General features: G+C 71.9%; 37 protein-coding genes. 4 read left to right on the top strand and 33 right to left on the bottom strand.

Annotated features, from left to right (window positions below):
- Positions 1-124 precede the first annotated feature (124 nt).
- The 10 genes from ACFYW9_RS19055 to ACFYW9_RS19010 form a co-directional block, all read right to left on the bottom strand.
- Entirely contained in the window at positions 125-1819 is a 1695-nt protein-coding gene (locus tag ACFYW9_RS19055) for an NAD(P)/FAD-dependent oxidoreductase (protein WP_351862550.1), read from the bottom strand.
- A gap of 76 nt (positions 1820-1895) precedes the next feature.
- Complete coding sequence (locus ACFYW9_RS19050) at positions 1896-2723, bottom strand: carbon-nitrogen hydrolase family protein (protein WP_389151326.1); 828 nt, start codon at positions 2721-2723, stop codon at positions 1896-1898.
- A gap of 343 nt (positions 2724-3066) precedes the next feature.
- Positions 3067-3408, bottom strand: a complete 342-nt coding sequence (locus ACFYW9_RS19045) for a DUF742 domain-containing protein (protein ID WP_362404777.1) — start codon at positions 3406-3408, stop codon at positions 3067-3069.
- 46 nt (positions 3409-3454) lie between these two features.
- A complete protein-coding gene (locus tag ACFYW9_RS19040; RefSeq protein ID WP_351862548.1) occupies positions 3455-3958 on the bottom strand; it encodes a roadblock/LC7 domain-containing protein in 504 nt (167 codons plus the stop codon).
- Positions 3948-6251, bottom strand: a complete 2304-nt coding sequence (locus ACFYW9_RS19035; protein ID WP_389151322.1) for a nitrate- and nitrite sensing domain-containing protein — start codon at positions 6249-6251, stop codon at positions 3948-3950. Before ACFYW9_RS19035 ends, ACFYW9_RS19040 begins: the two co-directional genes overlap by 11 nt.
- 174 nt (positions 6252-6425) lie before the next feature.
- The gene (locus ACFYW9_RS19030; protein WP_389151319.1) at positions 6426-7910 is read right to left on the bottom strand and encodes an HAD-IA family hydrolase; all 1485 of its coding nucleotides are present in this window, start codon (positions 7908-7910) and stop codon (positions 6426-6428) included.
- A 132-nt stretch (positions 7911-8042) separates the two neighbouring features.
- On the bottom strand, positions 8043-9104 hold the full coding sequence (locus ACFYW9_RS19025; protein WP_389151316.1) for an ABC transporter ATP-binding protein: 1062 nt from the start codon (positions 9102-9104) through the stop codon (positions 8043-8045).
- Between the two features lie 2 nt (positions 9105-9106).
- Positions 9107-9925 carry an ABC transporter permease subunit gene (locus ACFYW9_RS19020; protein ID WP_351862544.1) on the bottom strand — a complete coding sequence of 273 codons (819 nt, stop codon included), beginning with the start codon at positions 9923-9925 and terminating at the stop codon, positions 9107-9109.
- Positions 9913-10821: an ABC transporter permease gene (locus ACFYW9_RS19015; RefSeq protein ID WP_389151312.1), complete on the bottom strand. Its 909-nt coding sequence runs from the start codon at positions 10819-10821 to the stop codon at positions 9913-9915. The genes ACFYW9_RS19020 and ACFYW9_RS19015 overlap by 13 nt, the downstream gene beginning before the upstream one ends.
- Positions 10818-11975 (bottom strand): ABC transporter substrate-binding protein, encoded by a 1158-nt coding sequence (locus tag ACFYW9_RS19010; protein ID WP_389151309.1) that lies wholly within the window; start codon positions 11973-11975, stop codon positions 10818-10820. The genes ACFYW9_RS19015 and ACFYW9_RS19010 overlap by 4 nt, the downstream gene beginning before the upstream one ends.
- Before the next feature lie 211 nt (positions 11976-12186).
- On the opposite strand from ACFYW9_RS19010, the gene ACFYW9_RS19005 reads away from it, so the two are divergent.
- Positions 12187-12927, top strand: coding sequence for a GntR family transcriptional regulator (locus tag ACFYW9_RS19005; protein ID WP_351862541.1), 741 nt, complete (start codon positions 12187-12189; stop codon positions 12925-12927).
- Positions 12928-13055: 128 nt separating this feature from the next.
- Here the strand turns inward: ACFYW9_RS19005 and ACFYW9_RS19000 are convergent, their stop codons facing one another.
- The 7 genes from ACFYW9_RS19000 to rpe form a co-directional block, all read right to left on the bottom strand.
- A complete protein-coding gene (locus ACFYW9_RS19000; protein ID WP_015661832.1) occupies positions 13056-13508 on the bottom strand; it encodes an Lrp/AsnC family transcriptional regulator in 453 nt (150 codons plus the stop codon).
- Between the two features lie 42 nt (positions 13509-13550).
- Positions 13551-13682, bottom strand: a complete 132-nt coding sequence (locus tag ACFYW9_RS18995) for an amino acid permease C-terminal domain-containing protein (RefSeq protein ID WP_389151305.1) — start codon at positions 13680-13682, stop codon at positions 13551-13553.
- Between the two features lie 180 nt (positions 13683-13862).
- A complete protein-coding gene (locus ACFYW9_RS18990; RefSeq protein WP_351862615.1) occupies positions 13863-15305 on the bottom strand; it encodes a GuaB1 family IMP dehydrogenase-related protein in 1443 nt (480 codons plus the stop codon).
- Between the two features lie 107 nt (positions 15306-15412).
- The gene (locus ACFYW9_RS18985; RefSeq protein ID WP_351862540.1) at positions 15413-15790 is read right to left on the bottom strand and encodes a barstar family protein; all 378 of its coding nucleotides are present in this window, start codon (positions 15788-15790) and stop codon (positions 15413-15415) included.
- Positions 15787-16233 (bottom strand): ribonuclease domain-containing protein, encoded by a 447-nt coding sequence (locus ACFYW9_RS18980; RefSeq protein ID WP_389151301.1) that lies wholly within the window; start codon positions 16231-16233, stop codon positions 15787-15789. The genes ACFYW9_RS18985 and ACFYW9_RS18980 overlap by 4 nt, the downstream gene beginning before the upstream one ends.
- A 52-nt stretch (positions 16234-16285) precedes the next feature.
- Entirely contained in the window at positions 16286-17329 is a 1044-nt protein-coding gene (locus tag ACFYW9_RS18975) for a sugar-binding domain-containing protein (protein ID WP_351862538.1), read from the bottom strand.
- A 78-nt stretch (positions 17330-17407) separates the two neighbouring features.
- Positions 17408-18094 (bottom strand): ribulose-phosphate 3-epimerase, encoded by a 687-nt coding sequence (rpe, locus tag ACFYW9_RS18970; protein ID WP_351862537.1) that lies wholly within the window; start codon positions 18092-18094, stop codon positions 17408-17410.
- 134 nt (positions 18095-18228) lie between these two features.
- Here rpe and ACFYW9_RS18965 point away from each other — a divergent pair, with 134 nt between their 5' ends.
- Positions 18229-20463: an MMPL family transporter gene (locus ACFYW9_RS18965; protein WP_389151296.1), complete on the top strand. Its 2235-nt coding sequence runs from the start codon at positions 18229-18231 to the stop codon at positions 20461-20463.
- A gap of 82 nt (positions 20464-20545) precedes the next feature.
- On the opposite strand, the gene ACFYW9_RS18960 is transcribed toward ACFYW9_RS18965, so the two are convergent.
- Both ACFYW9_RS18960 and fmt read right to left on the bottom strand, forming a co-directional pair.
- Positions 20546-21979, bottom strand: a complete 1434-nt coding sequence (locus ACFYW9_RS18960; protein ID WP_389151293.1) for an RsmB/NOP family class I SAM-dependent RNA methyltransferase — start codon at positions 21977-21979, stop codon at positions 20546-20548.
- A gap of 62 nt (positions 21980-22041) precedes the next feature.
- Entirely contained in the window at positions 22042-22974 is a 933-nt protein-coding gene (fmt, locus tag ACFYW9_RS18955; protein WP_351862534.1) for a methionyl-tRNA formyltransferase, read from the bottom strand.
- A 533-nt stretch (positions 22975-23507) separates the two neighbouring features.
- Between fmt and ACFYW9_RS18950 the strand changes: the two genes are divergently transcribed.
- A complete protein-coding gene (locus tag ACFYW9_RS18950; protein ID WP_351862533.1) occupies positions 23508-24050 on the top strand; it encodes a hypothetical protein in 543 nt (180 codons plus the stop codon).
- Between the two features lie 292 nt (positions 24051-24342).
- Here ACFYW9_RS18950 and ACFYW9_RS18945 read toward each other — a convergent pair whose 3' ends face one another.
- The 14 genes from ACFYW9_RS18945 to pyrR form a co-directional block, all read right to left on the bottom strand.
- Positions 24343-26499 (bottom strand): primosomal protein N', encoded by a 2157-nt coding sequence (locus tag ACFYW9_RS18945; RefSeq protein WP_389151290.1) that lies wholly within the window; start codon positions 26497-26499, stop codon positions 24343-24345.
- Between the two features lie 481 nt (positions 26500-26980).
- Positions 26981-28189 carry a methionine adenosyltransferase gene (gene metK / locus ACFYW9_RS18940; protein ID WP_389151287.1) on the bottom strand — a complete coding sequence of 403 codons (1209 nt, stop codon included), beginning with the start codon at positions 28187-28189 and terminating at the stop codon, positions 26981-26983.
- Between the two features lie 236 nt (positions 28190-28425).
- A complete protein-coding gene (coaBC, locus tag ACFYW9_RS18935; protein ID WP_389151284.1) occupies positions 28426-29628 on the bottom strand; it encodes a bifunctional phosphopantothenoylcysteine decarboxylase/phosphopantothenate--cysteine ligase CoaBC in 1203 nt (400 codons plus the stop codon).
- Positions 29629-29718: 90 nt separating this feature from the next.
- The gene (rpoZ, locus tag ACFYW9_RS18930; protein ID WP_003982715.1) at positions 29719-29991 is read right to left on the bottom strand and encodes a DNA-directed RNA polymerase subunit omega; all 273 of its coding nucleotides are present in this window, start codon (positions 29989-29991) and stop codon (positions 29719-29721) included.
- Between the two features lie 37 nt (positions 29992-30028).
- Positions 30029-30622 (bottom strand): guanylate kinase, encoded by a 594-nt coding sequence (gene gmk, locus ACFYW9_RS18925; protein WP_328667005.1) that lies wholly within the window; start codon positions 30620-30622, stop codon positions 30029-30031.
- Positions 30623-30659: 37 nt separating this feature from the next.
- The gene (locus ACFYW9_RS18920) at positions 30660-30983 is read right to left on the bottom strand and encodes an integration host factor (protein ID WP_081223334.1); all 324 of its coding nucleotides are present in this window, start codon (positions 30981-30983) and stop codon (positions 30660-30662) included.
- Positions 30984-31291: 308 nt separating this feature from the next.
- On the bottom strand, positions 31292-32134 hold the full coding sequence (gene pyrF / locus ACFYW9_RS18915; RefSeq protein ID WP_389151279.1) for an orotidine-5'-phosphate decarboxylase: 843 nt from the start codon (positions 32132-32134) through the stop codon (positions 31292-31294).
- Positions 32131-33237 (bottom strand): quinone-dependent dihydroorotate dehydrogenase, encoded by a 1107-nt coding sequence (locus ACFYW9_RS18910; RefSeq protein ID WP_389151708.1) that lies wholly within the window; start codon positions 33235-33237, stop codon positions 32131-32133. Before ACFYW9_RS18910 ends, pyrF begins: the two co-directional genes overlap by 4 nt.
- A 130-nt stretch (positions 33238-33367) precedes the next feature.
- Positions 33368-36676 (bottom strand): carbamoyl-phosphate synthase large subunit, encoded by a 3309-nt coding sequence (carB, locus tag ACFYW9_RS18905; protein WP_351862527.1) that lies wholly within the window; start codon positions 36674-36676, stop codon positions 33368-33370.
- Positions 36669-37826, bottom strand: coding sequence for a glutamine-hydrolyzing carbamoyl-phosphate synthase small subunit (gene carA / locus ACFYW9_RS18900; RefSeq protein ID WP_389151275.1), 1158 nt, complete (start codon positions 37824-37826; stop codon positions 36669-36671). Before carA ends, carB begins: the two co-directional genes overlap by 8 nt.
- Positions 37823-38389 carry a hypothetical protein gene (locus ACFYW9_RS18895; protein ID WP_389151272.1) on the bottom strand — a complete coding sequence of 189 codons (567 nt, stop codon included), beginning with the start codon at positions 38387-38389 and terminating at the stop codon, positions 37823-37825. The genes carA and ACFYW9_RS18895 overlap by 4 nt, the downstream gene beginning before the upstream one ends.
- Positions 38386-39672: a dihydroorotase gene (locus ACFYW9_RS18890; protein WP_351862524.1), complete on the bottom strand. Its 1287-nt coding sequence runs from the start codon at positions 39670-39672 to the stop codon at positions 38386-38388. Before ACFYW9_RS18890 ends, ACFYW9_RS18895 begins: the two co-directional genes overlap by 4 nt.
- A 4-nt stretch (positions 39673-39676) precedes the next feature.
- The gene (locus tag ACFYW9_RS18885) at positions 39677-40654 is read right to left on the bottom strand and encodes an aspartate carbamoyltransferase catalytic subunit (protein WP_351862523.1); all 978 of its coding nucleotides are present in this window, start codon (positions 40652-40654) and stop codon (positions 39677-39679) included.
- Positions 40655-40736: 82 nt separating this feature from the next.
- Positions 40737-41327 (bottom strand): bifunctional pyr operon transcriptional regulator/uracil phosphoribosyltransferase PyrR, encoded by a 591-nt coding sequence (pyrR, locus tag ACFYW9_RS18880; protein ID WP_326788929.1) that lies wholly within the window; start codon positions 41325-41327, stop codon positions 40737-40739.
- A gap of 245 nt (positions 41328-41572) precedes the next feature.
- On the opposite strand from pyrR, the gene bldD reads away from it, so the two are divergent.
- Positions 41573-42073 (top strand): transcriptional regulator BldD, encoded by a 501-nt coding sequence (gene bldD / locus ACFYW9_RS18875; RefSeq protein WP_037621142.1) that lies wholly within the window; start codon positions 41573-41575, stop codon positions 42071-42073.
- Positions 42074-42236: the final 163 nt, after the last annotated feature.

Here is a 42236-nt window from a genome sequence, read left to right as displayed (position 1 = left end):
TCCTCGAAACTGACAGTGATGCCGCCCGTGCGGTGTCCGAGCTCCTGAACGGGGCGAGCGGCGGGGGGGGGGGGGGGGGGGGGGGGGGCCCCCCCCCCCCCCCCCCCCCGCCCCCGGTCGAGGATCAGTCCTCGGGCAGTTCCACCGGCGCGATCTCGTCGTAGACGTCGCCGGGCCCGGGGTTGGTCGGGTCGGTCGTCCCGCCGAGCTGGTGCATGACGCCCCAGACCGCGTTCAGCGCGGTCTGGACGGCGCCCTCGGCCCAGCCGGCCGTCCAGGAGATGTCGTCGCCCGCGAGGAAGATGCCCCGCTTGTCCTCGGGCAGCGACTCCTGCATGAAGTGCGTGAACAGGCGGCGCTGGTAACGGTAGTGACCCGGCAGGTTGGCCTTGAACGCGCCCATGAAGTAGGGCTCGTTCTCCCAGGACACGGTCACCGGGTTGCCGATGATGTGCTTGCGGATGTCGACCTTGGGGTAGATCTCGCCGAGCGACTTCAGCATGACCTCCATCCGCTCGCTGGCGGACAGCGGCAGCCACTTGAGGCTGTCGTCGCACCACGTGTACGAGAGGCAGATGACGGCGGGCTTGTCCGGGCCGTCGTCGAGGAGGTAGGTACCGCGCGTCATCCGGTCGGTGAGCGTCATCGACATGACGTCACGGCCGGTCTCCTCGTCCTTGTCCAGCCAGAACGGCCGGTCCACGGGCACGAAGAGCTTGCTGGACTCCATGTAGTGCGTGCGCTCGATCGCCGTCCAGTGGTCGATCGGGAAGAGCGAGTCGTCGCAGGCGACCTTGGAGAGCAGCATCCAGGACTGGGCGGTGAAGATCGCCGCCTTGTACGTACGGATGTCGCCGTTCGCGTCCGTCACCGTGATGCCGTTGCCCGCGGTGCGGTTCAGCCGGGTCACGGCCGGGCGCGGGGCGCCGTCGTGCAGCGTCGACAGCGAGGTGCCGTACGCCCAGTGGACGATCTTCTCCGGCTCGCGCTCCCACAGCCGCAGCGGGAGCTGCTGGGAGCCGCCGACGATGCCGCGGTGGTGGTCGTCGGCCTCGGTGTAGACGACCCGCAGGATCTCCAGGATGGAGTTCGGGAAGTCGGTGTCCCAGCCGCCGGTGCCGAAGCCGACCTGGCCGAAGATCTCGCGGTGGCGGAAGGACTTGAAGGACTCCGAGTCGCACAGGAAGCCGTAGAAGGTCTGGTTGTCGAGCTTCTCGACGAGCCTCGACCAGATCTCGCGGATGCGCGGGACGTCGCGCTCGCGCATGGCCTGGTTCATGTCGGAGAAGTCGGCGCCGTCCTCCAGGCAGGCGTTCCAGGCGTTCATGACGTCGCGGTAGACCTGCGGGAGGTCGTCGACGGAGGTCGCGTAGTGCGACTCGCCCTTGAGGTCGACGACCGTCGAGGGCGTGGACTCGGCGAGGGGGTTCGGGAACGGACTGGTCTTGAGGCCGACCAGGTCGATGTAGTGCTGGAGGGCGGTGGAGGAGGGCGGGAAGCGCATCGCGCCCATCTCGGCGGTCAGCGAGGGGTCGCAGCCCTCGAAGCCGACCGTGCGCAGCCGGCCGCCGATCTCGTCGGCCTCGTACACGACGGGCTTGAGGCCCATCTTCATCAGCTCGTACGCGGCCACGATGCCGGACAGACCGCCGCCGATCACCGCGATCTCGGTGCCGTGCTCGGTCGCGGGTATCTGGCCGAGGCCCGCGGGGTGCGCGAGGAAGTCGTCGTAGGCGTAGGGGAAGTCCGGGCCGAACATGGTGATCGGCGGCTGCTGCACGTCGGCGTGCTGGACGGCGTTGGGCACGGTGGACGTCATGGGGTACGGACTCCTTGCGCGGAAACTGATGAGGGGAGGGCTTGCGTGACCGGCCGGGGGCGGGCCGGGCGGGAGGTCAGACGAGGGACCCGTAGAGGCCGGGGCGGCGGTCCTTCAGATACGGGTTCGTCTCGCGCGAGGCGGCCAGGAGAACCGGGTCGGCGTCCGCCACGACCAGTTCCTCGCCGCGGCCGGCGCGGGCACGGGCGACGCCGTCGGGACCGGCCAGCGTGGACAGTCCGACGAACTCGAACTCCCCTTCCGGGCCGGTGCGGTTGACGTAGGCGACGTACATCTGGTTCTCGAACGCGCGCACCGGGACGACGGACTCGGCGACGAACTGGAACGGGTGCATCTGCGCGGTCGGCACGAGCAGCAGGTCGGTGCCGGCGAGGGCGTGCCCGCGGACGTTCTCCGGGAACTCGACGTCGTAGCAGATCATGAGGCCGACCCGCAGGCCGTTCAGTTCCGCCTGCACGACGGGCTGGTCGCCGGGTGTGAAGTGGTCGTGCTCGAAGCAGCCGAAGAGGTGGGTCTTGCGGTAGTTCGCGAGCCGGGTGCCGTCCGCGGAGATCAGCTGCACGGAGTTGAAGACCCTCGCCCCGCCGTCGGCCCCGGCGGCCTCGCTCCCGGACCGCGCGGCCTCGCGCTCGGGGTAGCCGTAGGCGACGGCGACGCCGTGCCGGGTGGCGATCTCGGCCACCGCGTCGGCGGAGTCGCCGTCGGCCGGCTCGGCGAGGCGCGCTATGCCGTCACCGATGGCGTAGCCGGTCAGGAACATCTCCGACGTCACGATCAGCCCGGCGCCCGCCGCGGCGGCACGGCCCGCGGCCTCGTCGAGGACCTTGAGGTTCTCGACGACCGAGCCGGGGCGGCCGGAGCTCTGGAGCAGGGCTGTGCGCATGCGGGTTCTCCACCGGTACGAGGGGGGTTCGGGGGGCCACCTAGACGGTACGGTCGGCCGGATCGGGGGGACAAGAAGGACCCGTTGCGCGCCACTGAACGATTCGTTGCGTGCCCTCGGCCCCCGGCGGCGATTCGTTGCGCGCCCCGCCGCGCCCCCCGCGGTCAAGTCCCGAACGTCCTGAACCCCGGGAGACGCAGGTCACAGGCGGGGGCGGTCCCTGTGGCGGGACGGACGCGGCCCGACGCCGGCACGGGGCCGCCGGGGCGAGGCCGCCGGCCCCGGATCCGGCTCAGGGTCCCCGGGCCGGGATCCCCGCCCCCGGGATGCCCTCCCGGCCGGGTCACAGCTCGCGCAGCCGCTCCACGATCTCGCGGAGCAGCTCCGGGTCGGCCGCGGGAGCGCCGCCCGGCGGACGGTACGGCTCGTCGATGGTCAGCAGACCGGCCTCGGCCAGGTCGCCGAGCAGGACACGTACGACGGTCAGCGGTAGGTCGGCGTCCGCGGCGAGCTCGACGACCGGCCGGGGGCCGCGGCGGGCCAGGTCGAGCAGCGCGGCCGCCGCGTGGTCGAGACCGGGCCGCCCGGCGTCCGTCTCCAGGACCGTGACCCGCGACATCAGGTCGATGACGTGCCGCCGCGAGGGCCGGGTGCGGCCCCCGGTGACGGTGTAGGGCCGCACCATCGGCCCGGTCTCGTCCTCGTACCAGTGCTCGTCGGTCACAGCCGGATCAGTGGCCCGCGGGGTCGGCCGCCGAGCGTACGGCGGCGGCCATGTGTCGGCCGACGCGGCGGACGAGCAGTTCCATCTCGTGCGCGAGCTGGCCGACGTCCGTCTGGACCTCGCTCAGCACGGCGAGCCGGCTCCCGTCACCCGCCGGGGTGATGAAGAGGTAGGCGTCGTCGAGCATCACCATGGTCTGGCGCACCCCGCCCGCGGCGAAGCGCTCGCCCACCGAGCGGGCGAGGCTGTGGAAGCCCGAGCAGACCGCGGCGAGGTGTTCGATGTCCCGTCTGCGCATACCGTCCGAGCAGCTCAGCGGGAGGCCGTCGGCGGTGAGGAGCACGGCCTGACGGACGTGGTCGGTCCTGGCCACGAGATCGTCGAGCAGCCACCCGAGATCGGTGCCGGGCCGGTCGGCGTCGTCCCCGGACCCGAGGCCGCCGCCCGCCGGATCCGGGGACCGGGCCTCCAGGGTCCGGACGGGGTGCTCTGGGAGCTGGTCAGGGCGCATCGTCGGCGTCCGTCCCTTCCTCTGTGTCGGTTCTCTGGGCGGGGCCGGAGGGGGCGGAACCTGACCCGCCGGTGTCCGGCTCCGCGGGCAGTCCCTTGCGGCCTCGGTCGAGACCGCGCTGGAAGGCTCCGAAGACCGCGCGCATCTCCTCCGGCGTGATCTCACGTTCCGGCGTCCCGTCGGCCACCGGTGCCGCGGTGCGCAGCTCCGGGGCCAGGGCCCGCTGACGGACCCGGGTGGGCAGCACGGGCGGTTCCGGGGCCTCCGGCGGCACGGAGCCGGCCTTCTGTTCGCCGGACGCCTTGCGCTGCGCCGGCAGGAGCGCGGTGGCGGTCCGGGTGGGAAGCGCCACCGGAGCCGTGTCCGCCGCCGGCTGCGTGGTGTCCACCGGCGCGAGGACGGCCTCGGGGAGCAGCACCACCGCCGTCGTACCGCCGTACGGGGAGCGGCACAGCGTGACCTTGATGCCGTGCCGTGCGGCGAGCCGGCCCACGACGTACAGGCCGAGCCGGTCGTGCCGGGTCGGGTCGAAGTCCTCCGGCGTGGTGAGGGTGCGGTGGGCCTCGTCGATCTGGTCGGGTTCGAGGCCGAGGCCCCGGTCGTCGATCTCCAGGACGAACCCGCTCCCGGCCCGCCCGGTGCGCAGGGTGACCTGGGTGCGGGGCGGCGAGAACACGGTGGCGTTCTCGACGAGTTCGGCGATCAGGTGCACGACGTCGGCGACGGCGTCCGCCGCGACACCCACCTCGGGCATCGGGGGGACCACGACGCGCGTGTACTGCTCGATCTCGCTCACCGCGGAGGACACCACCTCGGCGACGGGCACCGGCCGTCGCCAACGGCGGCCCGGGGCCGAGCCGGAGAGGATGATGAGGCTCTCCGCGTGGCGCCGCATGCGGGTGGTGAGGTGGTCGATCCGGAACAGGTCGTCCAGCACGTCGGGGTCGTCGGTACGGCGCTCCAGCGTGTCGACCAGCTTGAGCTGGCGGTGGACGAGCGCCTGGTTGCGGCGGGCGATGTTCAGGAGCACCGCGAACAGCCCGCGGCGCAGGCCGGCCTGCTTGACGGCGGCCTCGACGGCGGCGAGCCGGGCGGTGTTGAAGGACCGGCCGACCTGGCCGATCTCGTCGGCCACCGCCTCCACGTCCGCCAGCGGCGGCGCCTCGGCGGCCGCGTCGACCTCCTCACCGGCGCCCAACCGCTCCATGACCTGAGGCAGTTGGCGGTTGGTCAGCAGGTCGGCGGCGTCGCGCAGCGACTCCAGACGGCGCGAGATGCGCCGGGCGCCGCGCACCGCGAACCAGAGGGACAGTCCGACGGCTGCCAGTCCGAGCACGCCGACGATCGCCGCCTTGGTCAGCTCCCGGTAGGCGAACGCCCGCCCGCGGGCGGCGGAGTTGATCGCGGACTGGGTGCACAGCCGCATGTACCGCTTGACGGCGCGGTCGCTGGTGGTGCGCCAGGTGCCGGCCGCGACGGCCTCGCCCGCCTGCCGCGCGCCCGCCCGCAGCAGGGCGTCCTCGCCCCGGGTCAGTTCCCGGTGCAGGTCGTCGCGCTGGAAGGTCTCGAAGAGGGCGCGCGAGTCGGCCGGCAGGTCGGGCACGTAGGTCTGCTCGAAGACCCGGCGGTCCTCGATGGTCGCGGTGAGGGTGTCGTACTGGCGGTCGGTGAGCGTGCCGGCGGCCCGTGCCCCGGCGACGAGCGCGTCCTCACGCGACACGAACTCCCGTACCCGCACCAGTTCGACGACGACCTGGGCCTCACGGGCCAGCTGTCCCGCCTGGAGCGCCGTGAGCGCGGACTGGACGTCGAAGGACGGTTCCACCAGGGTGCTGTATTCGGCCACGGCCCGGTCCCAGGTGATGGTGTGTGCCAGCACCCGGCCGCGCAGCCCCTCCAGCCCGTCGACGGAGTGGAGCAGGGCGTCGAGCGCCTGGCGCTGCTGTCCGGAGAGGCTGTCGCGGTCCCCGTCCCTGACCGCCGCGCGCAGGGCGGTCACGGCGCGGTCGGTGCGGCGTTCCTGTGTCAGCAGGTCGACGCCCGCCGTCGTCCCGCGCTTCGCGCCCAGGTACGCGGCGGCGAGGCGGCGTTCGATCTGGATCTGGCCGACCGCCGTGTCGGCCGGAGTGCCGAAGGTGTTGTAGACATCCTGCAGGCGGACGAGTGCGCGCAGATCGCCGGTGACGGACACCATGGCGAAACTCCACAGCGTCATGAGGGCGATCACCGGAGCGATCGAGAGGGCCACGATCCGCGAACGGACCGTGGGCGTACGGCCGAAGGGCCAGCGCATGGTCTCCCCAGGACGACGGGACGGTCGGGTTGCCGGGTGACGTGTGGTGACCCGTGTGTTACTCGCGGGTAGCGGGCGCGCGGCTCAAACTAGTCGATGTCTCGCCCGGACCGCAATGGTCCGGACTGACTGAGCGTTCAATGCGCGCTGCGCGCCGTCACTGGATCCGTCCCGTCAGTCGCCCCTGGGCACGGTGAAGACGGTGACGACCGCCGCGTGGTCGGAGGGCCAGTCGTTGCCCGCGACATCCGGCCAGGGCCGCGGATCACCGCTGACCAGAGTGCGGGAGTCGAGGACGGTCAGGCCCCGGTGCAGGACGAAGTCGATCCGGTCCTGCGGCTCCGGGCGCCCGCTGCCGTCCTCGTGCTCGGCGTGGACGGGCGACCAGGTGTGTCCCGGATCCCGTACCGGGTCGGGGTGGGCCTCCCGGTAGGAGTCGCGCAGGCCCGCCTCCTCGGCGGCCCGTGTCACCGGCCAGGCGACGTCCGGCCAGTCCAGGTGCGAGGGCACGTTGAAGTCACCGGTCAGGACGACCGGCACGGACTCGTCGCGGGTGTCGGCGACCCTCCGCAGGATCTCCCGCATCCGGGCGAGCCGGCCGCTCTCGTGCGCGATCAGTCCGGCCGCCGGGAGCCCGTCGAAGCGGGCCTCGTAGGGACCGTACGGCGCACAGTCGAGGTGGACGCTCCAGACGTCCACCCGCTGCCCGCCGTCCAGTTCGATCCGGACCCCGGTTCCCCCGTAGAAGCCGACGTCCGGGTCGCCGAGCACGGAGGTGATCGGGTGACGGCTGATGACGCCGAGGTTGTCGCCCGCCCGGTGGTGGTACCAGCCGAGGGCGTCGGCGAGTTCACGGGCCGCGTCCCCGTACGTCTCCTGGAGACCGACCACGTCCGCGCCGGTCTCCGTGATGACCTTGAGCTGCTTCTCGCGGTACCCGTCGACCCTGGTGCCGCCGAACCAGAGGTTCCAGCTCATCACCCGCAGCTCACCCGGGGCGACCATGGCCCGCAGCCGGGCCGGGGAGACGCCCTCCAGGCTGCCGAGCACGGTCCGGCCGGCCGCGGGCTCGATCGGCGCGAGCGAGGGCACCGCGAGGACGGCGCAGCCGGCCGACTCGGCCGAGGTGACACCGGTCTGGGTGTCCTCGACGGCGACGCAGGCCGCGGGGTCGACACCGAGGGCGCGGCAGGCGGCGAGGTAGGGATCGGGGGCGGGCTTGGTGCGCCCGGTGTCGTCGGCGGTGACGGAAACGGCGAAGTGTCCGGCGCCGAGCGCCTCCAGCACGGTGTCGGCGACCGCGCGCGGGGAGGCGGTCACGAGGGCGGTGGGCACACGTTCGCGGGCGAGCGCCCGGAGCAGTTCCCTCGCCCCGGGGCGCGGCACGACACCCGTACGGACCCGGTCCGCGAACTGCCGGTGCAGCTCGACGGCGGTCCCCTCCCCCGGCGCGCCGGTGACGCCGGCCAGCCATGCGGCGGTGTGCTCGACGGGCCGTCCGAGGACATGCGGCTGATCGGCCGCCGTCAGTACGTGCCCGAGCCCGTCGGCCACCTCCTCCACCGCCTCCCACCACAGCCGCTCGGTGTCCACGAGCGTCCCGTCCATGTCGAACAGAACGGCCTGGAGGGGAGGCCGGGCGGTGGTGCGAGGGGTCACGGTGATCTCTTTCATCGGTGGGGGGATCGAGCACGAAGCGGCGGCCCCGCCCCCCGGGGGGCCGGAGGGACCGCCTGCCACCCCCGGTGACCGGGGATGGTGTGCGTGGTCCGGGGTGGGACCGGGTGTGGTTCAGCTCGTGCGTTCGGCGACCAGGACCGGACGGTCCGGCAGGGTGACGGTCACGGCCGCGCCCGACGCGAGCGTCGCGGCCTCGTGCGTGGGCAGGTCGGCCTTGACCTCGGTACCGTCGGCGAGCCGCACGGTCACCCGGGTGACCGCGCCGAGGAACGCGGTGGCCATGACCCGGGCCTCACCCGACGCGTCGGCGCTCACCCGGACCGCCTCCGGCCGTACCAGTACGTCCACCTCCCCCGGTGCGGGCGCGTCCCCGTCCACCGGCAGCCGCCGGCCGAGCACCTCGACCCGGTCGCCGTCGAGGGCCCCCGGGATCCGGCTCATCGTGCCCACGAACTCGGCGACGAAGGCGGTGGCGGGACGCCCGTACAAGTCGGCGGGCGACGCGCACTGTTCGAGCCGTCCGGCCCGCATCACCGCGACCCGGTCCGCCATGGACAACGCCTCTTCCTGGTCGTGGGTCACGAACAGGGTGGTGATGCCGAGTTCGAGCTGGAGCCGGCGGATCTCCTCGCGCAGCGAAAGCCGCACCTTGGCGTCCAGCGCCGACAGCGGCTCGTCGAGCAGCAGGACACGGGGCCGCAGGGCGAGCGCGCGGGCCAGCGCGACCCGCTGCTGCTGGCCGCCGGAGAGCTGGTGCGGGAACCGCCCGCCCTTGTCCCCGAGGCCCACGAGATCGAGCAACTCGGCCGCACGGGAAAGCCGTTCGGCCGTACGCACCTTGCGCATCCGCAGTCCGAAGGCCACGTTGTCCAGTGCGTTCAGATGCGGGAAGAGGCTGTACGACTGGAAGACCATCCCCGCGTCGCGCCGGTGCGCCGGAACCCGGGTGATGTCCTCGCCGTCGACCAGCACCTCGCCGGAGTCGGGGTGTTCGAAGCCGGCGAGCATGCGCAGCGCGGTGGTCTTGCCGCAGCCGGAGGGACCGAGCAGGGCGAGCAGTTCACCGGGCCGGACGGTGAGGTCGAGGCCGTCGAGAGCGACGGTCGGGCCGAACTCCCTCCGGAGTCCCCGGAATTCGACGGTGGCGGCCTTGTCGAGCGTGGCGACGGTCATGTTCATCCCCGGGAGGCGGAAGCGGTACGGGAGCGGCCGCCGAGGACGGCGAGCGCGAGGAGGAGTGCCCAGGTGAGGAACAGGCTGAGCACGGAGACGGCGACGGACATCTGGGCCTGCGAGCCGCCGACGCTGTAGATCCACACGGCGAAGGGCTGATAGCCGAGCAGGTTGGCGACCGTGAACTCACCGAGCACCAGGGCCAGGGTGAGGAAGGAGGCGTTGAGCAGCGCGCCGCGCAGATTGGGCAGCACCGCGCGCACGAGTGCCTGCGGCATGCTCGCGCCGCAGCTCCGGGCCGCCTCGACGAGCGTGCGCACGTCGACCGCGCGCAGTCCCGCGTCCAGGGCCCGGTACACGAACGGCAGCGCCATCACGACGTACGCGAGGACGAGGACGACCGGGAAGCCGGGGTCCTGGATCGCGACGAACGTCTGGAACAGCGGGGTGCGCGAGAGGTGTTCGGGCCCCCACTTGAGGACGGTGGAGATGCCGGCGACGAACGCGATCGGCGGGACGACCAGCGGCAGTGAGCAGACCACCTCGACGACCGGCCGCAGCCGGGGCGAGCCGAGCCGCAGCGCGACCGTGGCGGGCACCATCAGGAGCAGCACCACGGCGATGGTCACGGCGGCTAGTTCCAGCGAGAGCAGCAGGCTGGAGGCGAATCCGTCGGCGGACACGATCGAGCGGTAGGCGTCGAAGGTGACGCCCTGTCCCGGCACGTCGACCGTGAAGATCACGGACGCGGCCATGGGCACCAGGAAGTACAGCGCGGCGAGGGCGAGGACGGCCCAGCGCCACAGGTTCAGGCGAGCCATCGCGCGCTCCGTCGTTGCAGGGGCAGGTACACGGCCATGACCAGGCCCGCGATGAGGACCATGTCGAGGCTGAGGGCGAGCGCCACGTTCTCCTGGCCGACCAGCACGTTGCCGGAGATGGCGTCGGCGATCTGGAGGGTGACCAGCGGCACCGCGCTGCCCACCATGGCGGCGGCGGTGGCGTACGCGGCGAAGGCGCTGCCGAAGAGGAGCACGAGCCCGCCGAGGAGCGAGGGCGCGAGGACGGGCAGGGCCACGTGCCGCCAGTACTGGACGGAGGTCGCGCCGTTGTTCCGCGCCGCCTCGCGCCACTGGGGGCGCAGGCCGTCGAGGGCGGGCGTGATGGTGAGGACCATGAGCGGGATCAGGAAGTACAGGTAGACGACGACCAGGCCCCAGAAGCTGTAGAGGTTCCAGCCCCGGTCGGTGAGGCTCAACTCCCGTGTCAGGACACCGGAGTTGCCGAGTGTGGCGACGAAGGCGAAGGCGAGCGGGACACCGCCGAAGTTGGCGAGCACCCCGGACGCGGTGAGCACGGCCTCACGCAGCGCGCGGAACCGGGAGGTCACCACGGCCTGGGCGAGCGGGAGTCCGAGGACGGTCGCGAGGCCCGCGGAGACGGCGGACAGCTTGACGCTGCCGATCAGCGCGGTCAGGTAGGCGCCCCGGAACGAACCGGTCAGGTTGGCCGTGGTGTACGAACTGGCGCCGGTGACCTGGTCCTTGACGGTGAACGCGCCGTTGAGCATGGCGAGCGCGGGGACACCGAAGGAGACCGCCACGAAGACGAGCAGCGGCAGGACGGCGAGCGGGCCGGTGGGGCGGCGGCGCCGCCGCTGCCGGTGGGCAGCGGCGGGCGTCACGTCGGCCGGGGCCTCGGTGAGAGCGGTGGTCATCCGGAGACGGCCTTGCCCCAGCCCTGGGCGAGCACGGTCTTGGCCTTGCTCTGCTGGGCCTCGGTCGGGAAGCTCGGGGTGCCCGAGACGGCGGGGAGCTTCGCGGCGGCGGTCTTGTCGAGCGTGCCGGCCTTCTCCATCGCGGTCATCAGGGCCGGGCGGGCGTATCCCTCGAGCCACAGGTTCTGGCCCTCGGCGCTGTAGAGGTACTCCTGCCACAGGCGGGCGGCCGCCGGGTGCGGGGCGTCCTTGTTGATGGCCTGGGAGTAGTACTGGGAGAACCGGCCGTCGCCGGGCACGGCGACCTTCCAGTCGACACCCTTGGACTTGAACTCGTCGGCGTATCCGGCGTTCAGGTAGTCCCAGTCGATGCTGATGGGCGTCTCGCCCTTCTCGACGGTGGCCGGGGTCGACTCGACGGGCGTGTAGTTGCCGTTCTTCTTCAGCTTCGCGAAGAAGTCGAGGCCGGGCTGGATGTCGTCGAAGGAGCCGCCGTTCGCCAGGGCGGCCGCGTACACGCCGCCGAACGCCGAACCGGACTTGGTGGGGTTGCCGTTGAGCGCGACCTGGCCCTTGTACTGCGGCTTGAGCAGGTCCTTGAAGGTCGTCGGGCACTCCTTGACCTTCTTGGCGTCGCAGCCGATGGAGATGTAGCCGCCGTAGTCGTTGAACCAGCGGCCCGCGGTGTCCTTCTGGCCCTCGGGGAGGTCGCCGAAGGCGGCCACCTTGTACGGGGCGAGCAGACCCTGCTGGGCCGCGCTCAGCGCGAAGGAGCTGCCGAGGTCGAGGACGTCGGGGGCGCGGTCCTGACCCTTGCGCGAGGTGACGGCGTTGATCTCGTCCTGGCTGGAGCCGTCGGGGCTCTCGACCTGGATCTTGATGCCGTACTTCTTGGTGAAGCCGTCGATGAGAGCGCCGTAGTTGGCCCAGTCGCGGGGAAGGGCGATCGCGTGCAGCGTGCCCTCCTTCTTCGCGGCCTCGGCCAGGGCGTCGAGACCGCCGAAGTCGGCGGCGGAGGTCGCGGCGGCCGCGCTCTTGCCGTCGGCGGCGGTCGCCTTGTCGTCGGGAGCGGCGCCGCAGGCGCTCAGAGTGAGTGCTGCGGCGACGGCGAGGCCGCCGGTGAGGAGGGCGGTCCTCGGCAGGAACACGGTCACGGTCTCTCCAGGGTGACGCACGAGGGTGGGATGAAGCGAAAAACTTGTCTGAACAAGTTGGCCTCAGTAGGCCCGCCGCCGGTGTCCTGTTCGTGAACGTCGGTGAAACCGCAGCCCCCTATTCCCTGCATAGTTCCGGCCACCGCGGATCACGGTCCGACGTCGATTAGGCTGATCAGACTGTGCACAGCGGTCGAACCCGAGGGGAAGAATGACGGCGCGACACGAGGAGATCGCCGAGGAGCTGCGGCGGGCGATCGACCGCGAGGAGTACACCGTGGGCAGTCTGCTGCCGGCGGAGACGGACCTCGCGGCCCACTACGGCGTCGCGCGCGGCACGGTCCGCCAGGCCGTCGCGGCCCTGACCGCCGAGGGCCTCATCGGGTCACGCCAGGGCGCCCGGCGCGTGGTCCTGGCCGGCCGTCGCAGCCAGAGCTTCGCCGAACTGCGCAGCTTCGCCCAGTGGGCGCGGGCGATGGGGCGCGAGGCGACGGGGCACGTGGTGGCCCAGGAGTACCGTCCGGCGACGGCTGAGGACGTCGTCCGCCTCCAGCTCCGGGAGGGGACGCCGGTGTTGCACGTGCTGCGGGTCCGGGGACTGGACGGCGAACCGGTGCTGCTGGAGCGCACGGTGTACGCGGACTGGATCTCCCCCGCCGTCGCGGCGATCGAGCCCGAGTGCCCGTCCGTCACCCAGCGGCTCCTCGAGGACACCGGCCTGGTCTTCGCGTACGGCGAGCACGTCATCGACGCCGTCGCGGCGAGCGCCCGGGACGCCGACCTCCTCGGAGTCCGCCGCACCAGTCCCCTGCTGCGCGTCCGCCGGGTCACCACCACACGCGAGGGCCGCCCGGTGGAGTGGTCCGACGACCGCTACCGCTCGGACGCGGTGAGCTTCAGCGTCCACAACTCGATCGGCAACAACGCCCTGGCGAGGAAGACGGCGGAGTAAGCGCCCGACGGGCTGCGGAGCGCCCCGTCAGGGGCGCGGGGAACCGCGCCCAGCCACGACGGGCCCGCGGCCGCGCAGAGTCACAACCCCCGCCCCCTGCGGCGCACCCGCGGTCATGGGGGCGCCGACTACGTGGGCGACCCCGAGGAAAACCTCCGCAGCAGCGGCGACAGCACGAGCACGGACTTCGTCCGCTCCACGAACGGCTCCCCCGCGATCCGTTCGAGCACCCGCTCGAAGTGACGCATGTCCGAGGCGAACACCTGCACCACCGCGTCCGCCTCCCCGGTGACGGTGGAGGCGGCCACGACTTCCTGGTACCGCTCCAGACCGCGCTGGATGGTCTCCGGCGAGGTGTTCCGGCGGCAGTAGATCTCGACGAAGCCCTCCGTCTCCCAGCCGAGCGCCGCCGGGTCCACCCGTACGGTGAACCCGGTGATGGCCCCGGTGGCCCGCAGCCGGTCCACCCTCCGCTTCACGGCGGGCGCGGACAGGCCGACCAGTTGCCCGATGTCCGCGTAGGAGCGACGGGCGTCCTCGGCGAGGGCGTGCACGATGCGTTCGTCGAGATCGTTCAGCACTGCGGGTGGTTCACTTTTCTGCGAGGGGTTCCTGCGACGGTTCTACAGCTGCTCGGCGACGGCTTCCGCGGTCGCCGTCCGGGACCGGCGGCAGCCGTAACTGAAGTAGAACACGAGCCCGACGGCCGTCCGGACCCCGAAGACCACCCAGGTGACGGCGGGGAGAGCGGCCATCACCCACACGCACGGCGGGAAGCCGATCCCGGGCAGCAGGGCGCGAGCGGAACCCGGGAACGTACGGCGCGGGGCCGGGCGCGTCCGGCGCGGCGGTCCCCGGCCCGTCGTGGGAGCTCCCCCACGCGTGCGGCCCCCGCTCCCGGCAGGGAACAGGGGCCGTACGGGAACTGCGGCGGATCAGCTCCAGCTGGCGTGCAGCGGCTGGCCCTCGGCGTAGCCGGCCGCGCTCTGGATGCCGACGATCGCCTTCTCGGCGAACTCCTCCAGGGAGTTGGCGCCCGCGTAGGTGCAGGAGGAACGGACGCCCGCGATGATCGAGTCGATCAGGTCCTCGACGCCCGGACGGGACGGGTCGAGGAACATCCGCGAGGTGGAGATGCCCTCCTCGAACAGCGCCTTGCGGGCCCGGTCGTACGCGGACTCCTCGCTGGTGCGGTTCTTGACGGCCCGCGCGGACGCCATGCCGAACGACTCCTTGTACAGGCGTCCGTCGGCATCCTGGTGCAGGTCGCCCGGGGACTCGTACGTGCCCGCGAACCAGGAGCCGATCATGACGTTGGACGCACCGGCGGCCAGCGCCATCGCGACGTCACGGGGGTGGCGGACACCGCCGTCGGCCCACACGTGCTTGCCGTACTTCTTCGCCTCGGCCGCGCACTCCAGCACCGCGGAGAACTGCGGCCGGCCGACGCCGGTCATCATGCGGGTGGTGCACATGGCACCCGGGCCCACACCGACCTTGATGATGTCGGCACCCGCGTCGATCAGGTCCTTGACGCCCTCGGCGGCGACGATGTTGCCCGCGACGATCGGCACCTGCGGATCCAGCGCGCGCACCGTCCTGACGGCGCTGATCATCGACTCCTGGTGGCCGTGCGCCGTGTCGATGACGAGCGTGTCGACGCCCGCGTCGAGCAGCTGCTTGGCCTTGCCCTCCACGTCGCCGTTGATGCCGACGGCGGCGGCGATGCGCAGCCTGCCGTTCGCGTCGGTGGCCGGCGAGTACAGCGTGGCGCGCAGAGCGCCCTTGCGGGTGAGGATGCCGGCCAGCTTGCCGTCCGCGTCCACGGCGGGGGCGTAGCGGCGGTTGGCGTTGTCGAGACGGTTGAACGCCTCGCGCGGCTCGATGTCCGCGTCGAGGAGCAGCAGGTCCTTGGACATGACCTCGGACAGCTGGCTGAAGCGGTCCACGCCGGTGAGGTCGGTGTCGGTGACCACACCGACGGGGCGGCCCTCGTCGTCGACGACGACGCCCGCGTTGTGCGCGCGCTTGGGCAGCAGCGCCAGCGCGTCGGCGACGGTCTGGTGGGGCGCGAGGACGATCGGGGTGTCGAGCACCAGATGGCGTCCCTTGACCCAGGAGACGACCTCGGTGATGACCTCGATCGGGATGTCCTGCGGAATGACGACAAGGCCACCGCGGCGGGCGACGGTCTCGGCCATCCGGCGGCCGGCGATCGCCGTCATGTTGGCGACGACGAGCGGGATGGTGGTGCCGGTGCCGTCGGGAGAGGCGAGGTCCACTCCCTGACGCGAGCCCACGGCGGAACGGCTGGGCACCATGAAGACGTCGTCGTACGTCAGGTCGTACGGGGGCTGGATGTCGTTGAGGAAACGCACGTGCTGCACATCCCAGTCGATCAGAGGTGGCCCCCGGACAGGTCAGCCAGGGGGAAGAGCACGTACTTCATTGTCCCATGACAGCCGGTACGCGGTCCCCGGGCGGATCATCCAGGCTGGTCAGGGGGCAGCTGGTCGGATCCTCCAAGGGAGAGGACGACCGCGAGCGCCGCGTCGGAGGCCTCGTAGTGACCGGAGGCCGCCGCCAGCACCCCCTGCACGGTCTCCCACTCGTCGGGCCGCGCTCGCGCGTAGGGGCGCCAGCCGGTCACCACGATCAGCCTGCCCGGACTGGCCGGGCCCCAGTCGGGGTCGCCCAGGACGTCGCCGAGCGCGTCCCAGTTCCGCCCGAACCACTCCGGCAGGCCGAGGTCGCGGACGCAGCGCGCCATGAAGGCGCCCTTGTCGTGGACCCCGGTGAGGTCGAGTTCGGTGACCTGCCACCCGGCCGAACGGCATACCGCCGCGAGCGGACCGTGCGTCATCTCAGCACCGCCTTGAAGGAGTTGTAGTGATCGTCGGTGTAGAAGATCTCCCCGCCCCGCCCCGTGACGATGCGCCGGGCCCCGCGGTCGCGCTCGCCCGGGGTCCGCACCGTGTACTCGTGGTAGTAGCCCCTGGCACGCCCCGGCAGCTCCCGCTCGAAGTTGCCGAAGACGGCGCCGTCCTTGGCGTACGGGAAGGGGCCGCCCCGGTCGATGAGGACGAGGGTCGCCCGCGCCTCGGCCGGGAGCGCGGCCGCGGAAACGGCCGGCAGGCCGCCGGCCCAGGACGGGACCGCCGTGGCACGGCTCGCGGCGGTGGCCGCCGGGTCTCCCGGACCGGCCGTGCCCGTCGGCGAGCAGCCCGCCAGCAGGGCCGTCAGACAGACCAGCAGGCCGGCGAGCAGACGGCCCGTGAACGCGCGAGGGGACGGCCGCAGCGGCATGTCGTAGATGCTGCCACGGCCGTCCCCTGACGGCGCGCGCTGTGTGCTGTCCTCAGGCCCCGTCCGGGTCCGCCCGGTTCAGCGCCGGACGCGGCGGCGGGCCCGCCGTCATCAGCGCGTCCGCGGCCGACGTGTCCGTGACCAGGCTGGTGACGAGCCCGGACCGCAGTACCGCGTCGATGGCGGCCGCCTTGCGGTGTCCACCCGCTATGGCGACGACCTCAGGGATACGGCGCAGCCGGTCGGCCTCGACCGTGATGCAGCGCTCGCCCAGGTCACGTCCGATCCGACGGCCCTCGGCGTCGAAGAGGTGCGCCGACATCTCGGCGGCGACACCGAGCGACGCGTAGTGCGCGCGCTCCTCGTCGCTGAGCATGTCGTGCACCGTGGAGATGCCGGGCTCCCAGGAGCCGATGGAGACGCAGGCCACCGTCACCTTGTCGAAGTACTCGAAGGCGCGGGCGATCCCCGTCTGGTTGCGCAGCGCCGCCGCGGTGGCCGCGTCGGGCAGGAGCATCGGCGCGTAGATGGGATGGGCGTCGCCGCCCGACACCTGCGCGGCACGGCGGACGGCCTCGACGGAGCCGCGTTCGGCGGTCCCGGCGTCGTACACCCCCGTCAGCTGCACCACGGTGCAGGGCGGGAGCCGGTCCAGGGCCGCCGCCATGTGGATGGTGGAGCGGCCCCAGGCGAGGCCGAGCACATCGCCCTCGTTGACGAGCTCGCCGAGCAGGTCGGCGGCCACCTCGCCGAGGTTCTCCGGGTCGGGCGACTCCTCGGCCTCCGCCGGGGACTCGACGACCACGGCGTGCCGCAGGCCGTAGCGGGCGCGCAGCGCGTCCGAGCGCTCCGCGTCGAGCTCGGCCGGGACGCGGATCTCGATCCTCACGAGATCCCGTTCGAGAGCGGTCTCCAGGACCCGGGCCACCTTGAAGCGGCTGACGCCGAACTCCTCGGCGATCTGGATCTTGGATTTGCCCTCGAGGTAGAAGCGGCGGGCCATGGCCGCCGCCTGGACCAGCTCAGCGGGTCCCATCCGCATGGCTGACCGGCCCGCCGACATACCCGACACGGCGATCTCCTCACTTCTGTTCACACTCTGGATTCGCCGTTCATCCTTGCAGATCCGGCGCACTTGATCCGCCCTGATGGACGGCGTTCACGTTCCCTTGGCTCAGTGGCCGCACGCCCATGACGCACGGGTCGTCGCCTCCTCGGCCTGGGTGCGCAGTGCACGTACCGCCTGAGCGGGGTCCGCGGCCCCGTACACCGCCGAACCGGCGACGAACACATCGGCCCCCGCCTCCGCGCACCGCTCGATGGTCGAGGCCGACACGCCGCCGTCGACCTGGAGCCACAGTTCCAGGCCGTGCTTGCTGATCAACTCGCGCGTGCGGCGGATCTTGGGGAGCATGATGTCAAGAAAAGCCTGGCCCCCGAATCCGGGCTCGACCGTCATGATGAGCAGCATGTCGAGCTCGGGCAGCAGATCCTCGTACGGCTCGATGGGGGTCGCGGGCTTGAGCGCCATCGAGGCACGGGCTCCCTTGGCCCGGATCTCGCGGGCGAGCCGGACGGGCGCGGCGGCGGCCTCCACATGGAAGGTGACGGAGCCGGCACCGGCTTCCACGTACTGGGGCGCCCACCGATCGGCGTCCTCGATCATCAGATGGCAGTCCAGCGGAGTGTCCGTCGCACGGGCCAAAGACTCTACGACCGGTACCCCGAGGGTGAGGTTCGGTACGAAATGGTTGTCCATGACGTCGACATGGAGCCAGTCCGCGCCTTCGACCGCCCTTGCCTCCTCGGCAAGACGGGCGAAGTCGGCGGACAGGATGCTGGGGTTGATCTGCGCGGCCATGCCCCAAGACTGCCATGCCCCGGGCCCGTTGCCCGCCCCGGTCCGGACCTGGATCGTCCCGCGGCTGCCGTACGGCGGTCCGCCGTGCCATCCTGGACGGCCCAGCGGCGCTGCGTCCGGTCTCGGGGGTGGGCATGAAGCGGCTCGACACCTGGAAGCACGGGACCATCGGAGTCGTGTGCGGCCGGCGGTCCAAGTGGCTGATTCTCGCCCTGTGGCTGCTGATCCTGCTCTTCGTGGCACCGCTCGGAACGAAGCTGAGCGACGCCCAGGACAACGACGCGCAGTCCTGGCTGCCCGGCTCGGCCGAGTCCACCCAGGTCCTCGACATCTCCAACGGGTTCAGGCCCGAGCAGATCCCCGCGGTCGTCGTCTACGCGCGCCCGGACGGTCTGACGGTGCAGGACCGGCGGCAGATCGCCGAGGACGTGCAGCAGGTGAAGACGCTGCGGGAACACGGCATCCGCGGCGCCGAGACCCGCGGACCGGTCTTCGACCGGCAGCCGGACCCCCGCGCGGCGCAGGTCTACGTCCCCATCACCATGGACGCGGCCGGCTGGCAGCGGATCGCCCCCGCCGTCGACTCCATCCGTGACCAGGTCGGCAAGGGCGGCGACGGGCTCTCGGTGCACATCACCGGGCCCGGGGGTACGGCAGCCGACTCCTCCAAGGCCTTCGAGGGCATCGACTCGACGCTGCTCTTCGCCGCGATGGCCGTCGTCATCGTGATGCTGCTGATCACCTTCCGCAGCCCGATCCTGCTGTTCGTCCCGCTGCTCGGCGTGGTCGTCGCCCTGTTCACGGCGCAGGCGCTGATCTATCTGCTGGCGAAACACGCCGGTCTGACCGTCAACGGCCAGAGCGCGGGCATTCTCACCGTGCTCGTGTTCGGCGCGGGGACCGACTACGCGCTGCTGCTGGTCGCCCGCTACCGCGAGGAACTGCGCCGTCACGAGGACCGGCACGAGGCGATGAAACTCGCCATGAACCGGGCGGGGCCCGCCATCCTCGCGTCGGGCGCCACGGTCGTGCTGAGCATGCTGGTGCTCCTGGTCGCGGAGATGAACTCGACGCGGGGTCTCGGCCCGGTCGCGGCGATCGGCGTGGCCGTCGCCCTGCTCGCCATGCTCACGCTCTTCCCCGCCCTGCTGCTGGTCTTCGGCCGCTGGATCTTCTGGCCCGCCGTCCCGCACCTCGGCTCGGCCGATCCGACCAGGAGCGGCGTCTGGGCGCACATGGGCCGGCGGATCGCCCGCCGCCCGCGGACCTTCTGGGTGGCCACGGCGCTGGCGCTCGGGCTGCTGTCCCTCGGCCTGATCCAGCTCCGCGCCGCGGGCATCCCCAACGCCGACCAGTTCACCGGGAAACCGGACTCGATCGTCGGCCAGGAGGTGTCGGCGCGCTACTTCCCCGCGGGCGACGGGGATCCGCTGGTCATCGTGTCCAACACGGCGCAGGGCAGACAGGTCGGCGAGGCCGTGGCGGCGGATCCGGGCGTGGTGCCGGCGAGCATCGGGGTGCCCCCGGGCACGGCGCCGGTGCACGACGGCAAGGTGCTGTTCGAGGCGACCACCCGCGCCCCCGCCGACAGCGCGGCGGCGAAGGACACCGTGGAGCGGGTGCGCGACGCGGTGCACGCCGTACCCGGGGCCGACGCGAAGGTGGGCGGCGGCTCGGCTGCCCTGCTGGACATGGAGAACGCCCAGACGCACGACAACTACCTGGTCATCCCGCTCGTCCTGGTGGTGGTCCTGCTCGTCCTGAGCGTCCTGCTGCGCGCGCTGGTCGCCCCGCTCCTGCTGATCGGGACCGTGGTGCTGTCGCTGGCCACCGCCCTCGGTGTGAGCGCGCTGGCGTTCCGGCACGTCTTCGACTACGCGGGCGAGGACGTGGCGTTCCCGCTGTTCGTCTTCGTGTTCCTGGTGGCGCTCGGCATCGACTACAACATCTTCCTGACCACCCGTATCCGCGAGGAGGCCGGCCGCCACGGCACCCGGCAGGGCGTGGTGACGGGCCTCGCCACCACCGGGGCGGTGATCACCTCGGCCGGCCTGGTCCTCGCGGGCACGTTCGCGGCACTGGGCACCCTGCCGATCGTGGGGTTCGCGGAGATCGGCTTCGCGGTCGCCCTCGGCGTGCTCCTGGACACGTTCGTGGTGCGCTCGGTGCTGGTCACCTCGCTCTTCCTCGATGTCGGCCCGAAGGTGTGGTGGCCGAACCGGCTCGCGCACGAGGACGGCGGCTCCCGGCACCCGGACACGGCGGAGCCGGAGCGGTCCGGGGAGCTCACGGCGTCCCCGGGACCCGCGGGCCCCCTGGACACCGGGGACCCGGACGACTCCACGAGACCCGCCCGGCCGCCCGACTGACTGACGAGACGCACCGGAGCCCGGGCCGATCGCCGGACCGACGGCCCGGAGCGACCCGGACGACAGACCCGGGAGCGTCGGATCAGGCGGTTCGGCGGATCAGGGCCAGGTACATCGCGTCCGTCCCGTGCAGGTGCGGCCACAGCTGGACGTCGGGGCCGTCGCCGAGCGCCGGCACGCCGGGCAGCAGCGGACGGGCGTCGAGCAGTTCGGCGGAGCCGTCCTCGAAGTGCTTGAGGACGTCGTCGACGACCGCGCGGGTCTCGGCGAGGTGCGGCGAGCAGGTCGCGTACCCGACGACACCGCCGACCCGCACCGATGCGAGCGCCGTGCGCAGCAGCCCGCGCTGGAGCGACGCGAAGCCGTCCAGGTCCTCGGGGCGACGCCGCCAGCGGGCCTCGGGACGGCGGCGCAGCGCGCCCAGACCCGTGCAGGGCACGTCCATGAGCACCCGGTCGAAGGTGCCGGGCCGCCACGGCGGGCGGGTGCCGTCGGCGGCGATGACCTGGTAGGGGCCGGGGTTCCCGGCGAGTGCCTTGGCGACGAGCCCCGCGCGGTGCGGCTGCTTCTCGGAGGCGAGCAGCGTCGCTCCCCGCCGGGCGGCGAGGCCGGCCAGCATCGCGGCCTTGCCGCCGGGTCCGGCGCAGCCGTCCAGCCAGGCCCGGTCGGGGCCGTCGAGCGGCGCGTTCGCCAGGGCGATCGCCACCAGCTGGCTGCCCTCGTCCTGGACACCCGCACGGCCCTCCCGTACGGCGTCGATGGCGCCCGGCTCGCCGCCCTCGGTGAGCCGCACGGCGTACGGGGACCAGCGCCCGGGAAGCGCCGAGTCCTCGTCGAGGGCGTCGAGGAGTTCCCCGGCGGTGGAGCGTCCGGGCCGGGCGACCAGGGTCACCTCGGGCCGCTCGTTGTCGGCCTCCAGCAGGTCCTCGATGCCGGCCCGGCCGCCGCCGAGGGAGTCCCAGAGCGCGGAGACGACCCAGCGCGGGTGCGAGTGCACGACGGCGAGGTGCTCCTCGGCGTCCTCGTCGTAGGGCGGGGCGACCTGTTCCAGCCAGGCGTCGAGGTCCTGCCGCGCGACCTTGCGCAGCACGGCGTTCACGAACTTGGCCCGCCCGTCGCCGAGCACCACCCGGGCCAGCTCGACCGAGGCGGAGACGGCCGCGTGCGTCGGGATGCGCGTGCCGAGCAGCTGGTGGACCCCGAGGCTGAGCACATCGAGGACCGGCGGGTCGACCTCCCGCAGCGGCCGGTCGACGCAGGCCGAGATGACGGCGTCGTACGTCCCCTGGCGGCGCAGCGTGCCGTACACCAGCTCGGTGGCGAGCGCGGCGTCCCGTGCGTCGAAGTCGTCCTTCTGCCTCGCCTTGCGCAGCAGCGGGGGCAGGACGAGGTTCGCGTAGGCGTCCCGCTCGTCCACGGCCCGCAGCGCCTCGAAGGCGAGCATGCGGACCGGGTCCTTCTGGGGGCGGCGGTAGGGCTTGCCGGGCTTCTGCGGCCGACTGGGCTGCTCACTCACGAAAAAGGTGCTCCGGATCCAGGAAAAAGATGCGCTTATCAGCGTACGCCGCAGGTCCGGCGTCAGACTCCGAGCCGCTCCCCGGACGGAATGCGCACCCCGCGGGCCCAGTCGGCCGCGCGCATGGGCTTCTTGCCCTGGGCCTGCACCCAGAGCAGCTCCACGGCGAAGGAACCGGTGCCCACGTACACGTTGTTCTTGGCGACCGACAGCTCGCCCGGGGCGAGATCCGTGCGGTCGGGCACCATCGCGACCTGGATGAGCTTGAGGCGCTCGTCGCGGAAGACGGTCCAGGAGCCGGGTGCGGGCGTGCACCCGCGCACCACGCGGTCGACGCGCAGCGCCGGGGCGGCCCAGTCGACGTGGGCGCTCTCCACGGTGATCTTCGGCGCGGTGCTGATGCCGTCGGCGGGCTGCGGCACGGCCTTGAGCGTGCCGTCCTCGATCCCGTCCATCGTCGCGGCGAGCAGTCCCGACCCGGCGAAGGCGAGCCGCGTGAGCAGGTCCCCGCTGGTGTCGGTGGGCCGGATCTCCTCGGTGACGGTCCCGTACACCGGCCCCGAGTCGAGGCCCTCCTCGATCAGGAAGGTGGAGGCGCCGGTGATCTCGTCCCCGGCCATGATCGCGTGCTGCACGGGAGCCGCGCCGCGCCAGGCGGGCAGCAGCGAGAAGTGCAGGTTGACCCAGCCCTGGGCGGGGACGTCGAGGGCGACCCGGGGCAGCAGCGCCCCGTACGCGACGACGGGACAGCAGTCCGGGCCGATCTCCCGCAGCCGGGCCAGGAAATCCTCGTCCCGGGGCTTCGCGGGCTTGAGCACCTCGATCCCGGCCTGCTCCGCCCGCTCGGCGACCGGACTCGCGACGAGCCGTCGCCCCCGTCCGGCCGGCGCGTCCGGCCGGGTCACGACGGCGGCCACCTCGTGCCGCCCGGAGGCGATCAGGGCGTCCAGGGCGGGAACGGCGACCTCGGGGGTGCCTGCGAAGACGAGCTTCATGGGTGGTGGTTGGCCTCTCGGGCGGGAGCACTTCCATCCCCCGCGCGCGTACCGGTTCGGGCCGTGCACGGGGCAGCGCACCAGTCTATGCCGCGCGGGGCCCGGAGGCCCGGGCGTTCTCCACAGGGCCATGTCCCCGGGCCCGCACGGGCGGTACGGCCGCGCGGGCGGGGCACCGGGACGGGCGATGTACGGGGACGGGCTGTGTTCGGCGTATCCGGGAAGCACTTGGCCTGACGGGTGCGCGCCGGCCCGCCGCGGCCGGGCTCCGGCGGTACGCGCCGTCCGCGTACGGGTCCGGGTGGTGCGGACCGGCCGTCGGCGCAGGCGGAGGGGGCCGCCCGTAGGCGCACGGGGCGCGTCGATCGCACGACGGGGGGCGTACAGCGCGGGACGCGCCCCGTTCATATGCTCTTGCGCCCTTGCACCCGTGACCACTCACCCGTCCACGCGTTGGTCAAGAAAGAGTTGACCACAGCGGACCGCAGACCAGCGGCCCGATCCCTTTCAACGACGGTTCGAGAGGCTTGTTCATGGCCGACCATGCAACCCACGACGCCCAGGCTCGGGCCAGCCTGCACTTGCTGGTGCGGGACATCGAGCGGGTCCGTCGGCAGGTGGACGCACTGCGCACACTCACCGCCCAGTTGGGCAACGTCTACCGCCCACGCCGCGCCGGCCCCTCCACGGGCTTCGTCGTCTACGGACGCGCCCCCGCCCCGACCGTCCGTCTCGCCCAGGAACTGCGGGACAGCGTCGAGACCCTGGTCACCGCCGCCGTGGACTTCGACCGCTCCCTCGGCTTCTCGTGGGACGCGGTGGGATCGGCCCTCGGCGTCACCAAGCAGGCGGTGCACCGGCGTTACGGCGCCCGCCGAGCCGCCGCCCAGGCCGCCGCCGAGGCGGAACGCGCCACGGAGACCGCCGACACGCGTACGGTCGCCGTCAACGCCGCCCTGCCGTCGGTGCCGACCGTCCCCGCCGCCCACTCCATGCCGACCCAGCCGACGGCCGGCAGTCCGACGCTCCGCAACGAGGTCAGGCCCACGGCCCTCCCGGGCCCGCGCAACGGCTGACCCGACCGTCCGAGACGACAACTGCCTCCCGGCGCCAGGCCCCGGGGGGGCAGTCCCCTGCGCACACCCGTGCCGAGTCCTTCCCCCTCCAGCCCCCGGTCGGCCCGCGCTTCCTGCCGACGAGCGGAAGCATGCCCCCCTGACATCGGGTCACCCGGTCACCCGGTCACCCACACGGTCCGGGGCGGGCACCTGTGCGGCACACGGTCCACGACCCGCGCTCGGCGCGACCCCACCGGATCCCACCCGGCCTCACCCGATGTCGGGCGGCCTCACCCGATGTCGGGCGGCCTCACCCGATGTCGGGCGGATCGATCCGGATGCGTACGGGGTCACCGCCCCCGCGGGCCATGCGCGCCGCCTGCGCGCTCTTCAGCGCCGCCGCCAGAGCGGCGCCACTGCCCGGGGGCACCCGGATGAGCACCCGTTCCCCGGGCTCCCCGGGAGGCGGTCCACCGGGCCGCCTGGGCCGCCCCGCCTCACCGGCCGACAGCGGTACGGGCCCCAACACCTCGGCGTCGCGCGGCAGTTCGGCAGCCGCGAGGAACCCGGCGAGCGCCTCCGGCGCCCCGGACACCGCCGCCATCCGCGAGACGGGCGGAAATCCCAGCTCGGCCCGCTCGGCGAGTTCACGCACCGCGTGCCCGACCGGATCCCATCGCACGAGCGCCTGCACGGGCCGCAGGGTCGGTTCGGCCACGACCGCGACCGTGCCGCCCGCTCCCTGCGGACGGACCAGCGCGGCGGCCGCCGTCCACCGGCGCAACGCGTCCTCGCCGGCCCGCAGATCGGGCCGTCCGAGCATGGCCCAGCCGTCGAGCAGCAGGGCCGCCGCGTACCCGCCCTCGGCGACCGGTTCGGCCCCCGGTGTGCTGACCACCAGGGCGGGTGCCGCGGACACCGTGTCCAGCACCTGCTCCCGCCCGGACGTGCGCACCGGCACGGCCGGGAACGCCCGCCCCAGTTCCTCGGCGGTCCGCCGGGCGCCGACGACCTGCGCCCGCAGCCGGAACCCGCCGCACTCCTGGCAGTGCCAGGCCGTCTCGTCCCGCCCGCACCACCCGCAGCGCAGCGCCTGGGCGTCCTGCGCCTCCAACGGCCCCGCGCAGTGCCGGCACCGCGCGGGCTCCCGGCACCGCGCACAGGCCATCCGGGGCACGTATCCCCGCCGGGGCACCTGGACCAGCACGGGCCCGTGCTTCAGCCCTTCCCTGACGGTCTGCCAGGCGAGCGTCGGCAGCCGGGCGGCCCGTGCTGCCTCGTCGCGGGCGAGGTCGCCGTCCGAGACGGTCCGCACCAGCGGCGCGGCGGCACGCACCTGGTCCCGGTCGGCGGCCAGCGGCAGCGCCCAGCCACTCTCGACCAGTTGCGCCGCCTCCACCGTGCACGTCCAACTTCCCAGCAGGAAGCCGCACTTGTCGCGTGAGGCGCGCAGCTCCAGGACTTCCCGGACATGCGGGAAGGGAGCGTTGTCGTCGCTGTGTCCGTCGTCGCCGTCGTCCCAGACGACGACCAGGCCCAGGTCCCGCACCGGCGCGAACATGGCGGCCCGGGTGCCGACCACGGCCCGGACGGACCCGCGCCGTACGGAGAGCCAGTCTCGGTAGCGCCGCTCCGGTCCGGCGTCGGCGGTCAGCACGGCGTGATGCCCCTCGCCCAGCAGGGACTTGAGGGCCGTGTCGACGCGGGCGGCGGGCCGGCCCGCCGGGACGACGACGAGCGCGCCGCGCCCGGAGGCGAGCGTCGCCTGCACCGCGCGGGCGATCTCCTCGGCCCACTCGGGACCGGGCAGCGCGGTCCACACCGCGCGCGGGGCGCCGCCGGAGGCGAGCGAGGCGAGGAAGTCGGCGCCTCGCCCGTAGCGCCGCCAGGTCCCGGGGTCGGGTGCGGCGGGCGGCGGCGGGGGCGCCGGCGACTCCCGCGCCTCGGCACGGGCGTGCCGGGGCGGCACGGCCAGTTGCAGCACGTCGGCCAGCGAACCCGCGTACCGGTCGGCGACGGCGCGGGCCAGCCCCAGCAGTTCGGGTCCGAGGACGGGTTCGGGCGAGACGACCTGGGCGAGGGCGGCCAGGGGCCCGGAGTAGTCGGACTCGGCGACCCGCTCGACGAGATATCCGTCGATGAGACCGCCGCCCTCGCGCCGCCCCTCGCGCACGGTGCGCCCGCCCGCGCCGAAGCGGACCCGCACCCGCACGCCCGGCTGCGCGACGGCGTCGAGGTCCTCGGGCACGGCGTAGTCGAAGTACCGGTCGAGGTGCAGCACGCCCTTGTCGACGAGCACCCGCGCGACGGGCAGTTCCCTCGCCAGCGGGGCACCCCGCCAGGTCCGCGGCTTCGCCTTCGGTGCCTTGGCCTGCCGCACGGTCTCCCGGATCAGCGCAAGCTGCTCGGGCGGTGCGCCGTCCGCGCCGCCCGCGCTGTCCTCGGATCGCCCGTTCGCGCTGCTCACAGCAGTATTCCTACCAGACCGCACTGACAGCGCCGCCCGCCCGAGATCGGGCCGGACGCGGATCGCGAACGCCTTGACGGCGCTTTCGCCATGGACCGCTCGGCCATACCGGTCGGGGACCGGCAGCAGGATTCGAACCTGCGAGGGGTCATCGCCCCAGAAGTATCCGCGGCCGTCGCACCGGGCCGGACGACACCGGTTCTCCCGAGATCAGGGCGGCAGCGGAACGTGATCCAGATTCACCGCACGCCGTGGGCGTACTCCACCGAAGTAACCGCGGCCATCGCACCGGGAGATCGTCAGCGTACGGACCCGGGCTCGGACCGGCCACCGTTTTTCCGCGCGGCCGTGAGGCTTTTCCGGCAGCCCGTGAGGCTCCCTGAAGGGTGGGGCTCCCGGAAGGGTGGGGCTTCCGGCAAGCCGTGAGGCCCGGCACCCCTCGGGGTACCGGGCCTCACGGTTGTGACGAGGCGTTCGCGGACTACAGGCCCGCGGCCCTGCGCAGCGCGTCCACCCGGTCCGTCCGCTCCCACGTGAAGTCGGGCAGCTCACGGCCGAAGTGGCCGTAGGCGGCGGTCTGGGAGTAGATCGGGCGGAGCAGGTCGAGGTCGCGGATGATGGCCGCCGGACGGAGGTCGAAGACGTCCGTGATGGCGGTCTCGATCTTCTCCGCGTCGACCTTGGCGGTGCCGAAGGTCTCGACGAACAGACCGACCGGCTCGGCCTTGCCGATCGCGTAGGCGACCTGGACCTCGCAGCGCGAGGCGAGGCCCGCGGCGACGACGTTCTTCGCGACCCAGCGCATCGCGTAGGCGGCGGAGCGGTCGACCTTGGACGGGTCCTTGCCGGAGAAGGCGCCGCCGCCGTGGCGGGCCATGCCGCCGTACGTGTCGATGATGATCTTGCGGCCGGTGAGGCCGGCGTCGCCCATCGGGCCGCCGATCTCGAAGCGGCCGGTCGGGTTCACCAGCAGGCGGTAGCCCTCGGTCTCCAGCTTGATGCCGTCGTCGAGGAGGGCCTTCAGCTCCGGCTCCACCACGAACTCGCGGATGTCGGGCGCGAGCAGGGACTCCAGGTCGATGTCCGAGGCGTGCTGCGAGGAGACGACGACGGTGTCCAGACGGACCGCCTTGTCGCCGTCGTACTCGATGGTGACCTGGGTCTTGCCGTCGGGGCGCAGGTACGGGATGGTCCCGTTCTTGCGGACGTCGGACAGCCGGCGCGAGAGCTTGTGCGCGAGGTGGATCGGGAGCGGCATCAGGTTCGGGGTCTCGTCCGTCGCGTACCCGAACATCAGGCCCTGGTCGCCGGCGCCCTGCCTGTCCAGCTCGTCCTCGTCGCCCTCGACACGGGACTCGTACGCCGTGTCGACACCCTGCGCGATGTCCGGGGACTGGGACCCGATCGACACCGACACGCCACAGGACGCCCCGTCGAAGCCCTTCTTCGAGGAGTCGTAGCCGATCTCCAGGATCTTGTCGCGGACGAGCTGGGCGATCGGCGCGTACGCCTTGGTCGTGACCTCTCCGGCCACGTGCACCAGGCCGGTGGTGATGAGCGTCTCCACGGCGACCCGGGACGTCGGGTCCTCGCGCAGGAGGGCATCGAGAATGGTGTCGCTGATCTGGTCAGCGATCTTGTCGGGGTGACCCTCGGTCACGGACTCCGAGGTGAACAGGCGACGGGACACAACGCTCCCTGTGGTTGCAGCGGCTGCTGGCTGATCATTGGTGGACGGCCGGGGGCTGCGCCCGGCGTCGTCCGAGAACAGTTTATCGGTCGCACTCGGCCGCGGGACCCCTGTCTCGCCTCTCGGAAGGCCTGTGACCTGCGGCACGGGCATTCTGCGCCATGGCCATGGGTCTCCGCCAGGGTCGCCACGCCCGATTTTGCGCGATTTGTGTGACAGGTGTGACGGGAGAGGATTCACACCAGTCGGCGTGTCACCAGGTCCCACACCGTCTCGGCCAAGGCTTCCTTGGGTCCGTAGGGCACCGGGGTCTCACTTCCGTCGGCTCCGAGCACCACCGCCTCGTTCTCCTCGGAACCGAAGGTCTTGCGCTCCCCCACCTCGTTCACCACCAGGAGATCGCAGCCCTTGCGCTCCAGTTTGGTCCGTCCGTTGGACAGGACGTCGTCGGTCTCGGCGGCGAATCCCACCACGACCTGGCCAGGGCGCGCGCGGTCCGCGGAGATCTCCGCGAGGATGTCCGGATTACGGACCAGAACGATCGGCTCCGGTTCCTTGCCGTCCTTCTTCTTGATCTTTCCGGCCGCGTACGTCTGGGGCCGGAAGTCCGCCACCGCGGCCGCCATCACCACCACGTCGGCGTCCGGGGCCGCCTTCAGCACGGCTTCCCGCATCTGCACGGCGGTGCCGACCTGGATCACGTCGACCCCTGCCGGGTCCGCCAGCCCCGTGTTCGCGGCGATCAGGGTGACCCTGGCGCCGCGCGCGGCCGCGGTGCGGGCGAGCGCGTACCCCTGCTTGCCGGAGGAGCGGTTGCCGAGGAAGCGGACCGGGTCGAGGGGCTCGCGGGTGCCGCCGGCGCTGACGACGACGTGCCGTCCGGCGAGATCCGGCTCGGTGACCCCGCGGGCGAGGACACGGCGGCAGACCTCGAAGATCTCCCCCGGGTCGGGCAGCCGCCCCTTGCCGGTGTCGACGCCGGTCAGACGCCCCACGGCGGGCTCGATGACGACGGCGCCGCGCCGCCGCAGCGTCGCCACGTTCTCCTGCGTCGCCGGGTGCTCCCACATCTCGGTGTGCATGGCGGGCGCGAAGACGACCGGACAGCGGGCGGTGAGCAGTGTGTTCGTCAGGAGGTCGTCGGCCAGCCCGTGGGCGGCCTTGGCGAGCATGTCGGCCGTCGCGGGGGCGACCACCACGAGGTCGGCGTGCTGCCCGATGCGGACGTGCGGGACCTCGTGGACGTCCGACCAGACCTCGGTGGACACGGGGTGGCCCGAGAGGGCGGACCAGGTGGCGGCGCCGACGAAGTTCAGCGCGGAGGCGGTGGGCACGACGCGTACGTCGTGTCCCGACTCCGTCAGTCGTCGCAGCAGCTCACAGGCCTTGTACGCGGCGATGCCACCGCTGACCCCCAGAACGACCTTCGGCTTGTCCACCGTCTCTCCCCGGGCTCGGAAATCTACGACTCCATGACACACCACAGGCCCGACAGTCGCGCCGCCGGGCCTGGGATGAGCATTGGACGACTACTGAGCGGGGCCCTCGACGGCCTCGGAGGTCAGCAGTCCCGCGTTGATCTCGCGCAGGGCGATCGACAGCGGCTTCTCGTGGACGTGGGTGTCGACGAGCGGACCGACGTACTCGAGGAGGCCCTCGCCGAGCTGCGAGTAGTACGCGTTGATCTGGCGGGCACGCTTGGCCGCGTAGATCACCAGGCTGTACTTCGAGTCGGTGGCCTCGAGAAGCTCGTCGATCGGAGGGTTGATGATGCCCTCGGGAGCAGTGATGGAAGAGGACACGCTCTGCCTTCCGAAAGGTGGAAATTGACCTGAAAGATCAAACAACTGCCACCAAGGCTAGCAGCTCACGCGCCACGTCCTCGACGGAGGTGTTGACCAGGGTGACGTCGAACTCCGGCTCGGCGGCCAGTTCGATCTTGGCCGCGTCCAGCCGACGCTCGATCACCTCGGGCGGTTCGGTGCCGCGCCCGGTGAGCCTGCGCACCAGCTCCTCCCAGGAGGGCGGGGCCAGGAACACGAGGAGCGCTTCCCGCATGGACTCGCGGACCTGCCGGGCTCCCTGGAGGTCGATCTCCAGGAGGACCGGCTTGCCCGACTCCAGGTGCTCCATGACCGCGGCACGCGGGGTGCCGTAGCGGTTGCCGGCGAATTCGGCCCACTCCAGGAGCTCGCCGTTGGCGATCAGCTTGTCCATCTCGTCGTCGGAGACGAAGAAATAGTGGACTCCGTGCTTCTCACCGGGGCGCGGCTTGCGGGTCGTCGCCGACACCGAGAGCCACAGCTCGGGGTGTGCTTTGCGCATATGAGCGACGACCGTGCTCTTGCCGACCCCCGAGGGGCCGGAGAGCACGGTCAGCCGCGGACGTGCGTCCGGGGGTACGGGGGACGTCCCCCGGGGTGTTACAGCCATGCAGCGATTATTCCAGCAATCCTGGTGTGTCCAGGACTCAGGCGCCGGAACCACCGAACTCGCGCTCCAAAGAGGCGATCTGGTTCGAGCCGAGACCGCGCACGCGGCGGCTCTCGGAGATCCCGAGTCGCTCCATGATCTGCTTGGCGCGGACCTTGCCCACGCCCGGCAGGGACTCCAGGAGAGCGGAGACCTTCATCTTGCCAACGACGTCGTTCTCCTGGCCCTGCTTGATGACCTCGTGAAGAGAGGCGCCGGAGTGCTTGAGTCGATTCTTGACCTCGGCCCGCTCCCGGCGAGCCGCGGCGGCCTTTTCGAGCGCGGCTGCGCGCTGTTCAGGGGTAAGGGGCGGAAGAGCCACGCCTACGTCACCTCGGATGTCGAACTGTCGGATACGGACCGGTGAGGAACCTAGTCGCCCCACACCGGGGAGCCCCGGGCAACACGCTCGCCCGTTCTCCCTGCTGCCTTGACGGCCCAGGAGGTGCTCCCACTCGACGGAGACTAGCGGGCAAGTGCGCCGGAGTCAGCGAGAACAGAGGAAAAGTCCTGGTCAGCCTCCCTGGAGCCCGACATTTACGACATACCTCCCCGGATTTGAGGGTGTATCCAGACTCGGGGACTCCCGAAGGCACTCGTCGGAGGCCTCTCGAACGGCTGTCGGAACGCTCAGGCGGCCGCGACGGCCGCCCTGATCTCCTCCGCGAACCCCTCGGCCGACTCCCGCAGGGCCATGACGTCGGGGCCGTGACGCAGGACACCCCGGCTCACGTTCGGGACGACGTTGCGCACGGCGGCCCCGAAGACACCCGCCAGATCGGCCGCGGTCGCCCCCTGGGCGCCGATGCCGGGCGCGAGGAGCGGGCCGTTGATGTCCAGGTCGTAGGAGGAGAGATCGCCCAGAGTGGCGCCGACGACCGCTCCGAAGGAGCCGAGCGGCCTCTCGTCCGCGTTCTCGGCCGCCAGGTGCCCGAGCATCGTCGCCCCGACGCTGCGTCCGTCCGCCCGCACCGCGTGCTGCACCTCGCCGCCCTCCGGGTTGGAGGTGAGCGCGAGGACGAAGAGCCCGGCCCCGCTCTCGCGCGCCAGCTCCACCGCGGGCCTCAGCGAGCCGTAGCCGAGGTACGGCGACACCGTCAGCGCGTCCGAGAAGAGCGGCGCGTCCTTGCGCAGGAAGGTCTCGGCGTACGCGGCCATGGTCGAGCCGATGTCGCCGCGCTTGGCGTCCATCACGACCAGCGCACCGGCCTCCCGTGCCTGTTCGACCGACTTCTCCAGGACGGCGATCCCGCGCGAACCGAACCGCTCGAAGAACGCGCTCTGCGGCTTGAGGACGGCGACCCGCTCGGCGAGCGCCTCGACCACCGTACGGCTGAAGCGCTCCAGGCCCGCGATGTCGTCGCCGAGCCCCCAGTCGGCGAGCAGGGACGCGTGCGGGTCGATGCCCACGCACAGGGGACCGCGCTCGTCCATGGCGCGGCGAAGGCGCGCGCCGAAGGGTTCCAGGCTCATACGGACTTCCTCACGTCGGCGCCGACCGCGTCGGCGAGGGTGGTGTACGGGCTCGTCCGCAGGCGGGCGGCGAGACCCTTGTGGATGGCGCGGCCCCAGAAGGGGCCCTCGTAGATGAAGGCGCTGTAGCCCTGGACCAGGGTGGCGCCGGCCAGGATGCGCTGCCAGGCGTCCTCGGCGCTCTCGACGCCGCCGACGCCCACCAGGGTGATCCGGTCGCCCACGCGCGCGTAGAGGCGGCGCAGCACCTCCAGGGAGCGCGCCTTGAGCGGCGCGCCGGAGAGGCCGCCGGTCTCCTTCACCAGGGAGGGGTCGGACGTCAGTCCGAGTCCCTCGCGGGCGATGGTGGTGTTCGTGGCGATGATCCCGTCCAGGCCGAGCTCGACGGCGAGGTCGGCGACCGCGTCGATGTCCTCGTCGGCGAGATCGGGCGCGATCTTGACGAGGAGCGGGACGCGCCGGTCGGTGACGGCACGGTCGGCGGCCTCGCGCACGGCGCTGAGCAGCGGCCGCAGCGCCTCGGTGGCCTGGAGGTTGCGCAGTCCCGGGGTGTTGGGGGAGGACACGTTCACGACGAGGTAGTCGGCGTGCCGGGCGAGGCGTTCGGCGGACTTGACGTAGTCGCCGACGGCTTCCGCCTCGGGGACGGTCTTGGTCTTGCCGATGTTGACGCCCACGACGGTCCTGAACACGGGCGTGCGGGCCGCCAGGCGCTCGGAGACGGCCGCGGAGCCCTCGTTGTTGAATCCCATGCGGTTGATCAGCGCGCGGTCCGGCACGAGGCGGAACAGCCGCTTCTTGGGGTTGCCCGGCTGCGGCTCCCCGGTGACCGTGCCGATCTCGATGTGGTCGAAGCCGAGCATCGACATCCCGTCGATGGCCACGGCGTTCTTGTCGAAGCCCGCCGCGAGGCCGAAGGGCCCGTGCATACGCAGGCCGAGCGCCTCGGTGCGCAGCTCCTTGTAGCGGGGCGCGAGCGCGGCGGCGACGAAGGTGCGCAGGACGGGGACGCGGGCGACGAGCCGGATCCAGCGGAAGGCGAGATGGTGTGCCTGCTCCGGGTCCATCCGCTTGAAGACGAGGTTGAAGAACAGCTTGTACATGATCATGTCCTCGAAAGTGCCCGGTGAGGGGCGCCTCTTGAAGGGGCAGGGAGCCTCGCGAAGAGGGGGCCTCGCGAAGAGGGGCCTCGCGAAGAGGGGGACACCGTTTCCGGTGTCCCCCTCAGGGCTGCTAGTCGCGCGCCGCGGTCAGATGCTCGGCGTGTTCCTGGAGCGAGCGCACGCCCACGTCGCCGTGGTTGAGCGCGTCGATGCCCTGGACGGCGGCGGCGAGCGCCTGCACCGTCGTCAGGCACGGGACCGAGCGGGCCACGGCCGCCGTGCGGATCTCGTAGCCGTCGAGACGGCCGCCGGTGCCGTACGGCGTGTTGACGATGAGGTCGACCTCGCCGTCGTGGATGAGCTGGACGATGGTCTTCTCGCCGTTGGGGCCCTCGCCCTCGCTCTGCTTGCGCACGACCGTGGCGTGGATGCCGTTGCGCTTGAGCACCTCGGCCGTGCCGGAGGTGGCCATCAGCTCGAAGCCGTGGGCGACGAGTTCACGCGCCGGGAAGATCATCGAGCGCTTGTCGCGGTTGGCGACCGAGATGAACGCGCGGCCCTTGGTGGGCAGCGGGCCGTACGCGCCGGCCTGCGACTTGGCGTACGCCGTGCCGAAGACGGAGTCGATGCCCATGACCTCGCCGGTGGAGCGCATCTCCGGGCCGAGCACCGTGTCGACGCCGCGGCCGTGGATGTCGCGGAAGCGCGACCACGGCATGACGGCCTCCTTGACGGAGATCGGCGCGTCCAGCGGCAGGGTGCCGCCGTCGCCGTTCGCCGGGAGCAGGCCCTCGGCGCGCAGCTCGGCGACGGTCGCGCCCAGCGAGATGCGGGCCGCCGCCTTCGCGAGCGGCACCGCGGTCGCCTTCGAGGTGAAGGGGACGGTGCGCGAGGCGCGCGGGTTGGCCTCGAGGACGTAGAGGATGTCCCCGGCCATCGCGAACTGGATGTTGATCAGGCCGCGGACGCCGACGCCCTTGGCGATGGCCTCGGTCGAGGCGCGCAGCCGCTTGATGTCGAACCCGCCGAGGGTGATCGGCGGCAGCGCGCACGCCGAGTCGCCGGAGTGGATGCCGGCCTCCTCGATGTGCTCCATGACGCCGCCGAGGTAGAGCTCCTCGCCGTCGTACAGCGCGTCGACGTCGATCTCGATCGCGTCGTCGAGGAACCGGTCGACCAGGACCGGCCGGGTGGGGCTGATCTCGGTGGACTCGGCGATGTAGGAGGCCAGCCGGGTCTCGTCGTAGACGATCTCCATGCCGCGTCCGCCGAGGACGTACGAGGGGCGCACCAGGACGGGGTAGCCGATCTCGTCGGCGATGGCCTTGGCCTCGGTGAAGGTGGTGGCGGTGCCGTGCTTGGGGGCCGGCAGACCCGCCTCCGCGAGGACCCGTCCGAACGCGCCGCGGTCCTCGGCTGCGTGGATGGCCTCGGGCGAGGTGCCCACGATCGGCACGCCGTTGTCCTTGAGCGCCTGCGACAGGCCCAGCGGGGTCTGGCCGCCGAGCTGCACGATCACACCGGCGATCGGACCGGCCAGCGACTCCGCGTGCACGATCTCCAGCACGTCCTCCAGCGTCAGCGGCTCGAAGTACAGGCGGTCGGAGGTGTCGTAGTCCGTGGAGACGGTCTCGGGGTTGCAGTTGACCATCACGGTCTCGTAGCCCGCGTCGCTGAGCGCGAAGGAGGCGTGGACGCAGGAGTAGTCGAACTCGATGCCCTGGCCGATGCGGTTCGGACCGGAGCCCAGGATGATCACCGCGGGCTTCTCGCGGGGCGCGACCTCGGTCTCCTCGTCGTACGAGGAGTAGAAGTACGGCGTGTTCGCGGCGAACTCGGCGGCGCAGGTGTCGACCGTCTTGTAGACCGGGCGCACGCCCAGCGCGTGCCGCACCTCGCGGACGACGTCCTCGCGCAGCCCGCGGATCTCGGCGATCTGGACGTCGGAGAAGCCGTGCCGCTTGGCCTCGGCGAGCAGCTCGGGGTAGAGCTTGTCCGCGGCGGTCAGCTCGTCCGCGATCTCCTTGATCAGGAAGAGCTGGTCGACGAACCACGGGTCGATCTTCGTGGACTCGAAGACCTCCTCGGGCGTGGCGCCCGCGCGGATGGCCTGCATGACGGAGTTGATGCGGCCGTCGGTGGGCCGGACGGCCTCGCGCAGCAGCTCGTCCTTGTCACCGGGCTCACCCACGAAGGTGAACTGGCTGCCCTTCTTCTCCAGCGAGCGCAGCGCCTTCTGCAGCGCCTCGGTGAAGTTGCGGCCGATCGCCATGGCCTCGCCGACCGACTTCATGGTGGTCGTGAGGGTGGAGTCGGCGGAGGGGAACTTCTCGAAGGCGAAGCGCGGGGCCTTCACGACGACGTAGTCGAGGGTCGGCTCGAAGGAGGCCGGGGTCTTCTCGGTGATGTCGTTCGGGATCTCGTCGAGCGTGTAGCCGACGGCGAGCTTGGCCGCGATCTTGGCGATGGGGAAGCCGGTCGCCTTGGAGGCGAGGGCCGAGGACCGCGAGACGCGCGGGTTCATCTCGATGACGATGATGCGGCCGTCCTCGGGGTTGACCGCGAACTGGATGTTGCAGCCGCCGGTGTCGACGCCGACCTCGCGGATGATCGCGATGCCGATGTCGCGCAGCCGCTGGTACTCGCGGTCGGTGAGCGTCATGGCCGGGGCGACGGTGATGGAGTCGCCGGTGTGGACGCCCATCGGGTCGAAGTTCTCGATGGAGCAGACGACCACGACGTTGTCGTTCTTGTCGCGCATCAGCTCCAGCTCGTACTCCTTCCAGCCGAGGATGGACTCCTCCAGGAGCACCTCGGTGGTCGGGGAGAGCGTGAGGCCCTGGCCGGCGATGCGGCGCAGCTCGTCCTCGTCGTGGGCGAAGCCGGAGCCGGCGCCGCCCATGGTGAAGGAGGGGCGGACGACGACGGGGTAGCCGCCGAGCGTGTCGACGCCCGCGATCACGTCGTCCATGGTGTGGCAGATGACGGACCGGGCGGACTCGCCGTGGCCGATCTTCTCGCGCACGGCCTCGACGACGCCCTTGAAGAGGTCGCGGTCCTCGCCCTTGTTGATCGCCTCGATGTTGGCGCCGATGAGTTCGACGCCGTACTTCGCGAGCACACCCTGCTCGTGCATGGAGATCGCGGTGTTGAGGGCGGTCTGGCCGCCGAGCGTCGGCAGCAGGACGTCGGGGCGCTCCTTGGCGATGATCTTCTCGACGAACTCGGGGGTGATCGGTTCGACATAGGTGGCGTCGGCGATCTCCGGGTCGGTCATGATCGTCGCCGGGTTGGAGTTGACGAGGATGACCCGCAGGCCCTCGGACCTGAGGACGCGGCACGCCTGGGTGCCGGAGTAGTCGAACTCGGCGGCCTGGCCGATGACGATCGGGCCGGAGCCGATGACCAGGACGGACTGGATATCGGTGCGCTTAGGCACGCTGGCCCTCCATCAGGGAAACAAAGCGGTCGAACAGGTAGGCGGCGTCGTGGGGTCCTGCCGCCGCTTCGGGGTGGTACTGGACGCTGAAGGCCGGCTGGTCGAGCAGTTGGAGGCCCTCCACCACGTTGTCGTTGAGGCAGACGTGGGAGACCTCGGCGCGGCCGAAGGGGGTCTCGGAGACCTTGTCGAGCGGGGCGTCTACGGCGAAGCCGTGGTTGTGCGCGGTGACCTCGACCTTGCCGGTCGTACGGTCCTGCACGGGCTGGTTGATGCCGCGGTGGCCGTACTTCAGCTTGTACGTGCCGAAGCCGAGGGCGCGGCCGAGGATCTGGTTGCCGAAGCAGATGCCGAAGAGCGGGGTCTTCCGGGCGAGGACTTCCCGCATGAGGGCGACGGGACCGTCGGCGGTCGCCGGGTCTCCGGGGCCGTTGGAGAAGAAGACGCCGTCCGGGTTCACGGCGTAGACGTCCTCGGCGGTGGCCGTCGCGGGCAGCACGTGCACCTCGATGCCGCGTTCGGCCATCCGGTGCGGGGTCATGCCCTTGATACCGAGGTCGACGGCGGCGACGGTGAACTTCTTCGTACCGATCGCGGGGACGACGTACGTCTCCTTGGTGGCGACCTCGGCGGAGAGGTCCGCGCCCTTCATCTCGGGCGCCTGGCGCACCTCGGCGAGCATGGTGCCCGCGTCGGGCAGCGCGTTGCCGGAGAAGATGCCGACGCGCATGGCGCCGCGCTCGCGCAGGTGGCGGGTGAGGGCGCGGGTGTCGATGCCGCTGATGCCGACGACACCCTGGTTGCGCAGTTCCTCGTCCAGGGAGCGGCGCGAGCGCCAGTTGGAGGGCACGCGCGCGGGGTCGCGGACGACGTATCCGGCGACCCAGATCCGCTTGGACTCGGGGTCCTCGTCGTTGACGCCGGTGTTGCCGACGTGCGGGGCGGTCATCACGACGACCTGGCGGTGGTAGGACGGGTCGGTGAGGGTCTCCTGGTAGCCGGTCATGCCGGTGGAGAACACCGCTTCGCCGAAGGTCTCCCCCACGGCCCCGTAGGAGCGGCCGCGGAAGACCCGGCCGTCCTCCAGGACGAGTACGGCGGGAAGCGCCTTCTCCTTCTGTGCGGCGTTCCCCTGAGTGGAGGTCGTCATCGTGCGCCTTCCGTTTCCGTCTTGTTGATCATGTCGTTCAGGGTGTCGGCCCATTCGTTGTGCTCGGCAGCGCGGTCCGAACGGAATCCGGAGTCGAGGAGCCGGTCGCCGTGCGCCCAGGTCACGACCAGGAGTCCGCCCTCGGTGAGGACCTTGCCCGCGATGCCCTTGTCGAGCCGGGCCCCGCGCAGCTGCGCGGCCGGGATGAAGAAGTCGTCCGCTCCGGGGCGTACGACGTCCAGTCCCGCGTCCGTCAGGGTGAGCTCGGCCCGGCTGCGGGTACCCAGGCCCTGCGCCACGATGCGGTCGAGCCACTGCCCGGCGGTGGTGGAGCCGTGGTAGCGGCCGCTCATGCTCAGTCTCGCCGGACCGGGGTCTTCCGGCGCGTCGGGAAGCTCGGGCAGGTCGCCCTGGAGGGTGCCGCGCCACTTCCAGCCCTCGCGCATCAGCCAGTAGACGAGCGCGACGAAGAGCGCGAGGCCGACGAGCCAGCCGATCCGGGCGGACCAGTCGGTCACTTCCGCGGACTTCTGTGCGGCGGCGATGGAGAGGAGAGGTGTCACGCGAGCTTCCCGTCGACGAGGGTGGCCTTGCCCCGCAGCCAGGTGTGGGTGACCCGGCCCGGCAGCTCACGGCCCTCGTAGGGGGTGTTGCGGCTGCGCGAGGCGAAGCCAGCGGGGTCCACGGTCCCACGGTATGCGGTGTCGACGAGCGTGAGGTTGGCGGGCTCACCTGCCGAGACGGGACGTCCGTGGCCGGTGGCCCGGCCGATCGCGGCGGGCTTCACGGACATGCGGTCGGCGACGCCGGCCCAGTCGAGGAGTCCCGTCTCGACCATCGTCTGCTGGACGACGGACAGCGCGGTCTCCAGGCCGACCATGCCCATGGCGGCGGCGGCCCACTCGCAGTCCTTGTCCTCGTGGGGGTGCGGCGCGTGGTCGGTGGCGACGATGTCGATCGTGCCGTCGGCGAGGGCCTCACGCAGCGCCATGACGTCGCGCTCGGTGCGCAGCGGCGGGTTGACCTTGTAGACCGGGTTGTACGACCGCACCAGTTCGTCGGTGAGGAGCAGGTGGTGCGGGGTGACCTCGGCGGTGACGTCGATGCCGCGGGACTTGGCCCAGCGGACGATCTCGACGCTGCCGGCGGTCGACAGGTGGCAGATGTGGACGCGGGAGCCGACGTGCTCGGCGAGCAGGACGTCCCGGGCGATGATCGACTCCTCGGCCACCGCGGGCCAGCCGCCGAGACCGAGCTCGGCGGAGACGACGCCCTCGTTCATCTGGGCGCCCTCGGTGAGGCGGGGCTCCTGGGCGTGCTGGGCGACGACACCGCCGAAGGCCTTCACGTACTCCAGCGCGCGGCGCATGATCACCGCGTCGTCGACGCACTTGCCGTCGTCGGAGAAGACCGTGACGCCGGCGGCGGACTCGTGCATGGCGCCGAGCTCGGCGAGCTTCTTGCCCTCCAGGCCGACGGTGACCGCGCCGATCGGCTGCACGTCGCAGTAGCCGTGCTCCCGGCCGAGCCGGTAGACCTGCTCGACCACACCGGCGGTGTCGGCGACCGGGAAGGTGTTGGCCATGGCGAACACGGCCGTGAATCCGCCGCTCGCCGCCGCGCGGGTGCCGGTCAGCACGGTCTCGGAGTCCTCGCGGCCCGGCTCGCGCAGATGGGTGTGCAGGTCGACCAGGCCCGGCAGCAGCACCTTGCCGTCGGCCTCGACGACCTCCGCGCCCTCGGCGGACAGGCCGGTACCGACGGCCTCGATGACCTCGCCGTCGATCAGGACGTCCTGCGGCTCGCCGCCGAGCACCCGCGCACCACGGATAAGGATCTTGCTCATGGTCTTACTTCTCCTCGGTACGGGTGTGGGTGACGGCGGGCTCGTTGCCGCCCAGGAGCAGGTACAGGACGGCCATGCGGATGGAGACACCGTTGGCGACCTGCTCGACGACGGTGCAGCGCTCGGAGTCGGCGACCTCCGCGGTGATCTCCATGCCGCGGACCATCGGACCGGGGTGCATCACGATGGCGTGCTCCGGCATTTTCGCCATGCGGTCGCCGTCGAGCCCGTAGCGACGCGAGTACTCGCGCTCGGTGGGGAAGAACGCCGCGTTCATCCGCTCGCGCTGCACGCGCAGCATCATCACGGCGTCGGACTTGGAAAGGGTGCTGTCGAGGTCGTACGAGATCTCGCAGGGCCAGCTCTCCACGCCGACCGGCACCAGGGTGGGCGGCGCGACGAGGGTGACCTCGGCCCCGAGGGTGTGCAGCAGGTCCACGTTGGAGCGGGCGACGCGGCTGTGCAGGACGTCGCCGACGATCGTGATGCGCTTGCCGGACAGGTCCTGGCCGATCCCGGCGTCCTTGCCGACGAGCCGGCGGCGCATGGTGAAGGCGTCGAGCAGGGCCTGCGTGGGGTGCTGGTGGGTGCCGTCGCCCGCGTTGATGACGGCGGCGTCGATCCAGCCGGAGGTGGCGAGCCGGTAGGGGGCTCCGGAGGCGCCGTGCCGGATGACGACGGCGTCGACACCCATCGCCTCCAGGGTCTGGGCGGTGTCCTTGAGGGACTCGCCCTTGGAGACGCTCGATCCCTTGGCGGTGAAGTTGATGACGTCCGCGGAGAGGCGCTTCTCGGCGGCCTCGAAGGAGATCCGGGTGCGGGTCGAGTCCTCGAAGAAGAGGTTGACGACGGTGCGGCCGCGCAGGGTCGGCAGTTTCTTGATCGGCCGGTCGGCGACCCGGGCCATCTCCTCGGCGGTGTCGAGGATCAGGACGGCGTCGTCGCGGGTGAGGTCGGCGGCCGAGATGAGATGACGCTGCATCTGTCAGGCTCCGTAGGGAAGTTCAGGGAGGATTCGGGCATGCGGGCGCGCGGGAGCGCACGTCGCGGCACGGGCCGGAGTGCTACTGGCGCTCGCCCGGGGAGGTCCGCTTGGCACCGAGCAGCACGGTGTCGCGACCGTCCTCCTCGGCGAGCTGGACCTTGACCGTCTCCCGCAGCGACGTGGGGAGGTTCTTGCCGACGTAGTCGGCGCGGATGGGCAGTTCGCGGTGGCCCCGGTCGACGAGGACCGCGAGCTGCACGGCGCGCGGCCGGCCGATGTCGTTCAGCGCGTCGAGCGCGGCGCGGATGGTGCGGCCGGAGAAGAGCACGTCGTCGACGAGGACGACGAGGCGGCCGTCGATGCCGTCACCGGGGATCTCGGTGCGGGCCAGCGCACGGGGCGGGTGCATGCGCAGGTCGTCGCGGTACATGGTGATGTCGAGGGAGCCGACCGGGATCTTGCGGTCGGTGATCTCCTCGAGCTTGTCGGCCAGCCTGCGGGCGAGGAACACACCCCGGGTCGGAATGCCGAGGAGCACCACATCGTCGGCGCCCTTGGCGCGTTCGACGATCTCGTGGGCGATGCGGGTCAGCACCCGCGCGATGTCGGGCGCCTCCAGAACGGGCCGCGCATCGGCTTCGTACTGCTGCTTGTCGTGCTCGGTGTCCATAAGAAACGGACCTCCTTCTCCGCCTCACGGGACGGATCATTAAAGGACGTCGGATTTGCGCCATCAACGGTACCAGCCCGGCAACGCAGCTGATCACATCGGTTTGAGCCACCCCTGCGTGACACCCGCCCGAGGGCGGTCGAAAATCCTTCGGCTTGACGGGGGAGAGTAACGCTGCGTAACCTCACAGTGAGTCACCAGCCGCGCGGCGGAGCCGCACGTTGATACAGCGTCCGGGGAGCTATATGTCCAGCGAATACGCCAAACAGCTCGGGGCCAAGCTCCGCGCCATCCGCACCCAGCAGGGCCTTTCCCTCCATGGCGTGGAGGAGAAGTCGCAGGGCCGCTGGAAGGCGGTCGTGGTCGGTTCGTACGAGCGCGGCGACCGCGCCGTCACCGTACAGCGTCTCGCCGAGCTGGCGGACTTCTACGGGGTTCCGGTCCAGGAACTGCTGCCCGGCACCACTCCGGGCGGGGCCGCCGAGCCGCCGCCGAAGCTGGTCCTCGACCTCGAGCGGCTCGCGCACGTGCCGGCCGAGAAGGCGGGCCCGCTCCAGCGCTACGCGGCGACGATCCAGTCGCAGCGCGGCGACTACAACGGCAAGGTGCTGTCGATCCGCCAGGACGACCTGCGCACCCTCGCCGTGATCTACGACCAGTCCCCCTCGGTCCTGACCGAGCAGCTGATCAGCTGGGGCGTCCTGGACGCGGACGCGCGCCGCGCGGTCGCCCACGACGAGGGCTGAATCCCTTAGGACAGCTCAGCAGAAACGTGGGGGGGGGGGGGGGGGGGGGGGGGGGGGGGGGGGGGGGGGGGCGGGGGCGGCCGGCGGGGGGGGGGGGCGGGGCGGGGCGGGGCGGGGGGCCGGCGCGGGCGGGGGGCGGGGGGGGGGGCGGCGGGGGCCACAG

The sequence above is a fragment of the Streptomyces sp. NPDC002698 genome (genome assembly GCF_042888945.1).
In the GTDB taxonomy this organism is placed as follows: Bacteria; Actinomycetota; Actinomycetes; order Streptomycetales; family Streptomycetaceae; genus Streptomyces.
This window is presented reverse-complemented; position numbering and strand designations above follow the sequence as displayed.

Bases quoted from the DNA above. Each gene is read 5' to 3' on its own strand.
- ACFYW9_RS19055 (WP_351862550.1), bottom strand. From the start codon at position 1,819: ATGACGTCCACCGTGCCCAACGCCGTCCAGCACGCCGACGTGCAGCAG.
- ACFYW9_RS19050 (WP_389151326.1), bottom strand. From the start codon at position 2,723: ATGCGCACAGCCCTGCTCCAGAGCTCCGGCCGCCCCGGCTCGGTCGTC.
- ACFYW9_RS19045 (WP_362404777.1), bottom strand. From the start codon at position 3,408: ATGGTGCGGCCCTACACCGTCACCGGGGGCCGCACCCGGCCCTCGCGG.
- ACFYW9_RS19040 (WP_351862548.1), bottom strand. From the start codon at position 3,958: ATGCGCCCTGACCAGCTCCCAGAGCACCCCGTCCGGACCCTGGAGGCC.
- ACFYW9_RS19035 (WP_389151322.1), bottom strand. From the start codon at position 6,251: ATGCGCTGGCCCTTCGGCCGTACGCCCACGGTCCGTTCGCGGATCGTG.
- ACFYW9_RS19025 (WP_389151316.1), bottom strand. From the start codon at position 9,104: ATGACCGTCGCCACGCTCGACAAGGCCGCCACCGTCGAATTCCGGGGA.
- ACFYW9_RS19020 (WP_351862544.1), bottom strand. From the start codon at position 9,925: ATGGCTCGCCTGAACCTGTGGCGCTGGGCCGTCCTCGCCCTCGCCGCG.
- ACFYW9_RS19015 (WP_389151312.1), bottom strand. From the start codon at position 10,821: ATGACCACCGCTCTCACCGAGGCCCCGGCCGACGTGACGCCCGCCGCT.
- ACFYW9_RS19005 (WP_351862541.1), top strand. From the start codon at position 12,187: ATGACGGCGCGACACGAGGAGATCGCCGAGGAGCTGCGGCGGGCGATC.
- ACFYW9_RS18995 (WP_389151305.1), bottom strand. From the start codon at position 13,682: ATGGCCGCTCTCCCCGCCGTCACCTGGGTGGTCTTCGGGGTCCGGACG.
- ACFYW9_RS18985 (WP_351862540.1), bottom strand. From the start codon at position 15,790: ATGACGCACGGTCCGCTCGCGGCGGTATGCCGTTCGGCCGGGTGGCAG.
- ACFYW9_RS18980 (WP_389151301.1), bottom strand. From the start codon at position 16,233: ATGCCGCTGCGGCCGTCCCCTCGCGCGTTCACGGGCCGTCTGCTCGCC.
- rpe (WP_351862537.1), bottom strand. From the start codon at position 18,094: ATGGCCGCGCAGATCAACCCCAGCATCCTGTCCGCCGACTTCGCCCGT.
- ACFYW9_RS18965 (WP_389151296.1), top strand. From the start codon at position 18,229: ATGAAGCGGCTCGACACCTGGAAGCACGGGACCATCGGAGTCGTGTGC.
- fmt (WP_351862534.1), bottom strand. From the start codon at position 22,974: ATGAAGCTCGTCTTCGCAGGCACCCCCGAGGTCGCCGTTCCCGCCCTG.
- ACFYW9_RS18950 (WP_351862533.1), top strand. From the start codon at position 23,508: ATGGCCGACCATGCAACCCACGACGCCCAGGCTCGGGCCAGCCTGCAC.
- gmk (WP_328667005.1), bottom strand. From the start codon at position 30,622: ATGGCTGTAACACCCCGGGGGACGTCCCCCGTACCCCCGGACGCACGT.
- pyrF (WP_389151279.1), bottom strand. From the start codon at position 32,134: ATGAGCCTGGAACCCTTCGGCGCGCGCCTTCGCCGCGCCATGGACGAG.
- ACFYW9_RS18910 (WP_389151708.1), bottom strand. From the start codon at position 33,237: ATGTACAAGCTGTTCTTCAACCTCGTCTTCAAGCGGATGGACCCGGAG.
- carA (WP_389151275.1), bottom strand. From the start codon at position 37,826: ATGACGACCTCCACTCAGGGGAACGCCGCACAGAAGGAGAAGGCGCTT.
- ACFYW9_RS18890 (WP_351862524.1), bottom strand. From the start codon at position 39,672: ATGAGCAAGATCCTTATCCGTGGTGCGCGGGTGCTCGGCGGCGAGCCG.
- ACFYW9_RS18885 (WP_351862523.1), bottom strand. From the start codon at position 40,654: ATGCAGCGTCATCTCATCTCGGCCGCCGACCTCACCCGCGACGACGCC.
- pyrR (WP_326788929.1), bottom strand. From the start codon at position 41,327: ATGGACACCGAGCACGACAAGCAGCAGTACGAAGCCGATGCGCGGCCC.
- bldD (WP_037621142.1), top strand. From the start codon at position 41,573: ATGTCCAGCGAATACGCCAAACAGCTCGGGGCCAAGCTCCGCGCCATC.